Genomic DNA, 56,821 nt, shown 5'->3' with positions numbered 1-56,821 from the left:
GCCTCGAGCTCGTGGCGGGTCTGGCGACGCACCTGGCGAAGCGAGACCTTGCCCTCCTCGGCCATGTGCTTCACGACCTTCACCAGCTCCTTGCGCCGGTCCTGGGTGAGCGGCGGGAACGACAGGCGGATGGCGTTGCCGTCGTTGCTGGGGTTGAGCCCGAGATCGGAGTTCTGGATGGCCTTCTCGATGGCCCCCATGGCCCCCTTGTCGAAGGGCGTGATGATGAGCTGGCGGGCCTCGGGAACCGAGAACCCGGCGAGCTGTTGCATCGGGACCTCGGAGCCGTAGTAGTCGACGAGGATCCGCTCGACGAGGGCCGGGGCGGCGCGCCCGGTTCGGATCGAGGCGAACTCCGACCGCGCGTGCACGACGGCCTTGGCCATCTTCTCGGCGCTCTCGGCCAGCGCCAGATCGGCCATCTCGCTACTCATCGCAGAACTGCTCTCCTCGGCTTCGTCGGGCCTCACCGCGTCCGGTGCGCGGGGGTGGGCGGAGATCGACACCGGTCTTCTCGCACCCCACGCTCCGACGCTACCCCGTCGGGCCACCGCCGAGGGGGGGCCGGCCGCGGCGCGGGCGGACCTCAGCGGACCTCAGCGGACCAGGGTGCCCACCGAGCGACCCTCGAGGAGGGCCCGGACGTTGCCCTCGCCGTTGAGGTCGAACATCACGATGGGCAGGTCGTTGTCCATGCAGAGGGTGATGGCGGTGGAGTCCATCGCCTTGAGGCCCTGGTTCAGGACCTCCAGGTAGGAGACCTCGTCGAGGCGGGTGGCGTCGGGGTTGGTGCGGGGATCGTCGGTGTACATGCCGTCGGTCCCGGAGTGGGTGCCCTTCAACAGCACACCGGCCTCGATCTCCACGGCCCGCAGTGCGGCGGTGGTGTCGGTCGTGAAGAACGGGTTGCCCGTCCCCCCGGCGAAGATCACCACCCGCCCCTTCTCGAGGTGGCGGACGGCACGACGGCGGATGTACGGCTCGGCCACCTGGGCCATGTGGATCGCGGACTGCACCCGGGTCGGCTGGCCGAGCTGCTCGAGGGTGTCCTGCAGGGCCAGGGCGTTGATGACCGTGGCCAGCATGCCCATGTAGTCGGCCTGGGCACGGTCCATGCCCGCGCCGGCCCCCGACATGCCCCTCCAGATGTTGCCACCACCGACGACGATGGCGATCTCGACGTCGATGTCACGACGGACCTCGACGATCTCCTTCGCGATCCGCTGGACGACCGCCCCGTCGATGCCGTAGCCCGCCTCGCCGGCGAACGCCTCGCCCGACACCTTGAGCAGCACCCGCGACCAGCGCGCCGTGGCGCCTCCGGCGGATCCCTGCTCCGACATCAGGCGCCGATGAAGACCTGGGCGAAGCGGACGAGCGTGGCGTCGCCCAGGTACTGGGCGATGGTCTGCTTGTCGTCGCGGACGAACCCCTGCTCGAGGAGCACCTGGTCCTTGTACCAGGCGTTGAGCCGGCCCTCCACGATCTTCGGCCAGGCCTGCTCGGGCTTGCCCTCGGCCTTCGTGATGTCGAGCAGCGCCTGGCGCTCCTTCTCGACGGCGTCGGCGGGCACCTCGTCGCGGGTGAGGTACGGCGGCTTGGAGAAGGCGATGTGGACGGCGACGTCGTGGGCCAGCTCACGGCTGCCCCCGGCCATCTCGACGAGCACGGCGTTCACGCCCCGTCCGTCCTGGATGTGGAGGTAGGAGTCGAGCACGTTGCCGTCGGCGGCGTCGAAGCGCACGACCGACCCGAGCTCGATGTTCTCCTTCTTGGCGATCTTGAGGCTGTCGAGGTCGCCCTCGAGCTCGCCCAGCGCGTCGACGCCCTTGGCCACGACGAGGTCGGCCATCTCCTGGACGAGCGACGTGAAGTCGTCGGCCTTGGCCGAGAAGTCGGTCTCGCTCTTCAGCTCGACGATGGCGCCGACCGGGCCGTCGACGACGACGGCGACCGAGCCCTGGCTGTTGTCGCGGTCCTCGAGCTTGGCCACCTTGGCCATGCCCTTCTCCCGCAGCCACTGGGCGGCGGCCTCCATCTCCCCGTCGTTCTCCTGGAGGGCCTTCTTGGCATCCATCATCCCGGCGCCGGTGGCGTCACGCAGCGCCTTGACGTCCTTGGCGGTGAACTCGGCCATCTCTCAGGACTCCTGGGGGGTGTCGGTCTCGGCGGCGATCTCGTCGGCGGTGACGGCGGCGGCGTCGTCGAGCAGGTTCTCGGCGGTCTCGGGGCTGAGCCCGGCGCCGGTGGGCTCGTCGGCGGCCAGCGCCTCGGTCTCCACGGCCGACTGGGCCGGTTCGGCCTTCTCGGCGGCGATGCGGGCCTCACGCTGCTGCGCGGCCTGGGCGGCCTGCCGGCGGGCCTCGGCCTGCGCCGCCTCGTGCGCGGCCTCCTCCTCGGGGGTGCGTTCGGCGGCCACCGGGGTGGCGGTCGCCCCACCACCGGAGCGCGAGGCGATGAAGCGGCCCTCCTCGACGGCGTCGGCGATCACTCGGGCCATGAGGTTGGCCGAACGGATGGCGTCGTCGTTGCCGGGGATGACGAACTGGATGATGTCGGGGTCGCAGTTGGTGTCGACGACCGCCACGATCGGGAGGCCGAGCTTGTTGGCCTCGGTGACGGCGATGTCCTCCTTCTTCGTGTCGAGCACGAAGATGGCGTCGGGCAGCCGCTCCATGTTGCGGATGCCGCCGAGGTTGCGCTCGAGCTTCTCGAGCTCCCGGCTGATGAGGAGGGCTTCCTTCTTCGGCATCGCCTCGAACTCACCGGAGTCCCGCATGCGCTGGTACTCCTTCATCTTCGCGACCCGCTTCGAGATGGTCTGGAAGTTGGTGAGCATGCCGCCGAGCCAGCGCTCGTTGACGTAGGGCATGCCGCACTTCTCGGCGTAGGACTGCACCGGGTCCTGGGCCTGCTTCTTGGTGCCCACGAACAAGATGGTGCCGCCGCCGGCGACGAGGTCGCGGACGAAGCTGTAGGAGGTCTCGATGCGCCCCAACGTCTGCTGGAGGTCGATGATGTAGATGCCGTTGCGCTCGCCGTGGATGAAGCGCTTCATCTTCGGGTTCCAACGACGGGTCTGGTGACCGAAGTGGACGCCGGCCTCGAGCAGCTGGCGCATGGTGACGACGGGGGCCATGGTTGTCTCCTCCAACGGTTGGGCGGATCGAGCTCCGCCCGCGCCCCGAAACGAGGCGACCGTTGGTCGGCGGACCCGAGAGTGTCGTGTGAGGGGCGACCGGCTCCTCGTCGGGGTCGGGCACGACGCCGGACCGGACGGTGAGTCTACGGAGGTCGGCCCCGCCCGGCCAACCCGACCCGGCGGCTCAGGGCCCGACGGCGTCGGCCACGGCCGTCCCGCCCGCCGCCGCCGCCGCTGCGGCGCTCTCGAGGACCACGACGGCCCCCGAGCCCACGCCGTCGGCGAGCACGTCGACCGGTGACTCGCACCCCGGCGCCAAACCGGCCACGGCGAGCCCGATCTCACGCTCGGCGGCCGGGTCGGACGTGAGCGCTCCATGGGCATCGGTGAGCCCGGGATCGACGACGACCACGCGCGCCGCCGCGTCCCCGGTCTGGGGAGCGGGGACCGTCAGGTCCCACCGGGCGCCGATGGAGGTGAACCGCACCTGGTCGGGCAACGGCTGGTCGACCCGGCCCGAGAGCCCCTCAGCCCCCCGCCGGAGCTGTCCCGCGGCCGGTGCGGACGGATCGAGGTCGCCCAGCCCGAAGCGGTCCGACACCTCGTCGAGCACCACCCGACCGCGCTCGCTGGCCTCGAGCTCGGCGACGACGTCGGCCAACGGGGCGCCCCGGTGGGGCGAGCCGAGCGTGACCAAGTTCTCCACCGTGGCGGGGAGGGCGCCGCGCTCGGCCGCGCCGGCGATGGCCGCCCGTGAGACGACCCCGCCCTGGGAGTGGGCGATCACGTCGATCGGGACGCCGGGGGCCCGCGCCGCGACCTCCGTGAGCAGCGCGGCGAGGCGGGCCGCCGACTCCTCGATGGCCTGCTGGGAGTCCGGGGCACCGAACTCCCGCACCGCCAGCCCGTCGAGCCCCGGCGCCCCGGGCCGGTGCGCGACCCGGGCATCGGGCGACCGTCCGCCCGCATAGGAGAACCGCACCACGTCGGCGGTCTCGTAGCCGAGACGATCCGTCGGGATCTCCCAGGCGGAGTTGCCCCCGCTGCCCGTGCCCAACCCGCTCACGACCACCGCCACCCGCCGACCGTCGTGAGGCGGCACCGCCGTCGACCCCGGCGTGCACTCCCGCCACGCCCGCCACGCCAACCCCAGGACGTCGGCCCCGGCCAGCGAGTCGACCGTCGCCGACGCCGCCGAGGCCCACGCGTCGACGGCCCAGGTGGTGGCGGCGACGCCGTTCGAGGTGAGGACCGACAGCAGGCTGCGTCGCTCGACGAGCGGATCGGCTCCCTCGGCGGTGCCGGGGACGAGCACCGCGTCGGGTACGAGCTCGCCGGCGAGGAGGAGTACCGGGTCGAGGTAGCGCCCGTCGGGGTCGCGCACCCCGAAGTGGATCGGCCCGCCGGCGACGCCGACGGGCTGCCCCTGGCGGACCCTGGCCCCGGTGGCGACGGTGACCTCGGCCAAGAACGAGTAGCTGGTGCGCAGGCCGTCACCGTGGCGGACGGTGACGTGGAGTGCCCCGCCCACCGGTCCGGCGAACTCGACCACCCCCTCGGCGGCGGCCAGCACCGGCGTGCCGGGCGCCGGCGCGTAGTCGATGCCCCGGTTGCCGGCCATCCACGGCTGAGCGGGCAGGTCGAAGGGCGAGACGACGGGACCGTCGACCGGGGGCCGATAGACGGGCCGGTCGGCTCCCGCCGACGCCGGCGGAAGAGGCCCGGCCGCGCCGAGCGCGACGAGTACGGCAACGACGACGAGAGCGCCGACGACGGCGCGGAGCGTGCGGGGCACGGGCCCCTCCCCGGGTGCGCAGGTTCACGGGGGGAAGGAGGGGCCGCCGCGACGGCGAGCGACGTCGGGGCGGTGGGTCCGCCGACGCCGGGGGGTCAGACCGGTTCGCGCTCGGTGGCCTGGATCCGGGAGCGCAGCTGGAGCACGGCCTTGGTGTGGATCTGGCACACACGGCTCTCGGTGACGCCGAGCACCCGACCGATCTCGGCCAGGGTGAGACCCTCGTAGTAGTAGAGGGTGAGCACGAGCTTCTCGCGCTCGGGCATGCCGTTGACGGCGTCGGCGAGGATCTGCTTCATCTCGACGACCTCGAACGCGTCGACGGGGCCCTCGCCGCTGTCGGCGACGGTGTCGCCGAGGGTCATCGACTCACCCCGCTCGCCCCCGCCCATGACCTCGTCGAGCGCGGCCAGGCCGATGAACGAGATCTGGGAGAGCGTGGTCTGGAGCTGGTCGTCGGTCAGGTCGAGCTCGACGGCGATCTCGGCCTCGGTCGGGCTGCGACGCAACTCGTTCTCGAGCTTCGCGTAGGCCTGCTCGAGGGCACGGGCCTTGGCCCGGACCGACCGGGGCACCCAGTCGATGGAGCGCAGCTCGTCGAGGATCGCCCCCCGGATGCGGGAGATGGCGTAGGTCTCGAACTTGAAGCCCCGCTCGAGGTCGAACTTCTCGATCGCGTCGATGAGGCCGAACATGCCGTAGCTGACGAGGTCGCCCTGCTCGACGTTCTGGGGCAGGCCCACGGCCACTCGGCTGGCCACGTACTTGACGAGCGGCGAGTAGACCAGGATCAGGCGATCACGGTCCGACTTCTGCCCGGACGCCTTGTAGGCGGTCCAGAGGCGCTGTGTCTGGGCTGCTTGTTCGTCGTCCACAGCGATCCCTAGGCCCGGGGATGAGTCTGATCGAGCACCGAGCGGAGTCGCTGCTTGCTGACGTGAGTGTAGTGCTGCGTGGTGCCGAGGTCGGCATGCCCCAGGAGCTCCTGCACCGTACGTATGTCGGCACCTCCGTCGAGGAGATGAGTGGCGTAGGTGTGCCGCAGGGCGTGGGGGTGGGTGGGAGCGGGCGCGCGGCGGTCGAGGATGCGCCGGACCTCCCGGTCGCCGAGGCGCCCTCCCCGCACGGCCAGGAAGACCGCGTCGGCCGGCGTGTCGGCGGTGGCGAGCTGGCGCCGGCCGTGGCCCATCCACTCCCGCAGCGCCTCGACCGTGGGGGCGCCGAGCGGCACGACCCGCTCCTTCGAGCCCTTCCCCCGGACCGTGATGCGGCGGCGATCCAGATCGAGGTCCGCCGGCCGGAGGGCGCAGACCTCGCCGACGCGGAGCCCGCTGCCGTAGAGGAGCTCGAGCACGGCGTCGTCGCGGCTGCGCAGCGCCGGCGACGGGTCGACCGTGGCCGGTGGGTCGAGGAGGGCGTCGAGCTCGTCGGCACGCAGCACCCGGGGAAGACGACCGGCCCCCCCTGGGGCGCTGAGCCCGGTGGAGGGATCGGCTCCCGACAGCCCGGTGCGGGCCGCCCAGCCGAAGTAGCGACGCAGCGAGGAGGCCTTGCGGGCGATGGTGCGTCGGGCGTAGCGACGGGTGGCGAGGTGGGCGACGTAGCGGCGTAGCGTGGTGCGGGTGACCGCGCCGGGGCCGTCGAGCCCGAGGCGGGTGGCCCACTCGACGAAGGCCTCGAGGTCGCCGCGGTACGCGCGGACGGTGGTGGGAGCGGCGCTCGTGAGCGACGCGGTGAAGCCGTCGAGCGACCAGTGGTCGCCGTCGCACTGCATCGCGGCACTGTAACCGCAGGTCAGCGGGGTCATCCAGGGTCCGTTCGGCCCATTGGGCGCGCACCCGGGTGCTCACCGGTCCGACCCTCCCGAGCTGTCGCGCCCCAGACGCTCGACCCACCCTCCGCGTCGCGCCACCCAGCCGGCCCCTTCGAGGTCGTCGAGAGCCAGCGCCACGACCCCGGTGTCGAGCCCCGTGGCCAGCACCAGTTGCTCGAGTCCCACGGCGTGCCAACCGAGTGCGTCGAGCACCTCGGCGGCCGCGCCGGTCGGGCGGGGGCGGCGCTCGCGGGCCCGGCGCCGCCCGACCACCTCCATCCCCAGGGCGAGCAGCACGTCGTCGGTGTCGCGGGCGGGCCCCCGCCCGTCGAAGAGGAGCTGGTTGGTGCCCGCCGAGCTCGGCGCCGTCACGGGGCCGGGCACGGCGAGCACGGCGCGACCCCGACGGTCGGCCTCCATGGCCGTGCCCATGGCTCCGCCGGTGGCGTGGGACTCGACGACGACCACCACGTCGGCGAGCGCCGCGATGAGTCGGTTGCGGGCCGGGAACCTCCATGGCGCGGGCGGGGTGCCGAGGGGGTACTCGCTCAGGAGCAGGCCCCCTTCGGCGACCGCCCGCCACAGTCCGCCGTGGTCTCGCGGGTACACGTGGTCGAGGCCCGAACCGACCACCCCGAGTGCCGGCGCACCGCCGACGGCCAACGCCCCGGCGTGGGCCGCACCGTCGATGCCGAGGGCCAGCCCGGAGACGACCGACACGCCGGCCTCGGACAGGCCGCGCCCCATCCGGTGGGCCACATCGATGCCGTAGGCGGTGGCGTCGCGGGTGCCGACGACGGCGGCGCGGGCGCCGGCGAGGTGGTCGGGGTCGCCCCGCCAGAACACGACCACCGGCGGGTCGTCGTCGTCGGCGAGCGCGGCAGGGAACGCCGGGGAGCCGAGGACGGCGACCCCGACCCCCGCCTCGCGGTGGGCGTCCCAGGCCCGTGCCGGGTCCAGGCGGCCCGCCTCGGCGCGCCAGCGGGCCACGACCGAGGAGGGCTGCCGGGCCCCGGCCGCGGCCAGGACCTCACCGGGCACACCCCCTGCTCGCACCCGTGCCCACCCCTCCTCGGGGCCGAACGCGTCGAGCACGGCCCGCAGCCGGGCCGGGCCGGCGCCGGGCAAGGCGGCCAGCGCCACGACGTAGGCCTCGTCGGGGAGGGCCATCTCAGCTGGCCCGCCGGCCGACGAGGAACGTCGGCTCGCTGCGCAGGTGGAGGGCGGTGGCGACGTGCTCGGCGGCGATCGGGGCGTCGTCGCCGGCGAGGTCGGCGACGGTGAGCGCCACCCGCCACACCCGGCGCAGCCCGCGGGCACTGAGCCGACCGCTGGTGAGGGCCTGCTCCACGAGCTCGGTGGCCCGGGGGGTCAGCGGCGCCAGGTGTTCGAGGTCCGCGCCGGAGAGCTCGGCGTTGGCCACCACCCCCCGGTCGGCAGCGCGACGCCGGGCCGTCGTCACCCGGGCGGCGACGACGGACGTGGGATCCCCCGACCCACCGCGGAGCAGCTGGGCGGGGTCAGGGCGCAGGACGTCGACACGCAGGTCGAAGCGATCGAGCAACGGTCCCGACACCCGGCGGCGGTAGCGCTCGAGGGCCCGGTCGCCGCAACGGCACCCCGCAGGGCTCATCCCCTCCCCGCACGGGCACGGGTTCATGGCGGCGACCAGGAGGAACCTGGCCGGCACGCTGACCCGATGGTCGGCGCGGGCGATGCGCACCACCCCGTCCTCCAGCGGCTGGCGCAGGGCGTCGAGCACCACGAGCGGGAACTCGCCGAACTCGTCGAGGAACAGCACGCCGCCGTGGGCGAGGCTGATCTCCCCGGGACGCAGGTGCGGCCCTCCCCCGCCGATCACGGCCACCGCCGACGCGCCGTGGTGCGGCGCCCGCAACGGCGGCCGGCGCACCAGCCCACCGGGCACCGGGAGTCCGGCGATGGAGTGGATGCGGGTGGCGTCGAAGGCGGTGGCGTCGTCGAGGTCCGGGAGGAGACCGGGCAGGCGGCGGGCCAGCATGGTCTTGCCGGCGCCGGGCGGCCCGGTCATCAACAGGTGGTGCCCCCCGGCGGCGGCGATCTCGAGGGCCTGACGGCCCAGCAGGTGCCCGTGCACCTCGGCGAGGTCGGGTGCGGGCGGGGCGGGCGGCTCGAGCGGCGGATCAGGCGGGTTCGGCCACGGCGCGGCGCCCCGGAGGGCCTCGACGAGACGGGCCAGTGTCGGCGCGGTGCGCACCGTGTGGCGCTCCACCACCGACGCCTCACCCACCGACGACGGCGGGACGACCACCTCCCCGTCGGCGACGGCGTCGACGAGGGAGAGCACCCCGGGGACGTGGCGCAGCGAGCCGTCGAGACCCAGCTCGCCGACGAAGGCGCGACCCTCGACCGCCTCGGGGGGCACCTGCCCGGTGGCGACGAGCACCGCGACGGCGATGGCGAGGTCGAGCCCCGCCCCCACCTTGCGCACGGTGGTGGGTGCGAGGTTGACGGTGGTGCGGCGCTGCGGCCACTCGAGCTCGCTGGTGAGCACGGCGGCGCGGGTGCGGTCGCGTGCCTCGCGGCACGAGGCGTCGGGCAGGCCGACGACGGTGAAGCCGGGCAGGCCGTTGCCGACGTGGACCTCCACGTCGACGGCGACCCCGTCGACGCCGAGCAGCGTGGCCGAGGAGACGGAGGCGAGCATGCTGCCCTCCCTGACGATCGGCCGAGGCCGACGGGTGGAGGGCGGCAGCGCCGCCGAGGTCCTGGGTCGTCACCGTAGGCCGCCGGGTCGGCGGCCACAATGGCCATCCGTACGGCCGGGCCCGACGAGCCGCGGGGACGGATCAGAGGCCCTCGCGGGTGTAGCGGACCAGGGCGTCGAGCTCGGCCTCGTCGAAGCGGCCCTTGAACGCCGGCATCGACCCCTGGCCGTTCAGGATGATCGCCTTCTGGTCCTCGACGTTCGGGTAGCGCTCGGCCACCACGCCCTCGAGCTTGGGGCCGAGCCCGCCCCCACCGCCGCGCCCGTGGCAGCTGGCGCAGTACTGGAGGTAGGTCCGCTGGCCCTGGGCCAACACCGGGTCGCTCGGCACGCTCGTGGTCTCCGACGACGAGCAGGCGGCCACGGCGAGGGCGACGGCCAGCACCGCACCGGCCACGATCGAGGGGCGCCGGATGCTCATGACGGCGACGGTAGCCGGGCACCCTCCTCGGCCCCCAAACCCGGCGGCGACCCGGATGCGCGCCCATCCGTCGCGGCAGGCGATACTGGGCACGTGGGCATGAACCCGTTCCGGCCACATCGCCGCTCCCCCGCCGACGTCGTGATGGTCGTCGCGGCGATCGCCGTGTGCGTGGCCCTCGTTGTCTGGGCGCTGTTCGGCTGATGGAGCTGGTCTTCGTCCGCCACGGCCAACCGGAGTGGGACCGCGACGGACTGGCCGTCGACGACCCGGTGCTGACCGACGACGGCCACCAGCAGGCCCGTCACCTCGGCGAGGCCTTCCTGGGCCGGCCGGTGGACCGGCTGCTGGTCTCACCGCTGATCCGGGCCCGCCAGACCGCCGAGCCGATCGCCGACGCGCTCGGGACGGAGCCCGAGATCCTCGACTGGCTGCCCGAGATCGCCGCCCCGGTGTGGCAGGGCACCCCGTCGGAGATCGTCGGCAAGGCGTTCGCCGACAGCCGCGCCCGCCCGCTCGACGAGCAGTGGGACGGGTTGCCCGGCGGGGAGAGCTTCCGGGCGTTCCACCGCCGCATCACCGAAGGGCTCGACGGACTGCTCGCCGAGATGGGGGCACGCCGGTCGGCGGGACATCCCGTCGTCTGGGACCTCGAGGACCCCGGTCCGAGGGTGGTGATCGTGGCCCACGCCGGCACCAACGCCGTCAGCCTCGGTCATCTCCTCGGCATCGATCCCGTCCCCTGGGAGTGGGAGCGGTTCGTGTCGTTCCACGCCTCGCTGAGCGTCGTCCGCCCGGTGCCGATCAGCGGCGTGCACTCGTTCAGCCTGTACCGGTTCTCCGACACGAGCCACCTGCCCGACCACCTCCACACCCGCTGAGCCGGCCGAGCGAGAGGCCGCTCAGAAGGCCGCCTCGATCACCTCGACGTCGGCGCCGATCACGCCGGCGACGTCGAAGCGCAGGTGCCCGGGTCGCGAGCCGGTCTCCTCGAGCCAGCGCACGGCGAGGCGCCGGATCCGGGCCTGCTTGGCCGGGGTGACCGCCTCGGCGGGGGAGCCGAAGGCGGCCGACGACCGGGTCTTGACCTCGCACACGACGAGGGTGCGGCCCCGGGTCAGGACGAGGTCGAGCTCGCCGTCGCGACAGCGCCAGTTGCGGGCCACCACCCGATAGCCGCGGGCCTCGTACCAGCGGGCGGCGAGGGCCTCGCCGTGGGCGCCGAGGGCCTGACGGCGCCCGGTCACCGGGTCGGCCTGATCACCGCAGCCCCAGCTCGTTCTGCGGGAGCTCCTCGACGTTGACGTCCTTGAACGTGATGACCCGGACGTGGCTCACGAACCGGTTCTGGCGGTACATGTCCCACACCCATGCGTCGCGCAGGTCCAGCTCGACGCGGGTGCGCCCGGCGTCGGCGACCACGGTCTGCTCGACCTCGTTGGCGAGGTAGAAGCGCCGCTCGGTCTCGACCACGTAGCGGAACATCGGGCAGACGTCCTTGTACTCGCGGTAGAGCTGGAGCTCGACGTCGGACTCGTAGTCCTCGAGATCGTCGGTGGTCACTGGTTGCCTCCTGCGGCCCGATCACCCGGCGGCGGGCGGCTCGGCCCGGCCCGGGCGCTCGACGCGACCCGGGTGGCACGACGCGACCCGGGCGGCACGACGACGCGGCAGGCGTCAGTCGCGCTTCTCCTTGATCTTGGCGGCCTTCCCGACCCGATCGCGCAGGTAGTAGAGCTTGGCCCGCCGGACGTCGCCACGGCTGACGACCTCGATCTTCTGCACGATCGGGGAGTGCACCGGGAAGGTGCGCTCGACCCCGACGCCGAAGCTGACCTTGCGGACCGTGAAGGTCTCGCGCACACCGTCGCCCTGGCGGCGGATGACCGCACCCTGGAAGACCTGGACCCGCTCGCGGGTGCCCTCGACCACACGGACGTGCACCTTCAGCGTGTCACCGGGGGCGAAATCGGGGATGTCGTCGCGGAGGCTCTGGAGGTCGACGAGATCGGTGGCGTTCATGCGAAGGGTTCCTGGCGTCGGTGGCCCCGGGGCGCCGAGCGGCGCCGTGGAGCGGTCGTGCGGGCGTCGTGACGCCCGAGGGGACCCTGAAGGATACGCCTCGGGCTCCCGAAGCGGCAAAGTGCCCGGTCAGGGCGCCGTCGTCGGGGCGGGGGGGCCGCCGAGGCCGTCGAACCACTCGAGCAGCGCCCGCTCCCCGGGATCGAGCCCCCCGCGGGCCTCGATGAGGTCGGGTCGGTCGCGCCGGGTGCGGTCGAGCGCCGCCGCCCGGCGCCACCGCGCCACCGCGCCGTGGTCGCCGGAGCGCAGCACGTCCGGGACCCGGTGGCCCCGGAACTCGGCGGGTCGGGTGTAGTGCGGGTACTCGAGCAGTCCGTCGGCGAAGGACTCGTCCTCGGCCGACGACGCGTTGCCCATCACCCCGGGGACGAGGCGGCCGACGGCCTCGAGCACCACGAGCGCGGCCACCTCTCCCCCACCGAGCACGTAGTCGCCGATGGACAGCTCGCCGTCGCACAGCTCGGTGCGCACCCGGTCGTCGACACCCTCGTAGCGCCCGCACAGCAACGACAGCCCGCCACCGGCGGCCAGCTCACGGGCCCAGGCCTGGTCGAGCCGGCGCCCGCCCGGCCCCAGCAGGAACAGGGGACGGGCGGGATCGGCGGCCTCCACCGAGGCGAAGACCGGCTCGGGCCGCAGCACCATGCCGGCGCCGCCCCCGAACGGGGCGTCGTCGACGCTGCGGTGCACGTCGGTGGTGTGCTCGCGGAGGTCGTGGACCCGAACGTCGAGCACGCCGCGCGCCCGAGCCCGACCGAGCAGGCTCTCGCCCGCGGCGGCGTCGACCATGTCCGGGAGGATGGTGAACACGTCGAACCGGAACACCGCGGTCACCCCGCCGGTGCGTCCAGGTCGAACAGACCAGCCGGCACCTCGACCACGAGGCGCCCGTCGTCGTCGCGGCCCCGGAGGAACGTCAACGGGACCAGGGCGCCCGACGCCAGGACCAACAGGTCGCTGGCCGGATTGGCCTGGACGGCCTCGACGACCCCCCGCGAGGTCCCGTCCGGCTCGACCACCTCCCGACCCACGAGCTCGTGCACCCACAGGGCGTCGGGGTCGGCGCCCGCCGGCGGGGCCGCACCGAGCAGCACGGCACCCACGAGGAGGTCGGCGTCCTCCCGACGATCGCACCCCTCGAAGCCGACGATCCACCGGCCCTGGTGCGGGCGCGACGAGGCGACGATCAGCTCCCGGTCGCCGGCGCGCAACCGGGATCCCGGTGCGACACGGCTCTCCTCTGTGGAGGTGAGCGTGACGAGGAGCTCGCCGCGCAGTCCGTGCGGCCGACCGATCCGCCCGACCTCCAACAGACCGGTCACGTCAGTCGACGAACTCGACCTCGACGTCGATGCCGTCACGGACGGCCGCGGCGCGGACCACGGTCCGGATCGACTGGGCCACCCGACCGCGCTTGCCGATGACGCGACCCATGTCGCCCTCGCCGACGTGCACGTTGAGCACCGGACGGCGCCCTCGGGCGTCGAGGTCGACCTCGACGGCCGCCGGATCGGCCACCAACGCCTTGACGAGGTACTCGAGCACCTCGATGGCGACGGGAGCGTCGATCGGCTCGTCGTCCTCGCGCTCGTCCTGGTCGGTCACCCCGGTCTCGACGGCGTCGCTCACGACGCTGCGCCGGAGAACTGGTCCATGGCCCCGGAGATCTTCAGCAGCTTGGCGACCGCCTCGGTGGGCTGGGCGCCCTTGCGCAGCCAGGCCACGGCCTTGTCGTTGTCGACGGTGATCGCCGACGGCTCGCGGCGGGGGTCGTAGTGACCGACGATCTCGATGAAACGACCGTTGCGGGGCGACCGGGCGTCGGCAGCGACGATGCGGTAGGTCGGCTGCTTGGTCTTGCCCATCCGCATCAGGCGGAGCTTTACCACGTGGTTCTTCTCTCTGGTCGGGGTCGGCGCGTCGGTGAAGGGGCCGGCGCCGGGAGACGGCGCACAGGCGACCGTCCATGGTGAGGCACAGAGCCGGTGCGAGGCAAGTCGGCAGACTGCGGGCAGAGCCTACCGGGCGCCCCCGGGACCGCCTCCCGGTGCGCCGCCGCCGAGGTCGGGCAGCCCCGGGAGACCCGGGAGACCGGTGCCGGGCCCGCCCAGCGCGGCCGGATCGAACTCGGGGAGGCGCAGCGGGGCCTTGCCCTTCGGCGCCACCCGTCCCCCGCCGCTCCGTCCGCCGCGTCCGGCCTTGGCCTTGCCCTTGGCGGCCTTGCGGCGCGACTTGGCGATCTTCTTCGAACCCGCGCCGCCCATGCGCTTCATCATCTTCGAGACCTCCTTGAACTGCTTCACGAGGTCGCCGACCTGGGTGGGCTCGGTGCCCGAGCCCTTGGCGATGCGGGCGCGACGGGACGCGTCGATGAGGTCGGGATCGGTGCGCTCGGCGACGGTCATCGAACGGATGATGGCTTCGATGCGGGCGATCTCCCGGTCGTCGATCTGCGCGTCGCGGACCTCCTTGGGCACACCGGGCAACATGCCCAGGACCCCCGACAGCGGGCCCATCTTCTTGAGCTGCTGCATCTGGTCGAGGAAGTCGTCGAAGGTGAACTGGCCCTCGAGCAGTCGGGCGGCGGCCGCCTCGGCCTGGTCCTTCTCGTAGACCTCCTCGGCCTTCTCGATCAGGGTGAGGACGTCGCCCATGCCGAGGATGCGCCCGGCGAGGCGGTCGGGGTGGAAGAGGTCGAAGTCCTTCAGCTTCTCGCCGGTCGAGGCGAACGCGATCGGACGGCCGACGACCTCCTTGACACTGAGCGCCGCACCGCCGCGTGCGTCGCCGTCGAGCTTCGTGAGGATGACCCCGTCGAGCTCGAGCGTGGCGTGGAACGCCTCGGCGGTCGATACGGCGTCCTGACCGGTCATGGCGTCGATGACGAGGAACGTGTAGTCGGGGGAGACGGCTTCGGAGATCCGCCGCACCTCGTCCATGAGGTCCGCGTCGATGGCGAGGCGTCCGGCGGTGTCGACGATGACGACGTCCCGACCGGTGCGGCGTGCCTCGGCGACCGCGCCGGCGGCCACCGCCACCGGGTCGGTGTCCTCGGACCACACCGGCACCTCGATCTGACCGCCCAGGGTGCGGAGCTGTTCCACCGCGGCCGGCCGTTGGAGGTCGGCGCCCACGAGGAGCGGGTGGCGGCCCTGGCTCTTGAACCAGCGGGCGAGCTTGGCGGAGTTGGTGGTCTTTCCCGAGCCCTGGAGGCCGGCCATCAACACGACCGTCGGAGGCTTCGGGTTGAACGAGATGGTGATGGTCTCGCCGCCGAGAGTGGCGGTGAGCTCCTCGTTGACGATCTTGACGATCTGCTGCCCGGGGTTCAGCGCCCCGGACACCTCGACGCCGAGCGCCCGCTCGCGGACCCGGGCCACGAAGCTCTTGACGACCGTGAAGTTGACGTCCGCCTCGAGCAGGGCGAGACGGATCTCGCGCAGCGCCTCGTCGACGTCGGCCTCGGACAGCCGGCCCTTGCCCCGGAGGCGACCGAGGACCCCCTCGAAACGGTCGGACAGGGTCTCAAACATCGACGGCCACCTCGTCGGGGAGGTCGGGAACGGACGGTGGTTCGGCGGGCGGGGCACCGGAGAGGCGGATGGCGAGCTCGCGACCGATCAGTGCGCCGAGCACCAGACCGACCACCAACGCCAGGACCGCCTTCGGGCCGAGGGCCCGCCCGGCGGCGGCACTGCCCTTCACGGGCAGCGACCCGGCTGCGTACCCGGCGCGGAACGCCACCTCACCGGTGGCGAACACCAGCTTCGTGGACACGACCAGCGTGCGGGCCAGCAGGTGGAAGGGGAACAGGAGGAACCTCACGAGAACAACGCCTCGACGAACTCGTCGGCGTCGAACGGGACGAGGTCCTCGGCACCCTCGCCGAGCCCGACCAGCTTCACCGGGATCCCCAGCTGCGTCTGGATGGCGACCACGATGCCGCCCTTGGCCGACCCGTCGAGCTTGGTGAGCACGACCCCGGTCACCTCGACGGCCTCGGTGAACTGCGACGCCTGGACGAGGCCGTTCTGCCCGGTGGTGGCGTCGAGCACGAGGAGGACCTCGGTCACCTCGCCGACGCCCTTGTCGGCGACCCGGCGCACCTTGCGCAGCTCGTCCATCAGGTTGACCTTGGTGTGGAGTCGGCCGGCGGTGTCGGCGAGCACCAGGTCGGCGCCGCGGGCGCCGGCCGCCTCGACGGCGTCGAAGATGACCGCGCCCGGGTCGCTGCCCTCGTTGCCGCGCACCAGATCGGCCCCCGAGCGGTCGGCCCACATGCCGAGCTGCTCGGCGGCGGCGGCTCGGAAGGTGTCGCCGGCGGCCATGACCACCTTGTACCCGGCGTCGGCCTCACGCTTGCCGAGCTTGCCGATGGTGGTCGTCTTGCCGACGCCGTTGACGCCCACGAACAGCCAGATGGTGGGTCCGTCACCCGTGGAGCGGACGAGGTCCACGTCGAAGCCGCTGAGGCGCCGCGTCAGCTCGACCTTCAGCGCGTCGAGGAGCTGGGCGCCGTCCTCGAGGCCCTCGGTCCGCACCTGGGCCCGGAGCACGTCGAGCAGCTCCTGGGTGGCCTCGACCCCGACATCGGCACGGATCAGCGCCTCCTCGAGCTCGTCCCAGGTCTCCTCGTCGATGCGGGTGCGCCCGGTGAGCGAGCCGACGTAGCCCGACAGCAGCCCGCGGGCCTTGCTGAGCCGATCCCGGAAACGAGGGCGGGCCGGCGCGACGGGGGCCGCCGCGGCGGTGACGGCCTCGGCCTCGGCGACGACGTCGTGCTCGACGAGCTCGACCCCCGGCCCGGCGTCGGCTCCCGTCGTGGACGTGTCGGGTGCGACGGGCGTGGCGTCGGCCTCGGTGGCACCCGGGGAGAGGACGGTGGGGCGGGCGGGCGGCGGCTCGAGGGCGGTGTCGCGGCGACGACCGCGCACCAGCGCCAGGGCGGTGCCGACGACGACGCCGAGGGCGACGAGGACGACGAGGACGATGAGGACGGCTTCCATGGCCGGGTCAGCCTACTGACGCCCCGCCGGGCCCGACGCGGCCGCAAGGGTCGGTCGCGTCGGGCCCGGGGTCAGGGCACCCCAGCGGGGCCTAGGACCCGCCCAGGGTGCCCAAGGTCACCTCGACGGCGACCGTCCGGCCGTCGCGCAGCACCTCGACGGTGACCGTGTCGCCCGGGCTGTAGGAGCTGACGACGCCCCGGAGCTGTTCGAAGGACCGGATCTCGTCGCCATCGACGGCGACGATGGTGTCGCCGACCTGGATCCCTCCGGCCTCGGCGGCGCCGCCCGCCACCAGGCTCTCGACGTAGGCGCCGGCGTCGCCGGTCGGGGTCTCGGGGGGACCGGAGAGCCCGAGGCCCGCCTTGGCCACCGACTGGCCGTTCACGATCTTGTCGGCGGTCTTGCGGGCCGTCTCGATCGGGATGGCGAAGCCGATCCCGTTGTTCTCGCCCGACTGGCTGAAGATGGCCGTGTTGATGCCGATGAGCTGGCCGTTGCGGTTGACCAGCGCGCCACCCGAGTTGCCGGGGTTGATGGAGGCGTCGGTCTGGATCATGTTGACGACCACGCCCTTGTCGTTGTCGACCGGGCGGTTGACGGCCGACACGATGCCGGCGGTCACCGTCTGTTCGAGACCGAAGGGGCTGCCGAGCGCCACGGCCGTCTGGCCGACGATCGGATCGGTCTCGGAGAGGGGCACGACCGGCAGGTCGGCCCCCTCGACCTCCACCACGGCGATGTCGGTGCCGGTGTCGGTGCCGAGGACACGACCCTCGAGGGCCTGGCCGTCCGCGGTGCGGACGGTGACGCTGGTGTCGGGCCCGACGACGTGGGCGTTGGTGAGGATCAGCCCGTCGCGGTACACGACACCCGAGCCGAGCCCGTTGGTGACCTCGATCTGGACGACCGAGGGGGAGAGCGCCTCGGCCACGGCGGCCAGCGGCTCGACGGTCGGGTCGACGGTGACGCTGGGGACGGTGGGCGCGGACGCCGAAGGGGCCCGGACCACCGTGGCGGCGTTCTGGTCCTCGGTGACCGCCCGGATACCGAAGCCCGATCCGACGAGGGCGGCGGCGAAGACCATCGCGCCGACGACCTTGAGACCCGTGTGTCGCGAGGGCGGCGCGCCGACGGGGGGCAGCGCGGGCGGCGGCGTGGGTGCCGGGCCGAGCGACCACCCCGTGCCCATCGGCGGAGCCGGTGGTGCGGGGGGCGGAGGAGGCGGGGGCGGACCGTCGACCGTGGGGACGAACGACGGGGCCGGCGCGTAGGGCGGGGGCACCGGGGGGATCGGCGGGAGGGACACCTCGGTGGGGCGCTCGGCGGTCGGCCACGCCGGGTTGGGCGGCGGAGGGGGGCCGGCGGGGGCGGGCTGCGCACCGGGCTGCTCGAGCGTGCGGCGGGCCGCCTCGTCACCCGGATCGAGGTGATCGTGGTTGCCCAGCGGCGGGCGGTGCGGGGGGTTCGGGTCCCAGGTCATCGGTGCTCCTGAGGAAGGCCCGTGGGGTGCGGGCGGGGGGCGGAGGGGGTGGCACCGGGTGGCGCCTCGGAACCGACGGTACGGGGCCCGCCGAAAAACGCGCCGAAAGCAAAGCGATGGGACAACGAAAGAGACCGGAACGACGTCACCCCGACGACGGGGCCGACGGGGGCGGCAGAGCCGGCAACCACAGGGCGAACGCCGCTCCCTGCCCCGGCACCGACGCCAGCTTGACCTCGCCACCGTGGGCCTCCGCCGTCTGACGCACGATGGTCAGCCCCAGTCCGCTGCGGCCGTTCTCGCGCCCTTCGCGGGGGTTGCCCCGCCAGAAGCGCTGGAACACCCGCTCCTGGTCGGCCGGGTCGATCCCCGGGCCCTGGTCCTCGACCGAGAGCCACACCCACGGGCCCTCCCGGCCGGCCCGCAGCCGGATCGTGGTGCCCGGCGGCGAGTGGTGGACCGCGTTGGCCAGGAGGTTGGCCAACGCCTGGCGCAGCGCCAGACGGTCGCCGAGCACCCACAGGCCGGCGTCGGTGACCTGGTCGAGACCGACGCCCTCGGCCTCGGCGACCCCGACGAACTCGTCGGCGGCCTCCGCGACGAGCGACGCCGCGTCGACCGGCTGGCGATCGAGGGAGAGGGTGCCCTTCCGGGCGTAGACGAGCAGGTCGTCCACGAGCCTGGCCATCCGCTCGGTCGACCGCTCGACGACCTCGGCGGTGCGACGGAGGTCCTCGGCGCTGGCATCGGGGTCGGCGAGGGTGACCTCGAGGTTGGTGCGGATCACCGCCAACGGGTTGCGCAGCTCGTGGCTGGCCTCGTGGATGAACTGGCGCTGCCCCTCGAAGGCCTCGTCGAGGCGGCCGAGCATGCCGTCGAAGGTGTCGGCGAGCCGGCGCAGCTCGTCGTCGGGGCCGCCGAGGTCGATGCGCCGGCTGAGGTCGCTGACCTGGATCTCGCGAACCGTGGAGGTGATCTGACCGATGGGTCGCAGCATCCGGCCGCTGACGAGCCATCCCACCGCCAGACTGACGAAGAACAGCCCCAACAGGGCGCTGAGCGAGTAGACGCGCAGCGCGTCGAGGGCCCGCTCGTTCACCTGGTTCTGCAGGAGCTGGGCCTGGTCGATCTGCAGGAACGTGCCGCCCGGGCCGTCGAAGACCACACCGATGGTCTGGTTCTGGAGCGAGTAGCGCAGGCCGAAGTACAGCGAGGCGACGGCCAGGGCGGCGAGGCCGAAGACGACCGTGGAATACACGAGCGTGAGCCGGAACCGGATCGAACCCGCCCAGGGCGGGAGGTGGTCGGCCAGGCGCCGCCCGCGCGAGTGCAGTCGGGTCCTCACCTCGACCGCCGGGTACTCGCCGGTGGGGGGCTCGCGGACCAGCGGCGAGACCTCGGGGAGCCGACCGACGGGGGCGCTCACGAGCCGGACCCGTCGACGAGCCGGTAGCCGCGCCCGATGACCGTCTCGATGACCGAGTCCTCGCCACCGGCCATGAGCTTGCGCCGCAGGGTGCCCACCGTGACCCGGACGGTGTTGGTGAACGGGTCGGCGTGCTCGTCCCAGACGTGCTCGAGGAGGACCTCCTGGGAGAGGACCTCACCGGGACGGGTCATGAAGTAGCGCAACAGCGCGAACTCCTTCGCCGTCAACTCGAGGCGCCGGCCGCCGCGGGTCGCGTCGTGGCGGGCGTCGTCGAGCTCGACGTCGCCCACGACGTAGCGCGACGAGGTACCGGCCGTGTCGCGGCGGAGCAACGACCGGACCCGGGCGGTGAGCTCGGGGAAGGCGAACGGCTTGACCAGGTAGTCGTCGGCCCCGTCGTCGAGCCCGGCCACCCGGTCGTCGAGGCTGTCCCGAGCGGTCAGCATCAGCACACGCGGTTGCGGGTCGAGCGGCTCGGCGCGGATCCGACGGCACACCTCCCGTCCATCGGTGCCGGGCATGGTGATGTCGAGGCACAGGAGGTCGTACTGGTTGACCAACGCCTTGTCGAGGGCCTCGTCGCCGTCGTGGGCCACGTCGACGGCGTAGCCCTCGCGCCGCAGGCCGCGCGCCACGGCCTCGGCCAGCTCGACCTCGTCGTCCACCACCAGCACGCGCACGGCTCGAAGGCTAGAGCCGCCGGCGGCCCGGTTGGCCCCACCGCCGCCGCGACGCACGGCCATCGAACGTGTCCGGTGCGCTCGTCGCGGGCTCGACGCTTTACCGTGACCTTCGCGGCAGCGTGGTTGTGTCGCCCGGTGACCGCCACCGACCCCTACCCCCGGCCCGCCCCCCAGGAGCCCCCCATGGACACCGTGGAGCCCGCACCGCCGGCCCCCGAGAGCGACGCCGTCCGCCTCGAGCGAGCCCTGTTCGAGGTGAAGAAGGTCATCGTCGGACAGGACCGCACGATCGAGCGGCTCTTCGTGGGGCTGCTGGCCCGGGGCCACATCCTGTTGGAAGGGGTGCCCGGCCTGGCCAAGACCCTCGCCGTGGAGACGCTCGCCACCGTGATCGGCGGCTCCTACGCCCGCCTCCAGTTCACGCCCGACCTCTTGCCGGCCGACCTCGTCGGCACGCGCATCTTCCGGTCGTCGAGCGAGCAGTTCGACATCGAGTGGGGGCCGATCTTCGCCAACATCGTCCTCGCCGACGAGATCAACCGCGCCCCGGCCAAGGTCCAGTCGGCGCTCCTCGAGGCGATGGCCGAGCACCAGGTCTCGATCGCCGGCACGACCCGCGCCCTGCCCGAGCCCTTCCTCGTCATGGCGACCCAGAACCCGATCGAGAGCGAAGGCGTGTACCCGCTGCCGGAGGCGCAGCGAGACCGATTCCTGATGAAGGTCGTGCTCGGCTACCCCTCGCCGGTCGAGGAGGCCCAGATCGTGGCCCGCATGGGTGTTCGCCCTCCCCGTGCCCAGCAGGCCCTCTCCCTCGACGACCTCGTCGCGCTCCAGGGCGCCGCCGACGACGTGCAGGTCGCGCCGAGCGTCGCCGACTACGCCGTGCGCCTCGTGGTCGCCACCCGCGAGCCGGCGGCACACGGCCTGCCCGAGCTCACCGAGCTCGTCTCGTGGGGGGCCAGCCCCCGGGCGACGCTCGGACTCGTCGCCGCCGGGCGCGCGCTGGCCCTGCTGCGGGGCCGGTCCTACGTCGTCCCCCAGGACGTCTTCGACGTGGCGCCCGACGTGCTGCGGCATCGGGTCGTCCCGTCCTACGAGGCCCTCGCCCAGGGCCTGTCGGTCGAGCAGATCCTCGCCCGGCTCCTCTCGACGGTGCCGGCCCCCGCAGTGAGCCCGGCCCAGGACCCGACGTCGGTGCGCCTCCCGTGAACGACGGTCCCACGGGTCCGCCGAACCGGCGACCCGAACCGCACGAACGGTCGCCGATGGTCGCCGGGCTGCGCACCCCGGACGCCCCGGCCGTGGCGGGCACCCCCGCCGCCGAGGTCCTGCGCCGTCTCGAGCTCGCCGTGACCCGGAGGCTCGACGGCCTCCTCCAGGGCGACCACCGAGGCCTCACCCCCGGGCACGGGTCCGACCCCGGGGAGATCCGGGCCTACCAGCCGGGTGACGACGTCCGTCGCATCGACTGGAACGTCACCGCCCGACTCCGCGACACCCACGTCCGCGACACCGTCGCCGACCGGGAGCTCGAGACCTGGGTCCTGGTCGACGCCTCGGCCAGCCTCGCCTTCGGCAGCGCCCTCGCGGAGAAGCGGGACCTCGCCCTCGCCGGCGTCGCCGCGGTGGCATTCCTCACCACCCGCACGGGGAACCGGATCGGTGCGCTGACGGTCGACGGGAGCGGCACCACCGTCACCGTCCCGGCCCGGGGCGGTCGGGTCCACACCCAGGCGCTCCTCCGGCGGGTGCTGGCCGCCGTGGAGGAGCCCCCTGCGGGCAGGGTGGACCTCGCTCGGTCCCTCGTCCGCCTCGGCTCGCTGGCCCGCCGGCGAGGGTTGGTGGTCATCGTGTCCGACTTCCTCGACACCGGCGAGTGGACGACTGCGCTGCGGGCACTCGCGCTGCGCCACGACGTCGTGTGCCTCGAGGTCGTCGACCCGCTCGAGCTCGCCCTCCCGGCGGTCGGCGCCCTGCACCTGCTCGACCCGGAGACCGGCGAGGAGCTCGAGGTGCGCACCGACGACGGACGGCTCCGAGAGCGCTACGCCCGGGCCGCCGCCGAGCAGCGCACCGCCATCGCCGGCCGGATGCGCGCCGCCGGCGCCGACCACCTCCAGCTCCGCACCGACCGGGACTGGCTGCTCGACCTGGCCCGCTTCGTGTCGCGACGCCGGGACCGCGTCGACTCGTTGTCGAGGGCGATCGCCCACCAGGTGGGGTCGTCGTGACCCTCTTCGCCCTCGGCTTCCTCGACCCGCTGCGGCTCTGGCTGCTCCTCGGGATCCTCGCGCTCGTCGTCGTGTACGTCGTGGTGCAGCAACGCCGCCGGCGCTACGCGGTGCGCTTCACCAACCTCGATCTCCTCGCCTCCGTCGCACCGCGTCGACCGGGATGGCGGCGCCACGCCACGGCCGCGGTCTACCTCGTCGCGCTGGCGGCCATGGTCGTCGCCTTCGCTCGACCGACCTGGGAGACCCAGGTCCCCCGCGAGCGCGCCACGGTGATGCTGGCCATCGACACCTCGCTGTCCATGGACGCCACCGACGTCGACCCGTCGCGCCTGCAGGCCGCACAACGGGCGGCCGTCTCCTTCCTCGACCAGGTGCCGGCCACCGTGAACGTCGGACTGGTCACCTTCAACGCCGCGGCGTCACTGCGGGTGCCGCCGACCACCGACCGCGATGCGGTCCGCACCGCCATCGCCAACGTGCAGCTCGGGGAGCGCACCGCCATCGGCGAGGCCATCTTCACCAGCCTCGACGCGCTCACCACGGTGCCGCCCGCAGAGGACGGCAGCCCCGTCCCGGCCGCGGTGGTGCTGATGTCGGACGGCACGAACACCAACGGCCGCTCCGACGCCCAGGCCTCGGCGGCCGCGGCCGAGGCCGGCGTCCCGGTGTCGACGATCGCCTTCGGCACCGACGAGGGGTTCATCACCCTGCCGGACCAGGCGGCCATCATCCCGGTCCCCGTCGACCGCCCCGCCCTCGAGGCGATCGCCGACGCCACCGACGGCCGCTTCTACGAGGCCACCACCGAGTCGGAGCTGCGCGAGGTGTACGCCACCATCGGCTCGTCGGTGGGATTCGAGACCGTCGACACCGAGGTCACCAGCTGGTTCGTCGGCGGGGCGCTCGTGTTCCTCTTCGTCGCCGGCGGCCTCAGCCTCGCCTGGTTCTCCCGCCTTCCGTGATCCCTGCGCCCTCGTCGGCTGTCGCCTCCTCGGGACGCGGTGCGGCTCGGTCGCTCGCGCTTCCCCTCGCCGTGACCTCTGCGCCCTCGTCGGCTCCGCCTCCTCGGGACGCGGTGTGGCTCGGTCGCTGGCGCTTCCCCTCGCCGTGACCTTGGCGCCCTCGTCGGCTCCGCCTCCTCGGGACGCGGTGTGGCTCGGTCGCTGGCGCTTCCCCTCGCCACCTGGCACCACCCGCCCCCCGGAGCTCACGACCCTGAGCACGGTGCGCAGACCGACCCGGCTCCGCCTCCTCGGGACGCGGTGCGGCTCGGTCGCGGCGCTTCCCCTCGCCACCTGCGAACAACCGCTCCCCCGGCCACACGGCGGGGGCCGACCGGCTCCCGTCAGCCGGCGCCGACCTTCTCGCTGACGACCTTGCTGGATCCACCCGGCTGCATCGTCACCCCGTAGAGGCAGTCGGCGGCATCCATCGTCCGCTTCTGGTGGGTGACGATCACCAGCTGGGCGTCCGCCCGGAACTCGGCGACCAGACCGAGGAAGCGGTGCAGGTTCACGTCGTCGAGCGCCGCCTCGACCTCGTCCATCACGTAGAACGGCGACGGCCGGCTGCGGAACACCGCGAACAGGTACGCCAGAGCGGTGAGGCTGCGCTCCCCTCCGGACAGCAACGACAGCTTGCGGACGTTCTTGCCCGACGGCTTGGCCTCCACCTCGATGCCGGTCGCCAACAGGTCATCGGGCTGGGTGAGCTTCAGGCGCCCCTCACCTCCGGGGAACAGCATCGAGAAGAGGGCCTCGAAGTTGGCGGCCACGTCGGCGAAAGCCGAGGCGAACACGCTCACGATCTCGGCGTCGATGGCCCGGATGATCTTGGCCAGCTCACGCCGGCTCTCCTTCACGTCATCGAGCTGGTGCTGGAGGAACTCGTGGCGCTCCTGGAGGGCATCGAACTCCTCGAGGGCGAGGGGGTTGATCGGGCCCATGATCCGCAGCTCGCGCTCGAGCTCGCGGATCCGGGCCCCGGCGGTCACGCCCTCGTCGAGCGGCGGACACTCGGCGGCGATCGCCGCGTCGGGCTCGCAGTCGAGGTCGCGGCGGAGGGCCTCGACCGCCGCCTCCACACGCAGCCTCACCTCCGCCTCGTCGAGCTCGGCCCGCTGGAGGCGCTCGCGCTCCTCGGTGAGCGCCCGCTCCTCGTCGGCGCGTCGGCGGCGACGTTCGTCGAGCACGGCGGCGACGCGGCGCGCCGCCTCCGACTGACGACGACGCCGGTCGCGAAGGTCGTTCAGACGCGTCTCGATGGTGACGGTGGCGGTGGCGACCAGCTGGCTGAGGCGGCCGATGGCCACCGACGCCCGCTCGAGCTCGAGGCGCCGCGACTCGGCCGCCGCCCGCTCGGCCGCCGCCCCTTCGAGGCGGCGCTCCACCTCCGACGCCCGGGCACGCAGGAACGCTCCCCGCTCGACCACCGACGCGGACCGGACCTCGAGGTCGCTGCGCCTCGAACCGACGTCGGCCGCCAGCTCCTCGAGCCGCGAGCGGGCCTCGCCCATGCGCCGCGACGCCTCGGCGAGCTCCACGTCGACCGCTTCGAGGCCGGGCAGCACCGCCTCGAGCTCGGTGATGCGCGCCACCTCCCGCTCGACTCGCTCGACCAGCTCCGCGAGGTGCCCGCCGAGCGCATCGGCCTCGGTAGCGGCATCACGGCGGTCCGTCTCGACGCGCTGGAGGCGGTCGGCGGCGGCGGTGAGCCGGCTGTCGTTGTCGTCGAGCTGCTTGGCGAGCGTGCGCTCGTCGCGCTCGACCTCGGTGAGGGCGGCCCGCGCCTCGGCGAGCGAGAGGGTGGCTCGCTCGACCGCCGCGACGGCCGCCTCGGCCCGTCGGCGCGCCTCGTCGCGGGCGGCGCCGGTGGCGCCCGAACCGGCGATCCCGACCCGCCACCCGGTGCGGGCGAACCGGTCGCCGTCGGCCGTCACGGCGATGACGTCGGGGTGGGCGAGGGCGACGTCGATGGCCTCGACCCATCCGCCGTCGACCACCACAGCCGAGCCGATCAGCCCGTCGAGCACCGCCTCGACGTCGGGCCGGGCCGCCCGGACGTGACGGCGCAGAGGATCGCCGACCGCCGGCGCGGGCCGGGCAGGCAGACCGGCGCCGAGGGCGATCACCGCTCCGGAGAGGGCCTCCCCGTGAAGGGCGTCGAGCGCCCGGCGCCCGGCGGGCACGCCGTCGACGACCACCGCGGCGAGCGCCTCGCCCATGGCCGCCTCGAACGCCGCCTCCCACCCGGGGTCGACCTCGACGAGGTCGAGCAACGTGCCGAGCACCCCGTCGACGCCGGCGAGACGCTCCGCGCCCGCCCGTGACCGAGCTTCGTCGAGGGCGAGGTCGAGGGCCTCGACCCGGGCCTCCCACGCATGGCGATCGCTCTCGGTGCGCCGCAGGGCCTCCTCGGCCGACTCGAGGGCCGAGGCCGCGGCGTCACGTCGCGCCTCGACCCCTTCGATGGCCTCGACCAGCGGCAACTCGGCCAGCTCGGCGGCCCCCAGCTCGACGCGCAATGCGTCGGCCTGACGGGCCAGGTCGGCGACCCGGGCGGCCAGCACGGTCGCCCGGGCCTCGGCCCGGTCGATCTCGGCGCGTCCCCGCTCGGCGGCCGACCGGAGCGCGGCCAGCTCCCCACGCACCTCGGCCGCCGCCCCGCTCGGCGCGGCCACCCCGCTGGCCCACTCCTGCTCGAACGAGGCCCGCTCGGCAGCCAGCGCGGCCTCGGCGGCGGCGAGCTCGTCGGACAGCGGGGTGAGCAGCTCGCGCTCGGCGTCGGCCTCGGCGAGCTCGGCGGCGAGACGGGCCGCCTCGGCTTCGAGGGACGCCACGACACCCTGGTCGATCGAGGTGCCCTGGGCCCGCTCGACGCCGCGCCGACGCTCGGCGAGCACCGCGGTGAGCCCTCGGGCCTGCTGGAACAACGACTCGTGCACCGCCAGCGCATCGCCCAGGTCGTCACCGCCCATCGCCGTCAGCTCCGCCTCGGTGGCCAACACGAGCGTGTCGAGCTCGGCCAGGGCGGCGCGGCGCACCCGTTCGGCCTCGAGGAGCTCGGCCCGGCGGCGCGACCCGTTCTCCAGGCGGGTGCGCAGGTCGTCGAGCTGGCGACCGGCCACGTGCACCCGCAGCGCCGTCAGCTCGGCGACGACGTCGCCGTGGCGTCGGGCGGCGTCGGCCTGGCGTTCCAGCGGTCGCAGCTGGCGGCGGACCTCGCGGAGGAGGTCCTGGAGGCGGGTCAGGTTGCCCTCGGTGGCGAGGAGGCGACGCTCCGACTTCTCCTTGCGCCGTCGGTACTTCAACACGCCGGCGGCCTCCTCGATCACCGCCCGCCGGTCCTCCGGCCGGGCGTTGAGCACGGCGTCGATCTGCCCCTGACTGATGATCACGTGCTGCTGGCGGCCCACCCCGGAATCCGACAGCAGCTCCTGGATGTCGAGCAGGCGGCACGGGACGCCGTTGAGCGCGTACTCGCTGTCGCCGGAGCGGAACAGCGTGCGGGTGATGGTCACCTCGCTGAACTCGATGGGCAACAGCGCCGACGAGTTGTCGATGGTGAGGCTCACCTCGGCCCGGCCCAGCGCCGCCCGCTTCGTGGTGCCGGCGAAGATGACGTCGTCCATCTTCTGGGACCGCACCGCCGACGGGGCCTGGGCGCCGAGCACCCAGCCGATGGCGTCGACCACGTTCGACTTGCCCGAGCCGTTGGGGCCCACGACGACGGTCACGCCCCGCTCCAGGTCGAGCACGGTGGTGTCGGCGAAGGACTTGAAGCCCTTCATGGAGAGTCGCTTCAGGTACATCGGGGCTCGTGGTGGCTCGTGGGCGTCGGGGCCGGGACGGACGGGGGCACGGTGCGGGTCAGACCTGGCAGACCTCGCAGAAGTAGGTCGACCGGTTGGCGAACTTGGCCTTCACGATGTCGTGGCGGCGGCAGCGACGGCACGGCTGCTTCTCCCGGTCGTAGACCTGGTGGTGGCTCTGGTACTCGCCGGGCTTGCCGTTCAGGTCGACGTACTGGCCGTCGGAGAGGGTGGACCCGCCGTACTTGATGGCCTCGTGGAGGATCTCGACGAGGGACCGGTACACCCGGCGGATCTCCTGGGTGGTGAGCGAGTCGGTCTCCCGGTCGTAGCGGAGCCCGGCGTCGAAGAGGATCTCGTCGGCGTAGATGTTCCCGATGCCGGCGATGATCGACTGGTCGGTGAGGAAGGCCTTGAGCTTCATCGGCTTGCGCCGCAGGAGGTGCCCGAAGTCGACCCACGACATGGGCGTCTCGACGGGGTCGACGCCGAGCTCGGAGAGCTCGGGGATCTCGGAGGTGATCTCGTCGGGGGTGGCGAGGAAGATCTCGCCGAAGGTGCGGGGATCGACGAAGCGGAGCTGGCCGCCCTGGGTGAACGAGATGACGACGTGGGTGTGGGGCGCCATCGCGTCGCGCGGTGCGGCCCGCAGCAGCTGGCCGCTCATGCGGAGGTGGATGACCAGGACATCGCCGGTGTCGAGGGCCAGCAGCAGGTACTTGCCCTTGCGCTGGGCCCCGGTGATCTTGGCGCCCTCCAGGCGGGCGACGAGCTCCTTGGGCTTCTGGCGGCGAACCGTGCGGGCGCCGGTGACCGACACCGTCTTGACCTTCTTGCCCACCACCTCACGCTCCAGCTCGCGGCGGATGGTCTCGACCTCGGGCAGCTCAGGCATGGCCCTGCTCGCTCTCACTGATGGTGGTGGATGCTGCACCGGCCCCGACGTCGTCGGCCCCGGTCTCGAGGGCGACCAGGGCCGCCCCGGCCGCCGACTGCTCGGCGAGCTTCTTCGACCGGCCGTGCCCGACGCCGAGGAGGCGTCCGTCGACGCGGACCTCGGCCCGGAACCGCTTGTCGTGGTCAGGGCCCTCGTCGGTGGACGAGTACGCAGGGCTCGACGCGAATCGGCGGGCGACGAGCACCTGCAGGCGGGTCTTGTGGTCGGCGCCACCGGGCCCCTCGACGGCTTCGGCGGCGATGCGACCGGCCAACAGGTCGAGCACCATCGCCCGCGCCGCGTCGAGGCCGCCGTCGAGGTACACGGCGCCGATCAGCGCCTCGACGGCGTCGGCGAGGATCGACGACTTGTCGCGTCCGCCGCTGGCCGCCTCCCCCTTGCCGAGGCGCAGGTCGTGGCCGATCGCGAGCTCGCGACCGACCTCGGCGAGGGCCGACTCGCTCACCACCGCGGCCCGCAGCTTGGCGAGCGCCCCCTCGGCGAGGTCCGGATGGCGCTCGACGACGTGCGCGGCGACGACGAGTCCGAGCACGGCGTCGCCGAGGAACTCGAGCCGTTCGTTCGACCCGTGACCGGGGTGCTCGGCGCACCACGACCGGTGGGTGAGGGCGAGCTCGAGCAGGCCGGGGTCGTCGAAGACGTGTCCCAGCCGTTCGGAGAGCGACGCGAGCGTGTCGGTTCCCAGGGGGTCAGCCCAGCTTGGCGACGACGTAGTCGACGGCGTCGCGCACGGTCTTCAGGTCCTCGAGGTCCTCGTCATCGATGCGGAACCCCACGCTGCGCTCCCCGAGCTCCTCCTCGAGAGCCTCGACCAGCTCGATGAGGGCCAGGCTGTCGGCGTCGAGGTCGTCGGCGAAGGAGTCGCCCTCGTTGATCGAGGTGGGCTCCACCTCGAGGATGTCGGACAGCCGGTCACGGATGAGGTCGAGCACTTCCTGGCGGCCCATCGGGGGCTGTTCGACGTGGGTCTCTGCGGGCACGAGATCGGTCTCCCTGTGGGGTCGGGGTCGGCGGATCGTACCGTGACCGGAGCTCGTGCGCTTGTGAAGGGCGCCGGGACGGCAGGTCCCGGGAGCGTGGCGACGCCCCCGTTGTCAGGCGTCGGGGCGGATCGTGCGGGCGAGATGGCCCACGACGTCGCCCACGACCATGTCACGGGCCACCCGCACGGCGTTCACGACGGCCGTCGCCGACGACGACCCGTGGCTGATGATGCACACGCCGTCGAGCCCGAGCAGCATCGCCCCTCCGGTGTTCTCGGGGTCGAAGCTCTCGTAGAGCGGCGTGAGCGCCGGCCACAGCGCCGCTGCCGCGGCCCGGGCCTCGTCGGAGGAGTCGAAGGCCTCGAGCAGCCCGGCGACGATCGCCTTCAGCCCGCCTTCGAGGGTCTTGAGCGCCACGTTGCCGGTGAAGCCGTCGGTGACGACGACGTCGGCGGCGTCGCCCATCAGGTCACGACCCTCGACGTTGCCCACGAAGCGGGCCCCGGCGGCGGCGAGCGCCGTGCCGTCGTCGAGGAGCTTGTGGGTCTCCTTCACGAGCGCGTTGCCCTTGGTGGGCTCCTCGCCGATCGACAGCAACGCCACCTTCGGCTCGGCCACGCCGTAGCGCTCGCGGGCGTAGACCGCACCCATCTGGGCGAACTGCACCAGCCACTCGGCGTCGCACTGGGCGTTGGCCCCGGCGTCGAGGAGCAGCGTGGGCGTCGACCCCGGTGCAGGGATGGGCGTCACGATGGCCGGTCGTTGCACGCCCTTGATGCGCCCCATCCGGAGCAGGGCACTGGCCATCGTGGCCCCGGTGTTCCCGGCGCTGACCATGGCCGACGCCCGACCGTCACGCACCGCCTCCGCCGCCCGGACCAGCGACGAGTCCTTCATCCGCCGGACGCTGGCCGCCGGATCGGCGTCCATGGCGATGACCTCCGACGCCTCGATCACCTCGAGACCACCGGTGTCGCCGAGCTCACCGGGCCGGCCGACGAGCACCACGGGGATGCCGAGTTCCTCGGCGGCCCGACGGGCGCCGGCCACGATCTCGTGAGGAGCGTTGTCACCACCCATCGCGTCGACGGCGACGGGGAGCATCGTCTCGACCTCGATCACCTGCTCGACGATCTCAGTCGACGTCGATGGCCTGGCGACCGTGGTACCAGCCGCAGTTCCCGCAGACGATGTGCGGTCGCTTCACCGCACCGCAGCGGGGGCAGGTGCTGCGCGACGGAGCCGTCAGCGTCCAGGCGGACGCCCGGCGGCTGCGGCTCTTCGACTTCGAGGTCTTCTTCTTGGGGACAGCCATCGTTCTTCCTGGCGCGAGGGGGACCTGGGGCCCACGACTGGAGGGCCCGGCACGTCGGCGGACGCCGACCCCGGACACGAAGCGAAGAGCCTACCCGTCCTCGGCGCCGGAATCGAAGTGCAGGCCGTCGAGGGCCGCCCACCGGGGGTCGACGGGCGCCTCGGCCGCCCCACCGTCGCCGACGTCCGCCGTGGCCTGCGCCACTGCCGGGAAGTCGTCGGGCGCCGGCCCGAGGCAGTCGGGGCCGCACAACGGCGCCAGAGGCAGCGCCAACAGCACCGCATCGCGCACCATGGGTTCGAGGTCGACGAGGTCGTCGCCGAGCGCGTAGGTCTCGCCCTCGACGGGTCGGGGCTCGAAGACCTCCTTGACCCTGGCGACGGCCGAGCCGGTCACCGGGTTCAGGCAACGGCGGCACTCGCCCGTCCACGGGACGCGCACCACGCCCGTGGCGACGAGCCCGTCGCTCAGCGTCTCGAGCTCGACGTCGACGCGGATCGATGCCCCCTCGGGCACCTCCGCGGTCGAGATGCCCAACCCGGGCAGGACCACGTCCTCGACGAACCGCCGGCGCGAACCCGGGTGGCGACGGAGGTCGGCGATGCCGACGACGAGAGGACGAGCCGGCATCCGCGCGCTCCGAGGCGGGCAGGACCCGTCAGGGTCGGTCGTCGTCCTGGTCGAAGAACGTGGCGGCGGCGTCACGGATGGTCTCGGGCCGCGCCTCGGGGGGAGGGGGGAGGCTCTCGTGGTCGTCGACCGCGACGAGGTGCGGCACCGCCTCGTGCTCGTCGTAGTAGTCGTCGGCGTAGCCGTCCTGGTGGGGATCGTCGAGCGGGTCGGCCGGGTCGGCGCCGGCATCGGGCGTGGCGCGGGGGCCGGCCACTCCGTGGGCAGCGGCGGCCGCCGCCTCGGCGAGCAGGTTGGTGCCCTGGAGCTTCTCGCGCCCCGCCGCCACGAGCTTCTGGGTGCGCTCGAGGACGATCTCGAAGCTGGCCAGCTTCTGGTCGCAGAAGTCCTCGACCTCGTGACGGAGCCGGCGGGCGTCGGCCTCGGCGGCCTCGACGATCGTGTACGCCCGCTGCTCGGCGGCCTTGACGACTTCGGTGCGCTGGACCATCCGCTCGGCACGGGCCCGGGCCTGCTCGACGATCTCGTCGCCTTCGTGACGGGTCTTGGCCAGGTACTCCTCACGCTCCTTGAGCAGCCAGCGGGCGGCCCGCAGCTCCTCGGGGAGGTGGTCGAGCGCCTCGTCGATCAACTCGAGCACCTCCTCCTTGGCGATCATCGAGGATGCGGAGAGCGGCACCGGGCGGGCGGCGTCGATGACGGCGCGCAGCTCGAGGAGCACGTCCTCGGTCTCGGGCGGGTGGTACTGGGCCCCGACCGGCGGGGGGGTGAGGTCCAGCTCGACGTCGGGCTCGAAATCGGTCATGCGGTCCGCTCCTGCAGGCGTTTGGCCACCGCCGGCGGCACCATCGCGGTGACGTCGCCCCCGAACCGGTGGATCTCGCGGATGAGCTTCGACGCCAGGAACGAGTGGGCGGAGGCCGAGGGGATGAAGAGGGTGTCGACGCCCGAGATCTTGTGGTTCATCTGCGCCATCTGGAGCTCGGACTCGAAGTCGGAGACCGCCCGGAGGCCCTTGACGATGAAGTCGGCCTCGAGGCTGCGGGCGAGGTCGACGACCAGCGACGCGAACATCGTGACGTCGACGTTGTCGAGGTGGGCGACGGCGTCGTTCAGCATCTCCTCGCGCTCGTCGAGCTTGAAGAGGGGCTCGCCCTTCTGGGGGTTGCGCATCGCCGCCACCACCACGTTGTCGAAGAGCCGGGACGCCGTCTCGATGATCTCGAGGTGTCCGTTGTGGATCGGATCGAACGATCCTGGGTACAGCACTCGGGTCACGAGGGCTCCGGCGGGGGCGTGGGGCGGGCGATGGTGAGGAGCGTACTGCCGTACCGCTTCTCCCTCAGGACATGCCACGGCTCGGGAATCGGCACCTCGCGATCCGACTCCGCGGCCACCACCGCGGTCGGGGCCAGCGCGCCGATCCGGGCGAGCACCTCGGCCCACGTCTCGTCCGGCGTGTCGTAGGGCGGATCGAGCAGCACCAGGTCGAACCCGGCGCCACCGCCCTCGGCCGAGAGGCGGGAGAGGTGGGCCACGGCGTCACCGCCGAGGACCTCGGCGCGGGCCGCCATCCCCGTGGCGTCGAGGTTCGCGTTGAGCACCCGGCGGACCGCACCGGACCGCTCGACGAACACCGCGTGGGCCGCGCCCCGCGACAGCGCTTCGATGCCGAGCGCGCCCGAGCCGGCGTAGAGGTCGAGGACCTCCGCGCCGACGACCGCGTCGAGGCTGCCGAGCGCGTTGAAAAGGGCCTCGCGGACCCGGTCGAGCGTCGGACGGGTCGACCCGCCGGGCGGCGCCTGGAGGCGTCTGCCCTTCGCCGCACCGGCCACGACCCTCATCGCCGCCGACCGTAACCGGCCCGCCGCCGGTCGCGTGCCCCCGGCCGGACGGCGCCCTCCCCCGGGTCCCGAGGGTCGCCGCTACCGTGACGCCATGGACGCCGAGCTCGGGATGACGTGCGTGGACTGCGGCGGCACGCTCCACCCGCTGTCGCACCCACCCGAGGACGGCTGGGAGCCCGGCGACGTCGTCGCCTACCGGTGCCCCGACTGCTACGAGCGCTTCGACATCGTGATGCCGGACCTCGACGACACCGACTCGTACTGAACCGGGCTCAGCTCTTCATCAGGAACTCGACGTCATCGTCGCCGAGGAGCAGGTCGACCTCCTCTGCGAGCAGCCAGTGCTCGTCCAGGTTCGGGTCGGCCGTCACGATCTCGATCGCCACCGCCCGGGCCTTCTCGACCCACTCCCGGTCGCGGCGCAGAGAGGCCAGCTTGAGGTCGTTGCGCCCTTTCTGGCGCTCGCCCATGATCGTGCCCTCCCCTCGCAGGTCGAGGTCGACCTCGGCCAGCTCGAAGCCGTCGGTGCTGCGCACCAGCGCCTCCAGGCGGGCCTCGCCGTCCGGCGTCGTGGCCTCGCCGACGAGCCAGCACCACGAGCGCTCGGCGCCCCGACCGACCCGGCCCCGGAGCTGGTGAAGCTGGGCGATCCCGAACCGCGACGCATCGAGGATCACCATGACCGTGGCGTTCGGGACGTCGACCCCGACCTCGATCACCGTGGTGGCCACCAGCACGTCGAGCTCACCGAGGCGGAAGCGCTCCATCACCGCGTCCTTCTCGCCGGCAGGCACCCGGCCGTGCAGGAGGCCGACCCGCAGCGCCGACAGCTCGCCGGCGACGAGCTGGGCGTGGGTCTCCTCGGCAGAGCGCACCTCGAGCTTCTCGCTCTCCTCGATCAAGGGGCAGACCACGTACGCCTGGCGACCGGCGGACACCTCGGCGCGGACCTGCTCCCACACTTCGGCCTCGTCGAGCTCTCCCTCGGCGCGCCGGGTCACGATGGGGGTGCGTCCCGGGGGCAGCTCGTCGAGCACGGAGACGTCGAGGTCGCCGTAGACGGTCATCGCCGCGGTGCGCGGGATCGGGGTGGCGGTCATCACGAGGACGTCGGGGATGGCGTCACCGGCCCCCTTGTCGCGCAGGGCCGCCCGTTGCTCGACACCGAAGCGGTGCTGCTCGTCGATGACCACCACGCCGAGCGACCGGAACGTGATGCCCTCGGAGATGAGCGCGTGGGTGCCCACGGCGATGTCGATCGTGCCGGCAGCGAGGTCCGCGAGGAGGCGGCGCCGCTCGGCGGCGGGAGTGCGGTTGGTGACGAGCACCACCCGCAGCGGGCGGTCGAGACCGGCCCCCGCGAAGAGGTTGCCCTCGTCGGTGTCGGGGACGGTGAAGCCCTCGAGGAGGTGGCGGATGCCGGCGAAGTGCTGTTCGGCGAGGACCTCGGTGGGGGCCATGAGCGCCCCCTGGTGCCCGCCCTGCACGGCGACGAGGAGGGCGCTGACCGCCACCACCGTCTTGCCCGACCCGACGTCGCCCTGCAGGAGCCGGTGCATCGGGTGGCCGCGGGCGAGGTCGGCCGTGATCTCGGCGAGCGCCCGCTGCTGCGCCGTGGTGAGGTCGTAGGGGAGACGGTCGTGGAACCGGGACACGAGCGGCCCGGCCCGACCGTCGGCGCCGATGGTGTACCCGACACCGACCGCGGTGCGCTCGAGCTCCAGCTTCCGGCGCACCAGCTCGAGCTGCACCCGCAACAGCTCGTCGAACACCAGCCGTCGGCGGGCGTCGGCGGCATCGCGCATCGTGTCGGGGGCGTGGATGTCGGTGAACGCCGTCGTCCGGTCGACGAGGTCGAACCGCCTCCGCAGCGCCGGGTCGAGCGGGTCGGCGAACTCACCGGCGCGGCGCAGCACCTCGTCCATGAACCGTGCCACGTCCCAGCTCATGATCCCGGCCTTCTCGCTCTGGGGGTAGACGGGGACGATGCGACCGGTGCGGTCGCCGATGAGGTCGACGACCGGGTTCGTCATCTGCCGTCGACCCTGGAACACCTCGGTGCGCCCGAACAGGACGACGTCGGAGCCCTCCGCGAGCTGACGCTCACGGAACGGCTGGTTGAAGAAGCTCACCTTCAGGTGGCCGCTGCCGTCGGTGACCTCGGCGGTGACCAGCGACCTGCCGTTGCGCGTGCGCCGGCTCGTGGTGCGCAGCACCTTGACGAGCACGGTCGCCTCCTCGCCGAGGTCGAGCTCGGACAGGCGGGCCTGGTTGGTGCGGTCGATGTAGCGCCGGGGGTAGTAGGTCAACAGGTCGAGGACGGTGTGCAGCCCGACCTTCGCCAGCGCCCGGGCCCGCGACTCCCCCACCCCCTTCAGCTCGGTGACCGGGAGTTGGGCGAGCTGGGAGAGGCGCCGGGCCACGGCCGGTCCTACTCGATCCCGAACAGGTAGGGGTACAGCGGCTGGGCACCGTGGTGGATCTCGACCTCGCAGCCGGGACGGTGGTCGTGCACCCAGACCTCGATGTGGCGGGTCACCGCAGGTGTGGCGCCTTCCCCCTCGATCACGGTGACGATCTCGTGGCCGTCGTCGACGATCTCGGCCAGCAGGCCGGCGGCCGCCTCACCCAGGTCGGCGTGGATCGAGAGGATCCCCTCGCGGGCGATGCCGAGCCAGTCGCCCTCGGCGATCGGCCCGCGCTCGCAGCTCGAGTCGCGCACCGCCCGCGTGACCTCACCGGCGACGACCTGTCCGGCGGCGACCGACATCGCATCGGCGTTGGCGTCGGCGCCGGCCTGCGGGTCGTAGCTCAGGAGGGCGGCGAAGCCCTCGGCCACCCCCCGGGTGGGCACCACGCGCACGCACTTGGAGGTCATGGCGTCGACCTGTTCGGCGACAGGCACGATGTTCTTGTTGTTCGGCAGGATCACGACCTCGTCGGCCGGCGCCGCCTCCACCTCGGCGAGGAGCTGGGCGGTGGAGGGGTTCATCGTCTGACCACCGGTGACGATCCCCTGGACCCCCAGGCTGTAGAAGATGCGGCGGATCCCCTCGCCGGCGGCGACGGCGACGACCGCGCACGGCACCGGGTCGTGCACGGTGGCCGGCTCGGCGGGCCCGGGCTGGGCTTCGCGCACCCACTTCTCCTCCTCGACCTCCTCGAGCAGGTCGGTGACCCGGATCGAACGGGGCCGGCCGATGTCGACCGCCGCCTCGATGGCCGCACCGATGTCGTCGGTGTGAACGTGGCAGTTCCACAGGCCGTCGCCGCCGACGACCACGATCGAGTCGCCGAGGGTGGCCCACACGTCCTTGAAGCCGGCGATCGCCTCGTCGGGAGCCTCGAGGAAGTACATGACCTCGTAGCGAAGGTCGGCGACACCCCCGTGGCCCTCGCCGGCGTGCACCGATTCGAAGGCCGCGCTGAAGTCGGCCGATGCCCCGCCGCCCTCGGGCGGGTCGGGCAGCGCCCGCCCGTCGGCGAGGTGCAGCGCCACGTCGACGAGCAGCAACAGCCCCGTGCCGCCGGAGTCGACCACGCCGGCCTCGGCCAGCACCGGGAGCAGGTCCGGCGTCCGGGCGAGCGCGTCGGCGCCCCGATCCCGTCCGGCGTCGAGCACCCCGACGAGGTCGGCCCCCGAGGCCAGCCCCTCGGCCGCACCGTCGGCCACGGCGCGCACCACGGTGAGGATCGTGCCCTCCACCGGCTTCATCACCGCGCCGTAGGCGGCCGTGGCAGCCGCGTCGAGGGCTGCGACGAGCGTGGCCGCGTCGACGCCGTCGCCGTCACGGAAGCCCTCGGCCAGGCCGCGCAGGATCTGCGAGAGGATCACCCCGGAGTTGCCCCGGGCTCCCATGAGCGACCCGTGGCTGATGGCCTGGCAGACCGACGCCATGTCGGGCCCGGCGCCGTCGACCTCGGCGACCACCGAGGCCATCGTGAGCGACATGTTGGTGCCGGTGTCGCCGTCGGGCACCGGGTAGACGTTGAGGCGGTTGATGGCCTCGCGGTGGACCGAGAGGATGTCGGCGTAGCCCCTGACGAGGTCACGGAGGTCGTCGGCGACGAGGTGGTCGAGCACGGGCACGGCCGGGATCGTAGTGACCGGAGGCACGCGGCCCGATGCGCAGGGCGCGAGTTGGGCCGGTCGCGGACCACCGGGTAGAGTCCACCGTCCGTTTGTGTCCTGCGTCCCGAGGTGGTCCCCCATGGCATCGATTTGCGAGGTGTGCGGAAAGCACCCGTCGTTCGGCATGGCGGTCAGCCATTCGCACCGCCGCACCAAGCGGCGCTGGAACCCCAACATCCAGCGGGTCCGGGCCGTCGTGGACGGCTCGACCAGGCGTCTCGACGTGTGCACGTCGTGCCTCAAGGCCGGCAAGGTCACGAAGGCGGCCCGCTGACCGTGGCCGACGACGCCACCGTCGAGGCACCGGGGACCGGGATCCGGACCACGTCGCTGCAGGGCGTCGTGAAGTCCTTCGATCCGATCCTCGCCGACGGCGTGGTGGTCGACGACCGCACCCTCGTCGAGTACGAGTTGAGCCGGAGCGCCCTGCACGACTCGGTCTTCCGGATGCTGCGCCAGGGCCAGCGGATCGTCTTCGACCTCGACGACAAGGGCATGGCCAGCCGGGTGCGCACCGGCGCCGAGGGGAACATGGGCACGCCGGGCTTCCCCGCGGTGCACCCCGACGACACCCAGCACCCCCAGGGCGGCGAGCCGCTCACCTGACCGGCGCATGACCGGCACGGGGCCGAGCGACCCTGTCGGGTTGTGACCCTCCGCTGGCCCGGTGGCCGGCGCGGCCATCTAGGATTGCGTCACCGGGACGTCACGGAGATGTCGTTCGCCGTTCTCCCGTGACCGATCCCCCACCGCTCTCCCCGAGAGCCGACGACAACGATGTCGGAGGTGCCCATGGCCGGACACACCACCAACCAGCAACTGCTCGACTGGGTGGAGCACTGGCGGGAGGTGCTCCAACCCGCTGACGTGCACTGGTGCGACGGCTCCGCGGAGGAGTACGACCGCTTCTGCGCCGAGCTCGTCGCGGGCGGCACGTTCCGGACGTTGAACGAGGCGAAGCGCCCGAACAGCTACCTCGCCCTCTCCGACCCCGGCGACGTGGCCCGGGTCGAGGACCGGACCTTCATCTGTTCCGAGGCCGAGATCGACGCCGGGCCCACGAACAACTGGCGCCCGCCCGCGGAGATGAAGGACGAGCTGACCCGCCTCTACACCGGGGCCATGAAGGGCCGCACGATGTACGTGGTGCCCTTCTCCATGGGCCCGCTCGGTTCTCCCATCGCCCACATCGGCGTGCAGCTCACCGACTCGGCGTACGTGGCCGTCAACATGCGGATCATGACCCGCATGGGCCAGGGGGCGCTCGACGTCCTCGGCGACGGCGAGTGGGTGCCGTGCGTGCACTCGGTGGGCATGCCCCTCGCCGACGGCCAGGCCGACGTGCCGTGGCCGTGCGACGCCGAGAACAAGTACATCGTCCACTTCCCCGAGACCCGTGAGATCTGGTCGTACGGCTCGGGTTACGGCGGGAACGCCCTGCTCGGCAAGAAGTGCTTCGCCCTGCGCATCGCCTCGACCATGGCCCGCGACGACGGCTGGATGGCCGAGCACATGCTCATCCTCGGCCTCACCTCGCCCGAGGGGGTCAAGCACTACGTCGCGGCGGCGTTCCCGTCGGCCTGCGGCAAGACGAACATGGCGATGCTCATCCCCACCCTGCCGGGCTGGACGGTCGAGACGGTGGGCGACGACATCGCCTGGATGAAGTTCGGCGACGACGGCCGGCTCCACGCCATCAACCCCGAGGCCGGCTTCTTCGGCGTGGCCCCGGGCACGTCGGCCGTCTCCAACTACAACGCCCTGCAGTCCGTGCGGGCCAACTCGATCTTCACCAACTGCGCCCTCACCGACGACGGCGACATCTGGTGGGAGGATCTCGGCGAGGCGCCCGAGCACCTCGTCGACTGGAAGGGCCAGGACTGGACGCCCGAGTCGGGCACCCCGGCCGCCCATCCCAACGCCCGCTTCACGGCCCCGGCCGCGCAGTGCCCGTCGATCGCCCCGGAGTGGGAGGACCCGGCCGGCGTGCCGATCTCGGCGATCCTCTTCGGCGGTCGCCGTGCCACCAACGTCCCGCTGGTCACCGAGGCCTTCGACTGGCACCACGGCACGTTCCTCGGCTCGATCATGAGCTCGGAGAAGACCGCAGCGGCGGCGGGGACGGTGGGCGAGCTGCGCTTCGATCCCTTCGCGATGCTGCCTTTCTGCGGCTACAACATGGGGGACTACTTCGGGCACTGGCTCGAGATCGGCCAGGCCACCGACCCGGAGAAGCTGCCCAAGCTGTTCTGGGTGAACTGGTTCCGCAAGGGCGACGACGGATCGTTCCTGTGGCCCGGGTTCGGCGAGAACTCCCGGGTGCTCAAGTGGGTCGTGGAGCGCCTCGAGGGCACCGCCGACGCGGCCGACACCGCCATCGGACGAGTGCCCCGACCCGAGGACCTCGACACCACGGGCCTCGACCTCGACGCCGAGACCCTGACGACGCTGCTGTCGGTCGACAACGAGGCCTGGCGCGCCGAGATCCCCCAGATCGAGGCCCACTACGACCGCATCGGCGAGCGGCTCCCCGACGAGCTCCGCGACGAGCTGCGGGAGCTCGAGAAGCGTCTCGCCGACTGAGCCCGACCGAGGCGCCCGTCGCCCGGTGCCCGGTCCGTCGCCCTTCCACTCGAGAGGCGACGGACCGGGTCCTCAGGCGAGGAAGAGCTCTCGGATACCGAGGCCCATGATGAAGAGCAGACCGAAGCCGTAGACGACGTACTGCCGGTCGCGCATCTGCTTGGCGTAGCTGTAGATGACGCCGACCGCGATCAGCGCGGTGAAGCCGTAGAGCGCGTGCAGCGGGGGCGACTCGATGTCGTCGATCTCCTGGACGGCGACGCCGAGGGCGACCTGGGCGACCACCACCGCCATGGCCACGGCGACCGACCACCACATCACCCGGGACCGCAGCGCGGCCCACCAGTTCGCGCCGAGCACCCAGACGCCGGCCACGGCGTTGGTGACGATCAACACCCAGGCGAGCAGGGAGTGAGCGTCGCTGAGCCCCACGAGCGCCCGGCCTCAGGCCGCTCCGGGGCGGGAGACGACAGGCTCGTAGGCCCACAGCTCGCTGGCCACGCCCACCGGCCGCTGGGCGCCTTCGGGGGGACCGGACCCACCGGGGCCGGGGTGCCCGCCACCCGGATGGCCGCCGCCGGGGTGGCCGGCGGCGGCCGGCGCCCCGCCCGTCCCGGCGTGGCCCTGGGCGAACGCCGGCGACGACAGCCACGACTCGAAGGCCGCCTCGTCCCGCCAGCGGGTGATGACCAGCCACGTCGTGCGCTCATCGGTGGGCTTGAGCAGCTCGAAGCCCTCGAACCCGTCCTGGCCGTCGACGGCCCCGGCGCGGGCGGCGAAGCGGTGGGCGAGCTCGTCGCCTGCGTCGGCCGGGACGGTGATGGCGTTGATGCGGATGATCGTCATGGGGTTGATCGTGCCCGTCGGGTCGACCCGGCGCCAGTCGGCGACCGGTGCCCGATCGGCCCGTCCGCCGATCCCGGTTGGATCAGCCGCCCGTACACTGGTCACGTGCTGAAGGCCAACGATCCCTGCTGGTGCGGCAGCGGCCGCAAGTTCAAGCGCTGCCACCGCGACAGCCGTGAGGTGCTGCAGCCCGGGGTGATCAGCCCGATGCGCTCCGTGCCGTCGGACATCCCCCGCCCCGACTACGCCGAGACGGGCACCCCGGTGCGCTGGGACGAGCCGAGGGTGAAGTCCGCCGACGTGATCGAGCGGATGCGCCGCGCCGGCGCCGCCGCCGCAGAGATCCTCGAGCTGGGCGGCGCCGCCGTCGCCCCCGGCGTGACCACCGACGAGATCGACGCACTCGTGCACCAGGCCTACATCGACCGCGGCGGCTACCCGAGCACGCTCAACTACCGGGGTTATCCCAAGTCGCTGTGCACCTCGGTCAACGAGGTCATCTGCCACGGCATCCCCGACGACCGCCCGCTGCGTGAGGGCGACATCGTCAACCTCGACGTCACCATCTTCCTCGACGGGGTCCATGGCGACACCAACGCCACGTTCGCGGTCGGCACCATCGACGACGCCTCGAAGCGCCTCGTCGACGTCACCCGCGAGTGCCTCGACCTCGGCATGGCGGCGGTGCGCCCCGGTCGGCCGTTCAGCGACATCGGTCAGGCCATCGAGACCCACGCCCACCGTCACGGCTTCGAGGTGGTCCGGGCCTTCGTCGGCCACGGGATCGGCGAGCAGTTCCACACCGACCTGCAGATCCCGCATTACTTCGAGCCCCGGATGACCACCGAGATGGAGCCGGGCATGGTGTTCACCATCGAGCCGATGATCTCGATCGGGACCGGCAACCACCGGATCTGGGCCGACGACTGGACCGCCGTCACCGCCGACGGGAGCCGCACCGCGCAGTTCGAGCACACCGTGCTGGTCACCGGGACCGGGGTCGAGGTCCTCACCCTCGCCGGGGACCGCGAAGAGGTCGGGTGAACCACGAGCAGTTCACCGTCGCCGGTCTCCGGCTGAACGGTGTCGAGGTGCCGTTGCGCTACGGGCACCTGGTGGTGGTGCACAACGCCAACGCCACCGACGAGGACTGGGAGTGCCTGGCCTCGTCCACCGACGACGTGGCCCTCGAGCCGGCTCCCTACGACCTCCACGTCACCACCACCGAGGGCACCCGGCTCCGCGGCGACGCGGTGATGGTGCGCTCGGACGGGCGCAGCCACGTGTTCCGGGGCGTCGGGGTCCTGCTCCCGCTCTGAGGCGACGCCGGTCCTGCGCTACTCGACGCCGGTGAGGCGGTTGTTCACGTAGGTGAGCGTCACGGTGCCCGTGAGGCCGGTGGAGGTGGACCCGTCGCACACGATCGAACCGGTGGCGTCGGTGACGATCTGGACCCTCGGGCACTCGACGGTGACGGTCCCGCCGAGCTCGTCGGCGAGCACCTGCGCGGCCTGGTCGACCTCCTCGTCGGTGACGAGGAGCACGTCCTTGCCCGCCGCGATGTCGACGGTGCCCTCGTTGTCGGTCATCGTCACCTCGACGGGGAGCGACAGGCCCTCGGTCGTGACGGCGGTGCACTGGAACGTGCCCCCCGACTCGATCTCCACCTCGGAGGGGCAGCGCACCTCGCTCAGCGCCACGCTGACCTCGGCGAACAGCGAGTCGATCTCGTCCTGCAGCACGATCTCGTCGATGACGCTCGGCACCTCCGTGGTCGTCGTCGCCTCGGTGGTGGCCACCGAGACGACCTCGGGGGCATCACCCCCGCCCGAACACCCGGCCAGGAGCGCGAGCCCCGCGACGATCACGACTGCCCCACCAACGCTTCGCTTCACTGCGACCCTCCGCTCCGTTCGTGCCGTCCGCAACGACCCGGCCACCCTAGGTGATCGCCCCCGATCGGCGGGACGATCAGGGAACGATGGAGGGAGCGAACGGTTCGCCGGCTTCCCGCGTGGCCCCCAGCGCGATGTACCACTCGGTGCCGAAGGCCTCGGTGAAGACCTCGTCGGGCATGGCGAGGAAGAACGAGTCGGGTGCGATCTGGCTCTCGTGGGCCCGCATCGCGTCGCGCTTGCGATCGATCACCGAGGTCACGTCGACGGCGTGGGTGATCAGCGCCTCCGGGGAGCCGAACTCCTCCTCCGTGGCGCGGCGCATCCGGTCGGTCTCCTGCGCCGTCAGGCCCCCGGCCATCTCCTCACCCGCCGTCGGCCCCTCGGCGGCGTCGACGAGGTCGCGACCGAACTCCTCGCTGCGGGCCTCCATGGAACGCCGGATGTGGTCGCGGTTCATCGTCGACTGGAAGACCCGCTCCACCCCGGCCTTCTCGGCGGCCCGCACCCCCACCCGATGGACCTGGATGTGGTCGGGGTGCCCGTAGCCGCCGTGGTCGTCGTAGACGGTGAGCACGTCGGCGGCGACCTCCCGGAGCAACGACGCCAGGCGGTCCGACGCCTCCTCGACGTCGGCCTGCCAGAAGCACGTCGGATCGTCGTTCGTCGGCTCGCCCATCATCCCGGAGTCGCGGTAGCCGAGGAACTCGACGCGCCCCACCCCCAAGCGGTCGGCCGCCTCGTGGGTCTCGGCCACCCGGCGCTGCCACAGCTCCTCGCCCTCGGCGAGCACCCCCGGGACAGGCTCGCCGTGCTCGCCGCGGGTGCCGAGCACGAGGACCACGTCGTGGCCGGCGTCGGCGGCGAGGATCATGCTCCCGCCGGTGGCGATCGCCTCGTCGTCGGGATGGGCGTGGAAGCAGACGATCGTGGCCATGGGTGGACAAGCCTACGGGTGTCGGTCAGGCGATCGCCCCCGACGACCGGCGGGCGTCGATACCGGCACCGTCGAGGCCGGCCCACTCCGCCAGGACCTCGTCGGTGTGCTGGCCGGGGTGCGACGGTGGGCGGTCGATCGACGGGGGCGTCCGGGAGAACCGGGGCGCCGGCGCCGGCTGGGTGACCCCGGCGACCTCCACGAAGTTGCCGCGGGCCACGTTGTGGGGGTGGCCGGGCGCCTCGCCGAGGGAGAGGATCGGGGCGACGCAGGCATCGGTGCCGTCGAAGACCGCCGCCCACTCGTCCCGGGTGCGCGTGGCGATCACCGCGGCGAGACGCTCCTTCAGCACGGGCCACATGGCGCGGTCGTTCTGGCGGGCGAAGTCGGGGTCGTCGGCGAGCCCCGTCTTCTCGAGCAGCACCGCGTAGAACTGCGGCTCGATCGCCCCGACGGACAGGAAGCGGCCGTCGGCGCACTCGTACACCTCGTAGTAGTGGGCGCCCGTGTCGAGCATGTTGACCCCGCGCTCGTCGCTCCAGATCCCCATGGCCATGAAGCCGTGGATGAAGGTGGTGAGCGTGGCGGTCCCGTCGACCATCGCCGCGTCGATGACCTGGCCCTGCCCGGAGGTGCGCGCCTCGAGGAGCCCGCACGCCATCCCGAAGGCCAACAGCAGCCCCCCGCCACCGAAGTCCCCGAGGAGGTTCAGCGGGGGCTGGGGTCGCTCCCCGGGACGACCGATGGCCCCGAGCGCCCCCCCGATGGCGATGTAGTTCATGTCGTGGCCGGCCATGGGGGCCATCGGCCCGTGCTGACCCCAGCCCGTCATGCGGCCGTAGACGAGTCGGGGGTTGGCGGCGAGGCACACCTCCGGGCCCAGGCCGAGCCGCTCCATCACGCCCGGGCGGAAGCCCTCGATGAGCCCGTCGGCGTCGGCGAGCAGCTCGAGCACCGTGGCCACCCCGTCGGGATGCTTCAGGTCGACGCCCACCGAACGGCGACCCCGGTTCATGACGTCGCGGGGCGGCGCGGAGGGGTCGCCGCCCGTCACCGACGCCGCCCGGTCGACGCGGACGACGTCGGCTCCCATGTCCGAGAGCATCATGGCGGCGAACGGCCCCGGTCCGATGCCGGCGATCTCCAGGATCCTCACGCCAGAGAGCGGTCCCATCTCATCCTCCTGTGGTGGCGGCCCGGGCTGCGGCCCGACCGATCGGGTTCGTCAGGCGCCCGCGCGGGCGGCGAGGGCGGTCACGTGCTGGATGACCGACGCCCAGAAGTACCGCGGCAGGGTGTGACCGACGTCCTCGAGGAGGAGGAGCTCCGACCCCCGCAGGCACTCGGCGGTGCGTTCCCCTCCGCTCACGTGGATGAGTGGGTCGATCTCGCCGTGGATCACGAGCGCCGGGAGGTCGAGGCCACGCAGGCCCGCCGACCGGGCCGGCGACACCAGCACGGCGAGGAGCTGGCGGACCACGCCGTCGGGGTCGTAGCACCGGTCGTAGCTGAGCGACAGCCGCTCGCGGTCCCACTCCTCGTCGGCGTAGACGGGACCGGCGAGAAAGCGGCTCTGCTCGACACCGAGGGCGATGTTGGCCTCCCGCTCGGCCGGTGACGGCGCCAGCAGCATGGCGACCGCCTCGGCGTTGGGCTGGCCGACGTCCGGGTCGCCGGTGGTCGACGCGAACGACACGAGGGTGAGCGCCCGCTCGGGCCGGTCGATCGCCATCTGCTGGACGATCATCCCGCCCATCGACTCACCCATCAGATGGGCCCGCTCGACGCCGAGACGATCGAGGAGGCCCCACGCGTCGGCGGCCATGTCCGAGAGCAGGTACGGCGCGTCGACGGGACCGCTGAAGGCGGCGAGCAGCGCGCTCATCACGTCGATGCCGTGGTCGTCGACCTTGGTGGAGAGGCCGACGTCGCGGTTGTCGAAGCGCACGACGTGGAAGCCCCGGTCGACGAAGCCGTGGCAGAGGTCGGGGTGCCACGACACCATCTGCGCGCCCAGGCCGCGCACCAGCAACAAGGTGGGGTCCGCGGGGTCGCCGAAGGTCTCGTACTCGATCTCGATCCCGTTGGCGGCGGCTCGCATGGCCGGCATCCTCTCCGCCCCGACCGCGGGGGTCAAGGTGGGCCGGGGTCGACCGATAGCGTTGCGCCGGTGGAGCGGGTCGACCCACTGACGGGTGAACGGGCGTGGATCGTGGCCAGCCGTCAGGGCCGCCCGAACCTCCCGGCCGAGGGGTGCCCGTTCTGCCCCGGCGGGCTCGAGGCCCCCGAGGACTACGACGTCCGGTCCTTCCCGAACCGGTGGCCGCCGTTCACCGGGGACCGCGCCGAGATCGTGCTCTACACACCTCGACACGACGCCTCCTTCGCCGATCTCTCGCCCTCCGATGCGCGGCGGGTCGTGGACCTGTGGGCGGAACGCAGCGCGGCGCTCGGCGCCCGCCCCGACGTCGCCTACGTCCTCGTCTTCGAGAACCGGGGACCCGAGGTGGGGGCGACCATCGCCCACCCCCACGGCCAGATCTACGCCTTCGACACGGTGCCGCCCCGAGCGGTGACCGAGCTCGACGCCGGCGATGCCGAGGCGGCCCTCGGACCCGACGCCCCCGGCGACCGGTTGGTGGCCGAGGCGGCCGACGGCTGGCGGGCCTGGGTCCCATGGGCCGCGACCTGGCCCTACGAGCTCGTGGTCGCCCCCGAGCATCCCGTGCCCGACCTCCCGTCGCTCGGCGACCGGGGCCGCGACGCCCTCGGCACGCTGCTCGTCGACGTCATCGGACGCCTCGACCGGCTCTTCGATGCACCGATGCCGCTCATGCTCTGGTTCCACCAGCGGCCCTTCGACGGCGACGACTGGGCGCAGGCCTGGCTCCACGCCCACATCGCACCCATCCTCCGGGCCCCGGGCACCCCCCGCTACGTCGCTGCCGGCGAGCTGGGCAGCCAGGTCTGGTTCAACCCGGTCGAACCGTCGCGGGCGGCCGCCGACCTGCGCGACGCGTGACCGCTCCGGAGGTGGCGGCGTTCGCGCCGGGTCGGGTGAACCTGATGGGCGACCACACCGACTACGCAGGGGGCCTGGCCCTCCCGATGGCTGTCGACCTCGGGACCACCGTCCGGGGCTTCAGGACCGGCACACGGATCGAGCTGGCGTCGAGCGACCGTCCCGAACCGGTCGACCTCCCGCTGGTGGTCGACGATCCGACGGGTGTCGAACCCGAGTGGGGTCGCTACGTGGCGGGGGTGGTGGCCGAGGTCGCCCCGGCGACGGGGATCGTGGGGACCGTCCACTCCACGCTGCCCGTGGGGGCCGGCCTGTCGTCCAGCGCCGCCCTCGAGCTGTCCGTCGCCCTGGCCATCGGGTTCGACGGACCGGCCATGGCACTGGCGCGCCTCGGCCGGCGCGCCGAGCATCGGGCCTCGGGCGTGCCGTGCGGACTCATGGATCAGCTCGCCTCGGCCTGCGGCGTGGCCGGCCATGCCCTGCTCGTCGACTTCACCACGGAGACCTTCGTCCCGGTGGCCGTACCCGACGACCTCGAGGTGATCGTGGTGCACTCCGGCCAGCCGCGGGCATTGTCGGGGTCGGCCTACGCCGAGCGGCGGGCCTCGGTCGAGGCGGCCGCCGCCGAGGTGGGGCCCCTGGCCGAGGTCGGGGGACCGGACGTGGCCGCCCTCACCGATCCCACCCTGCGCAGGCGGGCCCGCCACGTGGTGACCGAGAACGAGCGCACCCGGGCCATGGCCGACGCCCTCACCAATGACGACGCCGGAGCCATCGGCGCAGTGATGTCGGCCAGCCATCGGAGCCTGCGCGACGACTTCGAGGTCTCGACCGACGCGCTGGACCGCGCCGTCGACGCGCTGGCGCGCACACCCGGCGTGCTCGGCGCCCGCCTCACCGGCGCAGGCTTCGGCGGCTGCGTCGTCGGTCTCGCCCGCCGCGGGGCGGTCACCGACCCGGACTCGATCACCGGCCGCGGCTGGATCGTGCGCCCGTCGGGGGGCGCCCACCGGCTGGACCGGTGAGCGTCACATCCGCCCGAGCAGCTCCGCCTTCTTGGTCTGGAACTCGTCCTCGGTGAGCACGCCCTGGTCGCGGAGACGGGCCAGGTGCTCGATCTGCTCGGGCACCGACTGCGCAGGGGTCGCGGCTGCCGCGGCCGCTGCTGCGGCGGCGTGGGCGGCGTTGATGCCCCCGGAGATCCGATCGGCGCCCTTGATCTCGTTGGCCTCGATCTGTTGGTAGATCTCGTTCTGGACGGCGTCGGGCTTGCGGATGTCCTCGAAGCGCTGGGACCCGGTCTCGGACGCCGACTCGATCTGGAGGTCGCCGAGGCCGAGCATCCGCTCGAAGATCCTCTGGTTGAAGAAGATCGTGTTGATGCGCTCGAGCGGGATCTCGATGCCGTTCTTGGCGATGACCCCGGACCGGTAGATCACGCGGTCCGAGGTGAGCACGAAGTGGGTGCTGATCCAGCGGACGTAGCGGTCGACGAACCATATGAGCGTGGCGACCACCAGGAGGGCGGCGAGGATCCGGACCGCGTCGGGCCAGCCGAGCGCGATCGCCACGAGCCCGAAGAGCACCGCCGCGCCGAGGCCGATGAGCGACTTGGCGATGAACCACCAGTGCGGATGGAGATCGAGGACCAGCTCCTCGTTGGCGTGCAGCACGTCCTGGGGGTAGGGCATGACGCGAACCGTACCTTCGCAGCCCAGCGCGGGGCTGTCCCATCCCGTGGCTACGGTCGCGTCGTGGACCCCGACGCCCTGCTCGACGGCCTGAACGAGGCCCAGCGCGCCGCCGTCACCTCGGGGGCGCGCCCCCTGTGCATCCTCGCCGGCGCGGGGTCGGGCAAGACACGGGTCCTCACCCGGCGCATCGCCTGGCGGGCGGCCACCGACGACCTCGACGCCCGCCACGTGCTGGCCCTCACCTTCACCCGCAAGGCGGCGGGCGAGCTGCGCTCGCGTCTGCGGGCGCTCGGGCTGCGCGACGAGATGGCGGCGGGCACGTTCCACGGCGTGGCGTACGCCCAGCTCCGCACCCGCTGGGCCGAGCGGGGCATCGAGCCGCCCACGCTCCTCGAACGCAAGGTGGGGTTCGTCGCCCGCCTCATGCCCTCCGGCCGGGCCCAGGTGCCGGCCCTCGACGTCGTCAGCGAGATCGAGTGGGCCAAGGCTCGCACCGTCCCCCCGGAGGGGTACGCCGAGGCCGCCGAGCGGGCCGGCCGCCGGCCGCCGATGGGCGGCGACGCCGTGGCGACGGTGTACGCCCGCTACGAGGAGGTCCGCCGCCAGCAGCGGATGGTCGACTTCGACGACCTGCTCCGGCTCTGCGCCCGCGACCTCCACCACGACGCCGCCTTCGCCGAAGTGCAGCGGTGGCGGTTCCAACACGTCTTCGTCGACGAGTTCCAGGACGTGAACCCGTTGCAGCAGGCGCTGCTCGACGCCTGGCTGGGCGACCGCCTCGACCTCTGCGTGGTCGGCGACCCCAACCAGGCCATCTACGCCTGGAACGGTGCCGACGCGCAGCTGCTCCGGCTGTTCCCCAAGCGGCACCCGAGCGCCGAGGTGATCCGGCTCACCACCAACTACCGGTCGAGCCCTCAGGTCCTCGCCGTCGCCAACGCCGTCCTCGTCGGCGGGGGGCGGGGGGTCGACCGGGACGGCGCGCTGACCGCCACCCGCCCGGAGGGCCCGGTCCCGGTCGTCACCCGCTTCGAGGACGACCGCGCCGAGGCCCGGGGCATCGCCAGGGCGGTGCGCGACGAACGCACCCCCGGGAGCCCCTGGTCGGCCCAGGCCGTCCTCGTGCGCACCAACGCACAGGTGGCGCTCCTCGAGGAGGCGCTCCACGAGGTGGGCATCCCGTTCCGGGTCCGCGGGGGCGCGGCGCTGCTCGACCAGCCCGAGATCAAGGTCGTGCTCCGCGACCTCTCGCGGCGCAACGACGCCTTCGCCGACGCCCTGGCCGACCTCGAGGCCGGGACGGCCGAGCCCGACGACGACGACGGCGACCGCGCCGAGGAACGACGGGCCAACCTCGCCGCGCTCGTGCGGCTCGGGCACGACTACGCGGCCATCGAGAGCGGCCCCACCGTCGTGGGCTTCCTCACCTGGTTGCGCGCCACCACCCGGGCCGACCAGCCCGACCGACAGGGCGACGCCGTCGAGATCGCCACCCTCCACGCCGCCAAGGGGCTCGAGTGGCCCGTCGTGCACCTCGCCGGGCTCGAGCAGGGCCTCGTGCCGATCGGCCACGCCCGCACCGCCGAGGCCCTGGCCGAGGAGCTCCGGCTCTTCTACGTGGGCCTCACCCGGGCCGAGCGCTCGCTGCGCCTCAGCTGGGCGGCCCAGCGCTCCTACGGCGCCCGGGTGATGAACCGTGAGGCGAGCAGCTACCTCGACACCGTCGTGGCGGCGGTGCAGGCGCTCCGTGACGGCGTCGACCCGGCCGAGGTGAGCCGAGGTGTCGCCCCGTCGCGCCCGACGCCGCCCGACGCACCACGCCGCCGAGGGGGTCGCTCACGTACGAGGCCCGACCTGCCCCGACCCCAGGGGGCGCCGGCGCCCGACGAGCTCGAGGGCGACGAGCGGGCGCTGTTCGACGCCCTCAAGGCGTGGCGCACCGGCAAGGCCCGGGCCGCAGCCATGCCGCCGTACGTGATCTGCAACGACCGCACCCTCCTCGAGATCGTCGACCGTCGGCCCCGGACGCCGACGGCCCTGCGAGCGGTGCACGGCCTCGGCGAGGTCAAGATCACCCGCTTCGGCGACGAGCTCCTCGAGCTGGTCGCGACCCACACCGACTCCTGAGCCACCATGGTCCGATGCAGTTCTCGTCCCGTCAGACCTACCGTCACGACGTCGACGACGTCGTCGACGCGTACGCCGACCCGTCCATGTACGTCGGACTGCCCGAGCTGCCCAAGATCGGCCGACCGGAGGTCCTCGACGAGCGCCGCACCGGCGATCTCGTCCACCTCGACATCCGCTACGCCTACACGGGCGACCTCCCGGGAGCGGCCCTGGCCGTCATCGACCCCGCCAAGCTCACGTGGATCCAGCGCACGACCGTCGACCTCTCGGGACGCACCACCACGCTCTCGCTGCTGCCCGACCACTATCCCGACCGGCTGCGCTGCGCCGGGACCTTCCACTTCTCCGGCCGGTCCGAGGTCGGCAGCCAACGGGCCGTCCAGGGGGACCTGAGGGTCAAGGTGATGGTCGTCGCGGGCCAGGTCGAGCGCGCCCTCGTCAGCGGCCTCGAGGAGTTCCTCGACGCCGAAGCGGCGGCCGTCGACGCCTGGATCGACGCGTTGGTCTAGGCCACCGCGCTCGCACCGGCCGCCAGGTCGAAGTCGACGACGACCGGCGCGTGGTCGCTCGGCTGCTTGCCCTTGCGGGCGTTGCGGTCGATGAGCACGGTCCGGGCCAACGGCGTGAGCGGCGCAGAGGTGAGGACCAGGTCGATGCGCATCCCCCGTCCCTGGTGGAAGTCGCCCCGCCGATAGTCCCACCACGAGAAGAGGCCGCCGGCGTCGTAGTGGTCGCGGAACACGTCTTCGAGCCCCCAGTCCTCGAGGCGCGCCAGGGCGGCGCGCTCGGCGGCGCTGACGTGGGTCGCGCCGACGAACGCGGCGGGATCGTGGACGTCACGGTCGTCGGGGGCGATGTTGAAGTCGCCGCACACCACGACCGGCGCCGCCGGGTCCTCGTGATCGTCGAGCGCCCGCCGCAGACGCTCGAGCCAGACGAGCTTGTAGGTGTAGTGGTCGTCGTCGAGCGCCCGGCCGTTCGGCACGTAGACGCAGGCGACGCGGACACCGCCGCAGGTCGCCCACAAGAGGCGCGCCTCGGGGTCCTCCTCGCCGTCGTCGTCCCAGCCGGCGCGCACGTCGGTGAGGCCGACCTTCGAGAGCACGGCCACGCCGTTCCATCGACCCTGCCCGTGGTGGGCGCAGTCGTAGCCCATCTCCCGGAACGTCAGGTCGGGGAAGGCCGCGTCGGCCAGCTTGGTCTCCTGGAGGCAGAGCACGTCGGGTTGGACCTCGGCGATCCACTCCTCGACCCGGGGCAGGCGGGCCTTCAGCGAGTTCACGTTCCAGGTGGCGAGGCGCACCCCCGCAGCCTAGGAGCCACCGGACGTGACATCCGTCGCCGCGCCCGGGGGTAGCGTCGCCCCGTCCCGTGGTTCGAGGAGCACCCGTGTCCGACTACGCACACCTCACCCGCATGCAGCGCTTCTGGTCGTGGATCGCGGTCCGACTCGGGAAGCACGCCGGCCTCGTCGCCCTCGTCGGGCTCCTCGCCACCCTCGTGCTCGGGTTCGGGATCACCAGGCTCGAGTTCGCCACCGGTCAGGACAGCTACCTCAACGCCGAGGACCAGGTCTTCCAGGACAACGTCGAGTACCAGGACCTCTTCGGCGGCCAGGCCGTCCTGGTGCTGTTCACGATGAACGACGGCTCGACCATCTCCGACCTCATGAGCGCGGAGAACCAGGCCGAGATGGACCGGATCCAGGCCGAGCTCAAGTCCCGCCCCGACCTGATCCAGGCGGTCGTCACGCCGAAGACGGCCCTCGACTGGACCGACCGGCTGCTACGCCTCACCCCCGAGGGCGAGGTGGCCGCCGTGCCGACGGAGTCGGCCGCCGGCATCGCCCTCCTCAACGCCACCACCGCCGAGACGGTCGACGGCGCACCGCAGTCGGCCGAGAGCGTGGCGGCGCGGACCGCGGACGCCGCGGCACAGCTCGGTCGGCTGGCGGCGATCCCCGAGGCCGACCGGACGATGGCCGACCCCGCGTGGGTCGACTTGCTCTTGTTCGACAACCAGGGCGAGATCCGCAAGGCGCAGGCGCCGGTGTTCACCGACGACACCCACGCCCAGATGGTCGTCCGCCTCGTGGGCAACGCGTCGCTGGAGGTGGAGGGGGCAGGCGGCACCTTCGTGCGCGACACCGTCGATGCCGCGGTCGAGGCGGGCGCCTTCCCCGAGGCGACGCTCACGGTCACCGGCGCGTCCTACCTCCTCCAGGACATCAATGACTACCTGCGGGGCGGCATGCTCCAACTCGGGGCCATCGCCCTGGTCGTGATGGCGATCATCCTGCTGGTGCTGTTCGACGTGCGATGGCGGCTGTTGCCGCTCGTCGTCATCGTCTTCGGCGTCACCTGGGCCTTCGGCCTGGCCGGCTATCTCGGCATCCCCCTCACCCTGGTCACCATCGCCGGGCTCCCCGTGATGATCGGGATCGGGATCGACTACGCGATCCAGATGCACGCGCGGGTCGAGGAGGAGGTCGTCATCGACCGCTCTCCCCACCCGATCCAGGAGACCGCGCGAGGCCTCTGCCCCGCGTTGGTTGTCGTGACGCTGGATGCGGTGTTCGCCTTCACCGCCCTGCGGTTCGCCAAGGTGCCCATGATCCGCGACTTCGGGCTGCTCCTGTCGGTCGGGATCGCGGTGATCTGCCTGGCCAGCATCATCATCCCCCTCTCGGTCCTCGGCATCCGGGAGTACCGGTCGCCGACGAAGCGGCGCGACTTCCGCGGCGGCCGTCTCGGCCGGCTCACGAGGTGGCTCGGCTCGCTGCCCCCGTGGACGGCTCCGGTGCTCGCCGGCTTCAGCATCGTCGTGTTCGTCGGCGGCCTCCTCGTGGAGGAGCGCCTCGAGCTGCAGAGCGATCCGGTCGAGTGGGTCGACCAGTCCTCACAGAGCATCCGCGACTTCCGAGAGGTCGAGGCACAGACCGGATCGAGCTCGGAGCTGGCCTTCTTCGTCCAGACGGCCCCCGAGGACGTCTTCGCCCAGGAGACGGTGAACTTCATCAGCGACTACGCCGACGACCTGCTCACCCGCTTCGGCGACGAGGTCCCGCCCGGAAAGATCAGCCCGGAGCTGCTCACCGCGACGAGCCTCGTCACGACCGTCGACTACGCGATCGCAGTGCCGGGTGCCGAGCGTGTGAACCCGGCGGCGTCCGACGTGGAGATCGCCTACGAGCTGGCCCCCGAGGACGTGAAGGCCTCGACGGTCAACCTCCCCGCGGGGGCCCAGAACCTCATCTTCCGCTACGGCGACCGCTCGCTGGAGGAGCGCCGGGCGACGGTCGAGGAGATCCGCGACACCGTGGCACCGCCCGAGGGCATCAAGGCGGTCCCCTCGGGCCTCGCCATCGTGGGCGTGGGCCTGCTCGAGAACCTGCAGGCCAACCGGATCCTGCTCACGTACCTCGCGCTGCTGTTCGTCGGGATCTACCTCACCATCCGGCTCCGCAGCCTGGTCCGCGCCCTGCTGTCGCTCGTGCCGGTCACGATCGCCGTGGGCGTGTCCGCCCTCGTGGCCTACGCCTTCGGGTGGAAGCTGAGCCCGATGACGGCCGTCGGAGGCCCGCTGGTGGTCGCCGTGTGCACCGAGTTCACGTCACTCATCCTCCTGCGCTACCTCGAGGAGCGGCGTCGTGGGCTGTGGCCCCGACAGGCGATCGACGTCGCGGCATCGCGGACGGGGCGGGCCTTCATCGTCTCGGGCCTGACCGCCATCACCGGGGTCCTGGTCATCGCCTTCTCGCCGCTCCCGCTGCTGCGCTACTTCGGCCTGGTGGTCGGCATGAACGTCGCGGTCGCGCTGCTCTCCGCCCTGGTGGTGCTGCCCCCGCTGCTCGTCTGGGCCGACAGGCGGGGGTGGGTGTCCAAGCGCGAGATGCCCGAAGACCTGCGCCGGGCCACCACCCCGGGGCTGGCCGGGATGTCCGAGGAGCAGGCGGTCGCCGAGGGGGTGGCCCCGGTCGCCGAGTGACCGGTCGGCCCGATCCGCCCTCCCGGGTCCGATCGGGTCGCTGGAGGGGCCCCGGGCGGGCCGGCCTGCCCCGGTAGGATCGGCGCCGTGGCCGAAGACTCCCCCCCGAAGATCGCGGGCCCGAACGCGTGGCTCGTCGACGAGATGTACGAGCAGTTCCTGAACGACCCCACCTCGGTGAGCGAGTCGTGGCAGGACTTCTTCCAGGACTACCGATCTGCCGGACCCACGCCCAAGGCCGCGGCGAGCCCCACGACGACCCCCGCGGCGGCCCCGTCGACGACTCCAGCGGCACAGGCGGCGCAGGCCGCACCGGCGGCAGCGCCGGCCCCGTCGGCTGCGGCGACCGCACCCGAGTCGCTCGCCGGGGAGCCGCTCCGGGGCGCGGCGGCGCGGATCGTCACCAACATGGAGTCCAGCCTCGCCGTCCCGACCGCCACCAGCTTCCGCGAGGTCCCCGCCAAGCTGCTCGAGGTCAACCGCAAGATCATCAACGGCTACCTGGGCCGGACCCGCGGCGGCAAGGTGAGCTTCACCCACCTCATCGGCTTCGCCGTGGTGCGCGCCATCGCCGAGACGACCCCGGTCATGAACTCGTCGTACCTCGAGGGGCCCGACGGCAAGCCCCGCGTGGTTCGCAACGACCACATCGGCCTCGGCATCGCCGTGGACCTCGAGAAGTCCGACGGCAGCCGGTCGCTGCTCGTGCCGTGCATCAAGGATGCCGACACGCTCGACTTCGCCGGCTTCCACGCCGCCTACGAGGACCTCATCCGCAAGGTCCGCTCGAACAAGCTCGCCCCCGACGACTTCGCCGGCGTGACCGTCAGCCTCACGAACCCCGGCACGATCGGAACCGTCCAGTCGGTCCCGCGCCTCATGCCCGGTCAGGGCCTGATCGTCGGCGTGGGCAGCCTCGCCTACCCCACCGAGTTCCAGGGCGCCGACCCGGCCACCCTCGCCGACCTCGGCATGTCGAAGATCATGACGATCTCCTCGACGTACGACCACCGCATCATCCAGGGCGCCGAATCCGGGCTGTTCCTGAAGCGGGTCCACGAGCTGTTGATGGGCGAGAACGACTTCTACGAGCACGTCTTCCGCTCGGTGGGCGTGCCCTACGAGTCGGTCGAGTGGCGCCGAGACGTCAACCCCGTCGACCGCGAAGCCTCGATGCTCGACAAGCAGATGCAGGTGCAACAGCTCGTCAACATGCACCGGGTCCGGGGGCACCTCATCGCCGACCTCGACCCGCTCTCGAGCGAGGAGCCCCACCTCCACGCCGAGCTCGACCCCGCCACCTACGGCCTCACCATCTGGGACCTCGACCGGGAGTTCTTCACCGGCGGGATCGCCGGCCGCACCCGCATGAAGCTCGACGACATGCTCCACGTGCTGCGCGACGCCTACTGCCGCACCATCGGCATCGAGTACATGCACATCCAGGAGCCGGCCGAGAAGCGATGGATCCAGGAGCACGTCGAAGGGGTCTCGGTCGAGGTGGGCGCCGACGAGAAGCGCCACATCCTCGGTCGGCTCAACGCCGCCGAGGCCCTCGAGAAGTTCCTCGCCACCAAGTACGTCGGCCAGAAGCGGTTCGGGCTCGACGGCGCGGAGGCGGTGATCCCCCTCCTCGACGCCGTCCTCGCCGAGGCGGCCGATGCGCACATGCAGGCCGCCGTGCTCGGGATGGCCCACCGCGGCCGGCTCAACGTGTTGGTGAACATCGTGGGCAAGAGCTACCAGCAGCTCTTCAACGAGTTCGAGGGGAACATCGACCCCGAGTCCATCCAGGGCTCCGGCGACGTGAAGTACCACCTCGGCCAGACCGGGAAGTTCGAGAGTCGGCGGGGCAACACGATCAGCGTGGAGCTGGCCGCCAACCCGTCCCACCTCGAAGCGGTGGACCCTGTCGTCGTGGGCATGGCCCGGGCGAAGATGGACCTCATCGAGCCGCCGGGCAACTACCCCGTGCTGCCCGTGCTGGTCCACGGCGACGCCGCCTTCGCCGGCCAGGGCGTCGTGGCCGAGACGCTGAACCTCAGCGACATCAAGGGCTACCGGGTCGGCGGCACGATCCACGTCATCATCAACAACCAGCTGGGGTTCACCACGCCCCCGACGGCGGCTCGCTCGTCGGAGTACCCGACCGACGTGGCCAAGATGGTCCAGGCGCCGATCTTCCACGTCAACGGCGACGACCCCGAGGCGGTGGTGA

General features: G+C 72.7%; 59 protein-coding genes (2 of these 59 only partly in view). 16 read left to right on the top strand and 43 right to left on the bottom strand.

From position 1 onward, the window contains the following. The 10 genes from frr to MUE36_03550 form a co-directional block, all read right to left on the bottom strand. A protein-coding gene (frr, locus tag MUE36_03595; protein MCU0310010.1) for a ribosome recycling factor crosses the window boundary here: on the bottom strand, positions 1-434 show its 5' portion. Its footprint begins 136 nt before the window's first position; 434 of the gene's 570 nt are visible here — the first part of the coding sequence; its start codon is at positions 432-434; its stop codon lies beyond the left edge, outside the window. Positions 435-596: 162 nt separating this feature from the next. Then, complete coding sequence (gene pyrH / locus MUE36_03590) at positions 597-1,343, bottom strand: UMP kinase (protein MCU0310009.1); 747 nt, start codon at positions 1,341-1,343, stop codon at positions 597-599. Continuing rightward, positions 1,343-2,137 (bottom strand): translation elongation factor Ts, encoded by a 795-nt coding sequence (gene tsf / locus MUE36_03585; GenBank protein MCU0310008.1) that lies wholly within the window; start codon positions 2,135-2,137, stop codon positions 1,343-1,345. The genes pyrH and tsf overlap by 1 nt, the downstream gene beginning before the upstream one ends. Positions 2,138-2,140: 3 nt before the next feature. Beyond that, positions 2,141-3,139, bottom strand: a complete 999-nt coding sequence (rpsB, locus tag MUE36_03580) for a 30S ribosomal protein S2 (GenBank protein ID MCU0310007.1) — start codon at positions 3,137-3,139, stop codon at positions 2,141-2,143. 187 nt (positions 3,140-3,326) lie between these two features. Next, entirely contained in the window at positions 3,327-4,937 is a 1,611-nt protein-coding gene (locus tag MUE36_03575) for a peptidoglycan DD-metalloendopeptidase family protein (protein ID MCU0310006.1), read from the bottom strand. 95 nt (positions 4,938-5,032) lie between these two features. Beyond that, on the bottom strand, positions 5,033-5,812 hold the full coding sequence (whiG, locus tag MUE36_03570; GenBank protein MCU0310005.1) for an RNA polymerase sigma factor WhiG: 780 nt from the start codon (positions 5,810-5,812) through the stop codon (positions 5,033-5,035). 8 nt (positions 5,813-5,820) lie between these two features. After that, positions 5,821-6,711: a tyrosine-type recombinase/integrase gene (locus MUE36_03565; GenBank protein ID MCU0310004.1), complete on the bottom strand. Its 891-nt coding sequence runs from the start codon at positions 6,709-6,711 to the stop codon at positions 5,821-5,823. Between the two features lie 72 nt (positions 6,712-6,783). Next, positions 6,784-7,920, bottom strand: coding sequence for a DNA-processing protein DprA (gene dprA, locus MUE36_03560; GenBank protein MCU0310003.1), 1,137 nt, complete (start codon positions 7,918-7,920; stop codon positions 6,784-6,786). Between the two features lies 1 nt (position 7,921). Next, positions 7,922-9,436, bottom strand: coding sequence for a YifB family Mg chelatase-like AAA ATPase (locus MUE36_03555; protein ID MCU0310002.1), 1,515 nt, complete (start codon positions 9,434-9,436; stop codon positions 7,922-7,924). Between the two features lie 142 nt (positions 9,437-9,578). Continuing rightward, positions 9,579-9,917, bottom strand: coding sequence for a cytochrome c (locus MUE36_03550; GenBank protein ID MCU0310001.1), 339 nt, complete (start codon positions 9,915-9,917; stop codon positions 9,579-9,581). A 203-nt stretch (positions 9,918-10,120) separates the two neighbouring features. Here MUE36_03550 and MUE36_03545 point away from each other — a divergent pair, with 203 nt between their 5' ends. After that, the gene (locus MUE36_03545) at positions 10,121-10,798 is read left to right on the top strand and encodes a histidine phosphatase family protein (protein MCU0310000.1); all 678 of its coding nucleotides are present in this window, start codon (positions 10,121-10,123) and stop codon (positions 10,796-10,798) included. Positions 10,799-10,819: 21 nt separating this feature from the next. On the opposite strand, the gene MUE36_03540 is transcribed toward MUE36_03545, so the two are convergent. The 13 genes from MUE36_03540 to MUE36_03480 form a co-directional block, all read right to left on the bottom strand. Beyond that, a complete protein-coding gene (locus tag MUE36_03540; GenBank protein MCU0309999.1) occupies positions 10,820-11,164 on the bottom strand; it encodes a YraN family protein in 345 nt (114 codons plus the stop codon). Between the two features lie 13 nt (positions 11,165-11,177). Continuing rightward, on the bottom strand, positions 11,178-11,480 hold the full coding sequence (locus MUE36_03535; protein ID MCU0309998.1) for a DUF2469 domain-containing protein: 303 nt from the start codon (positions 11,478-11,480) through the stop codon (positions 11,178-11,180). Between the two features lie 114 nt (positions 11,481-11,594). Further along, positions 11,595-11,939, bottom strand: coding sequence for a 50S ribosomal protein L19 (gene rplS, locus MUE36_03530; protein MCU0309997.1), 345 nt, complete (start codon positions 11,937-11,939; stop codon positions 11,595-11,597). 129 nt (positions 11,940-12,068) lie between these two features. Continuing rightward, positions 12,069-12,833 (bottom strand): tRNA (guanosine(37)-N1)-methyltransferase TrmD, encoded by a 765-nt coding sequence (gene trmD, locus MUE36_03525; protein ID MCU0309996.1) that lies wholly within the window; start codon positions 12,831-12,833, stop codon positions 12,069-12,071. Then, complete coding sequence (locus tag MUE36_03520; GenBank protein MCU0309995.1) at positions 12,830-13,321, bottom strand: hypothetical protein; 492 nt, start codon at positions 13,319-13,321, stop codon at positions 12,830-12,832. Before MUE36_03520 ends, trmD begins: the two co-directional genes overlap by 4 nt. Position 13,322: 1 nt before the next feature. Beyond that, positions 13,323-13,628: a KH domain-containing protein gene (locus tag MUE36_03515; GenBank protein MCU0309994.1), complete on the bottom strand. Its 306-nt coding sequence runs from the start codon at positions 13,626-13,628 to the stop codon at positions 13,323-13,325. After that, on the bottom strand, positions 13,625-13,870 hold the full coding sequence (rpsP, locus tag MUE36_03510; GenBank protein MCU0309993.1) for a 30S ribosomal protein S16: 246 nt from the start codon (positions 13,868-13,870) through the stop codon (positions 13,625-13,627). The genes MUE36_03515 and rpsP overlap by 4 nt, the downstream gene beginning before the upstream one ends. 147 nt (positions 13,871-14,017) lie before the next feature. Continuing rightward, positions 14,018-15,532: a signal recognition particle protein gene (gene ffh, locus MUE36_03505; GenBank protein ID MCU0309992.1), complete on the bottom strand. Its 1,515-nt coding sequence runs from the start codon at positions 15,530-15,532 to the stop codon at positions 14,018-14,020. After that, positions 15,525-15,824 (bottom strand): hypothetical protein, encoded by a 300-nt coding sequence (locus tag MUE36_03500; protein ID MCU0309991.1) that lies wholly within the window; start codon positions 15,822-15,824, stop codon positions 15,525-15,527. Before MUE36_03500 ends, ffh begins: the two co-directional genes overlap by 8 nt. Next, on the bottom strand, positions 15,821-17,005 hold the full coding sequence (gene ftsY, locus MUE36_03495) for a signal recognition particle-docking protein FtsY (GenBank protein MCU0309990.1): 1,185 nt from the start codon (positions 17,003-17,005) through the stop codon (positions 15,821-15,823). The genes MUE36_03500 and ftsY overlap by 4 nt, the downstream gene beginning before the upstream one ends. A gap of 91 nt (positions 17,006-17,096) precedes the next feature. Further along, positions 17,097-18,488 carry a trypsin-like peptidase domain-containing protein gene (locus MUE36_03490; GenBank protein ID MCU0309989.1) on the bottom strand — a complete coding sequence of 464 codons (1,392 nt, stop codon included), beginning with the start codon at positions 18,486-18,488 and terminating at the stop codon, positions 17,097-17,099. Positions 18,489-18,633: 145 nt separating this feature from the next. Beyond that, positions 18,634-19,914: a HAMP domain-containing histidine kinase gene (locus MUE36_03485; protein ID MCU0309988.1), complete on the bottom strand. Its 1,281-nt coding sequence runs from the start codon at positions 19,912-19,914 to the stop codon at positions 18,634-18,636. Further along, positions 19,911-20,597 (bottom strand): response regulator transcription factor, encoded by a 687-nt coding sequence (locus tag MUE36_03480; protein ID MCU0309987.1) that lies wholly within the window; start codon positions 20,595-20,597, stop codon positions 19,911-19,913. Before MUE36_03480 ends, MUE36_03485 begins: the two co-directional genes overlap by 4 nt. A 186-nt stretch (positions 20,598-20,783) precedes the next feature. On the opposite strand from MUE36_03480, the gene MUE36_03475 reads away from it, so the two are divergent. Genes MUE36_03475 through MUE36_03465 form a run of 3 tightly spaced genes read left to right on the top strand, consistent with a single transcriptional unit; the run spans position 20,784 to position 23,796 of the window. After that, positions 20,784-21,809 carry a MoxR family ATPase gene (locus tag MUE36_03475; protein ID MCU0309986.1) on the top strand — a complete coding sequence of 342 codons (1,026 nt, stop codon included), beginning with the start codon at positions 20,784-20,786 and terminating at the stop codon, positions 21,807-21,809. A 56-nt stretch (positions 21,810-21,865) separates the two neighbouring features. Further along, entirely contained in the window at positions 21,866-22,831 is a 966-nt protein-coding gene (locus tag MUE36_03470; protein MCU0309985.1) for a DUF58 domain-containing protein, read from the top strand. Next, positions 22,828-23,796, top strand: a complete 969-nt coding sequence (locus MUE36_03465; protein MCU0309984.1) for a VWA domain-containing protein — start codon at positions 22,828-22,830, stop codon at positions 23,794-23,796. Before MUE36_03470 ends, MUE36_03465 begins: the two co-directional genes overlap by 4 nt. A gap of 383 nt (positions 23,797-24,179) precedes the next feature. On the opposite strand, the gene smc is transcribed toward MUE36_03465, so the two are convergent. From smc to rsmD, 10 genes are all read right to left on the bottom strand, one after another. Beyond that, positions 24,180-27,644 carry a chromosome segregation protein SMC gene (smc, locus tag MUE36_03460; protein ID MCU0309983.1) on the bottom strand — a complete coding sequence of 1,155 codons (3,465 nt, stop codon included), beginning with the start codon at positions 27,642-27,644 and terminating at the stop codon, positions 24,180-24,182. Between the two features lie 58 nt (positions 27,645-27,702). Continuing rightward, the gene (gene mutM / locus MUE36_03455; GenBank protein ID MCU0309982.1) at positions 27,703-28,539 is read right to left on the bottom strand and encodes a bifunctional DNA-formamidopyrimidine glycosylase/DNA-(apurinic or apyrimidinic site) lyase; all 837 of its coding nucleotides are present in this window, start codon (positions 28,537-28,539) and stop codon (positions 27,703-27,705) included. Further along, positions 28,532-29,224, bottom strand: coding sequence for a ribonuclease III (rnc, locus tag MUE36_03450; protein MCU0309981.1), 693 nt, complete (start codon positions 29,222-29,224; stop codon positions 28,532-28,534). The genes mutM and rnc overlap by 8 nt, the downstream gene beginning before the upstream one ends. A gap of 67 nt (positions 29,225-29,291) precedes the next feature. Beyond that, positions 29,292-29,582 carry a phosphopantetheine-binding protein gene (locus MUE36_03445; GenBank protein MCU0309980.1) on the bottom strand — a complete coding sequence of 97 codons (291 nt, stop codon included), beginning with the start codon at positions 29,580-29,582 and terminating at the stop codon, positions 29,292-29,294. 114 nt (positions 29,583-29,696) lie between these two features. Beyond that, a complete protein-coding gene (plsX, locus tag MUE36_03440) occupies positions 29,697-30,707 on the bottom strand; it encodes a phosphate acyltransferase PlsX (GenBank protein MCU0309979.1) in 1,011 nt (336 codons plus the stop codon). Positions 30,708-30,720: 13 nt separating this feature from the next. After that, entirely contained in the window at positions 30,721-30,900 is a 180-nt protein-coding gene (gene rpmF, locus MUE36_03435) for a 50S ribosomal protein L32 (protein ID MCU0309978.1), read from the bottom strand. 90 nt (positions 30,901-30,990) lie between these two features. After that, entirely contained in the window at positions 30,991-31,530 is a 540-nt protein-coding gene (locus MUE36_03430) for a DUF177 domain-containing protein (protein ID MCU0309977.1), read from the bottom strand. A gap of 28 nt (positions 31,531-31,558) precedes the next feature. Continuing rightward, positions 31,559-32,335, bottom strand: coding sequence for an ATP synthase F0 subunit B (locus tag MUE36_03425; protein MCU0309976.1), 777 nt, complete (start codon positions 32,333-32,335; stop codon positions 31,559-31,561). Then, on the bottom strand, positions 32,332-32,808 hold the full coding sequence (gene coaD / locus MUE36_03420; GenBank protein MCU0309975.1) for a pantetheine-phosphate adenylyltransferase: 477 nt from the start codon (positions 32,806-32,808) through the stop codon (positions 32,332-32,334). Before coaD ends, MUE36_03425 begins: the two co-directional genes overlap by 4 nt. Continuing rightward, positions 32,805-33,374, bottom strand: a complete 570-nt coding sequence (gene rsmD, locus MUE36_03415; protein MCU0309974.1) for a 16S rRNA (guanine(966)-N(2))-methyltransferase RsmD — start codon at positions 33,372-33,374, stop codon at positions 32,805-32,807. The genes coaD and rsmD overlap by 4 nt, the downstream gene beginning before the upstream one ends. 94 nt (positions 33,375-33,468) lie before the next feature. Between rsmD and MUE36_03410 the strand changes: the two genes are divergently transcribed. Next, positions 33,469-33,642 (top strand): hypothetical protein, encoded by a 174-nt coding sequence (locus MUE36_03410; protein MCU0309973.1) that lies wholly within the window; start codon positions 33,469-33,471, stop codon positions 33,640-33,642. A gap of 7 nt (positions 33,643-33,649) precedes the next feature. Here the strand turns inward: MUE36_03410 and recG are convergent, their stop codons facing one another. Both recG and MUE36_03400 read right to left on the bottom strand, forming a co-directional pair. Then, positions 33,650-35,800 (bottom strand): ATP-dependent DNA helicase RecG, encoded by a 2,151-nt coding sequence (recG, locus tag MUE36_03405; GenBank protein MCU0309972.1) that lies wholly within the window; start codon positions 35,798-35,800, stop codon positions 33,650-33,652. Positions 35,801-35,808: 8 nt separating this feature from the next. Further along, positions 35,809-37,467: a DAK2 domain-containing protein gene (locus tag MUE36_03400; protein ID MCU0309971.1), complete on the bottom strand. Its 1,659-nt coding sequence runs from the start codon at positions 37,465-37,467 to the stop codon at positions 35,809-35,811. 121 nt (positions 37,468-37,588) lie between these two features. Between MUE36_03400 and rpmB the strand changes: the two genes are divergently transcribed. From rpmB to MUE36_03385, 3 genes are all read left to right on the top strand, one after another. Then, positions 37,589-37,783, top strand: coding sequence for a 50S ribosomal protein L28 (rpmB, locus tag MUE36_03395; protein ID MCU0309970.1), 195 nt, complete (start codon positions 37,589-37,591; stop codon positions 37,781-37,783). Between the two features lie 2 nt (positions 37,784-37,785). Continuing rightward, complete coding sequence (locus tag MUE36_03390) at positions 37,786-38,115, top strand: hypothetical protein (protein MCU0309969.1); 330 nt, start codon at positions 37,786-37,788, stop codon at positions 38,113-38,115. 186 nt (positions 38,116-38,301) lie between these two features. Next, complete coding sequence (locus tag MUE36_03385) at positions 38,302-40,092, top strand: phosphoenolpyruvate carboxykinase (GTP) (protein MCU0309968.1); 1,791 nt, start codon at positions 38,302-38,304, stop codon at positions 40,090-40,092. Between the two features lie 72 nt (positions 40,093-40,164). Here MUE36_03385 and MUE36_03380 read toward each other — a convergent pair whose 3' ends face one another. Both MUE36_03380 and MUE36_03375 read right to left on the bottom strand, forming a co-directional pair. Then, complete coding sequence (locus MUE36_03380) at positions 40,165-40,524, bottom strand: hypothetical protein (protein ID MCU0309967.1); 360 nt, start codon at positions 40,522-40,524, stop codon at positions 40,165-40,167. Between the two features lie 12 nt (positions 40,525-40,536). Further along, complete coding sequence (locus tag MUE36_03375; GenBank protein ID MCU0309966.1) at positions 40,537-40,938, bottom strand: antibiotic biosynthesis monooxygenase; 402 nt, start codon at positions 40,936-40,938, stop codon at positions 40,537-40,539. A gap of 105 nt (positions 40,939-41,043) precedes the next feature. Between MUE36_03375 and map the strand changes: the two genes are divergently transcribed. Both map and MUE36_03365 read left to right on the top strand, forming a co-directional pair. Next, a complete protein-coding gene (map, locus tag MUE36_03370; protein MCU0309965.1) occupies positions 41,044-41,982 on the top strand; it encodes a type I methionyl aminopeptidase in 939 nt (312 codons plus the stop codon). Next, positions 41,979-42,257 carry a hypothetical protein gene (locus MUE36_03365; GenBank protein MCU0309964.1) on the top strand — a complete coding sequence of 93 codons (279 nt, stop codon included), beginning with the start codon at positions 41,979-41,981 and terminating at the stop codon, positions 42,255-42,257. The genes map and MUE36_03365 overlap by 4 nt, the downstream gene beginning before the upstream one ends. Before the next feature lie 18 nt (positions 42,258-42,275). Here MUE36_03365 and MUE36_03360 read toward each other — a convergent pair whose 3' ends face one another. The 4 genes from MUE36_03360 to MUE36_03345 all read right to left on the bottom strand — a co-directional run bounded on the left by MUE36_03360 (position 42,276) and on the right by MUE36_03345 (position 45,871). Beyond that, entirely contained in the window at positions 42,276-42,737 is a 462-nt protein-coding gene (locus MUE36_03360; protein ID MCU0309963.1) for a DUF4333 domain-containing protein, read from the bottom strand. Positions 42,738-42,909: 172 nt separating this feature from the next. Further along, entirely contained in the window at positions 42,910-43,770 is an 861-nt protein-coding gene (locus MUE36_03355) for a PIG-L family deacetylase (protein ID MCU0309962.1), read from the bottom strand. Between the two features lie 25 nt (positions 43,771-43,795). Continuing rightward, the gene (locus MUE36_03350; protein MCU0309961.1) at positions 43,796-44,944 is read right to left on the bottom strand and encodes a CoA transferase; all 1,149 of its coding nucleotides are present in this window, start codon (positions 44,942-44,944) and stop codon (positions 43,796-43,798) included. A 51-nt stretch (positions 44,945-44,995) separates the two neighbouring features. After that, a complete protein-coding gene (locus MUE36_03345; GenBank protein MCU0309960.1) occupies positions 44,996-45,871 on the bottom strand; it encodes an alpha/beta fold hydrolase in 876 nt (291 codons plus the stop codon). Positions 45,872-45,940: 69 nt separating this feature from the next. Here MUE36_03345 and MUE36_03340 point away from each other — a divergent pair, with 69 nt between their 5' ends. Further along, positions 45,941-46,792 carry a hypothetical protein gene (locus MUE36_03340; GenBank protein MCU0309959.1) on the top strand — a complete coding sequence of 284 codons (852 nt, stop codon included), beginning with the start codon at positions 45,941-45,943 and terminating at the stop codon, positions 46,790-46,792. Continuing rightward, the gene (locus MUE36_03335; protein ID MCU0309958.1) at positions 46,789-47,817 is read left to right on the top strand and encodes a hypothetical protein; all 1,029 of its coding nucleotides are present in this window, start codon (positions 46,789-46,791) and stop codon (positions 47,815-47,817) included. Before MUE36_03340 ends, MUE36_03335 begins: the two co-directional genes overlap by 4 nt. 3 nt (positions 47,818-47,820) lie before the next feature. Here MUE36_03335 and MUE36_03330 read toward each other — a convergent pair whose 3' ends face one another. Continuing rightward, complete coding sequence (locus MUE36_03330) at positions 47,821-48,483, bottom strand: PH domain-containing protein (GenBank protein ID MCU0309957.1); 663 nt, start codon at positions 48,481-48,483, stop codon at positions 47,821-47,823. Positions 48,484-48,546: 63 nt separating this feature from the next. Here MUE36_03330 and MUE36_03325 point away from each other — a divergent pair, with 63 nt between their 5' ends. Further along, positions 48,547-50,613 carry an ATP-dependent DNA helicase UvrD2 gene (locus tag MUE36_03325; protein ID MCU0309956.1) on the top strand — a complete coding sequence of 689 codons (2,067 nt, stop codon included), beginning with the start codon at positions 48,547-48,549 and terminating at the stop codon, positions 50,611-50,613. A gap of 14 nt (positions 50,614-50,627) precedes the next feature. Then, complete coding sequence (locus tag MUE36_03320) at positions 50,628-51,125, top strand: DUF2505 domain-containing protein (protein MCU0309955.1); 498 nt, start codon at positions 50,628-50,630, stop codon at positions 51,123-51,125. Here MUE36_03320 and MUE36_03315 read toward each other — a convergent pair. Then, positions 51,122-51,919, bottom strand: coding sequence for an exodeoxyribonuclease III (locus MUE36_03315; protein ID MCU0309954.1), 798 nt, complete (start codon positions 51,917-51,919; stop codon positions 51,122-51,124). The genes MUE36_03320 and MUE36_03315 overlap by 4 nt on opposite strands. A gap of 86 nt (positions 51,920-52,005) precedes the next feature. Between MUE36_03315 and MUE36_03310 the strand changes: the two genes are divergently transcribed. Together MUE36_03310 and MUE36_03305 are read left to right on the top strand one after the other, a co-directional pair. Continuing rightward, on the top strand, positions 52,006-54,603 hold the full coding sequence (locus MUE36_03310; protein MCU0309953.1) for an MMPL family transporter: 2,598 nt from the start codon (positions 52,006-52,008) through the stop codon (positions 54,601-54,603). 87 nt (positions 54,604-54,690) lie between these two features. Continuing rightward, positions 54,691-56,821, top strand: partial view of a multifunctional oxoglutarate decarboxylase/oxoglutarate dehydrogenase thiamine pyrophosphate-binding subunit/dihydrolipoyllysine-residue succinyltransferase subunit gene (locus MUE36_03305; GenBank protein ID MCU0309952.1) — the 5' portion only. 1,502 nt of this gene lie beyond the right edge of the window; the window shows 2,131 of its 3,633 coding nt (coding positions 1-2,131); it begins with the start codon at positions 54,691-54,693; its stop codon lies off the right edge, out of view.

It is taken from the genome of Acidimicrobiales bacterium (genome assembly GCA_025455885.1).
GTDB lineage: Bacteria > Actinomycetota > Acidimicrobiia > Acidimicrobiales > Acidimicrobilacustridaceae > Rhabdothermincola_A.
The sequence above is the reverse complement of the archived record's forward strand: the minus strand, read 5'-3'. Positions and strand labels throughout refer to the sequence as shown.

Excerpts from the sequence above, each read along its gene's own strand:
- pyrH (MCU0310009.1), bottom strand. The coding sequence starts at position 1,343 with ATGTCGGAGCAGGGATCCGCCGGAGGCGCCACGGCGCGCTGGTCGCGG.
- tsf (MCU0310008.1), bottom strand. The coding sequence starts at position 2,137 with ATGGCCGAGTTCACCGCCAAGGACGTCAAGGCGCTGCGTGACGCCACC.
- rpsB (MCU0310007.1), bottom strand. The coding sequence starts at position 3,139 with ATGGCCCCCGTCGTCACCATGCGCCAGCTGCTCGAGGCCGGCGTCCAC.
- MUE36_03565 (MCU0310004.1), bottom strand. The coding sequence starts at position 6,711 with ATGCAGTGCGACGGCGACCACTGGTCGCTCGACGGCTTCACCGCGTCG.
- dprA (MCU0310003.1), bottom strand. The coding sequence starts at position 7,920 with ATGGCCCTCCCCGACGAGGCCTACGTCGTGGCGCTGGCCGCCTTGCCC.
- MUE36_03555 (MCU0310002.1), bottom strand. The coding sequence starts at position 9,436 with ATGCTCGCCTCCGTCTCCTCGGCCACGCTGCTCGGCGTCGACGGGGTC.
- MUE36_03550 (MCU0310001.1), bottom strand. The coding sequence starts at position 9,917 with ATGAGCATCCGGCGCCCCTCGATCGTGGCCGGTGCGGTGCTGGCCGTC.
- MUE36_03545 (MCU0310000.1), top strand. The coding sequence starts at position 10,121 with ATGGAGCTGGTCTTCGTCCGCCACGGCCAACCGGAGTGGGACCGCGAC.
- rplS (MCU0309997.1), bottom strand. The coding sequence starts at position 11,939 with ATGAACGCCACCGATCTCGTCGACCTCCAGAGCCTCCGCGACGACATC.
- rpsP (MCU0309993.1), bottom strand. The coding sequence starts at position 13,870 with ATGCGGATGGGCAAGACCAAGCAGCCGACCTACCGCATCGTCGCTGCC.
- ffh (MCU0309992.1), bottom strand. The coding sequence starts at position 15,532 with ATGTTTGAGACCCTGTCCGACCGTTTCGAGGGGGTCCTCGGTCGCCTC.
- ftsY (MCU0309990.1), bottom strand. The coding sequence starts at position 17,005 with ATGGAAGCCGTCCTCATCGTCCTCGTCGTCCTCGTCGCCCTCGGCGTC.
- MUE36_03490 (MCU0309989.1), bottom strand. The coding sequence starts at position 18,488 with ATGACCTGGGACCCGAACCCCCCGCACCGCCCGCCGCTGGGCAACCAC.
- MUE36_03475 (MCU0309986.1), top strand. The coding sequence starts at position 20,784 with ATGGACACCGTGGAGCCCGCACCGCCGGCCCCCGAGAGCGACGCCGTC.
- MUE36_03470 (MCU0309985.1), top strand. The coding sequence starts at position 21,866 with ATGGTCGCCGGGCTGCGCACCCCGGACGCCCCGGCCGTGGCGGGCACC.
- smc (MCU0309983.1), bottom strand. The coding sequence starts at position 27,644 with ATGTACCTGAAGCGACTCTCCATGAAGGGCTTCAAGTCCTTCGCCGAC.
- mutM (MCU0309982.1), bottom strand. The coding sequence starts at position 28,539 with ATGCCTGAGCTGCCCGAGGTCGAGACCATCCGCCGCGAGCTGGAGCGT.
- rpmF (MCU0309978.1), bottom strand. The coding sequence starts at position 30,900 with ATGGCTGTCCCCAAGAAGAAGACCTCGAAGTCGAAGAGCCGCAGCCGC.
- MUE36_03430 (MCU0309977.1), bottom strand. The coding sequence starts at position 31,530 with ATGCCGGCTCGTCCTCTCGTCGTCGGCATCGCCGACCTCCGTCGCCAC.
- MUE36_03425 (MCU0309976.1), bottom strand. The coding sequence starts at position 32,335 with ATGACCGATTTCGAGCCCGACGTCGAGCTGGACCTCACCCCCCCGCCG.
- rsmD (MCU0309974.1), bottom strand. The coding sequence starts at position 33,374 with ATGAGGGTCGTGGCCGGTGCGGCGAAGGGCAGACGCCTCCAGGCGCCG.
- MUE36_03410 (MCU0309973.1), top strand. The coding sequence starts at position 33,469 with ATGGACGCCGAGCTCGGGATGACGTGCGTGGACTGCGGCGGCACGCTC.
- rpmB (MCU0309970.1), top strand. The coding sequence starts at position 37,589 with ATGGCATCGATTTGCGAGGTGTGCGGAAAGCACCCGTCGTTCGGCATG.
- MUE36_03385 (MCU0309968.1), top strand. The coding sequence starts at position 38,302 with ATGGCCGGACACACCACCAACCAGCAACTGCTCGACTGGGTGGAGCAC.
- MUE36_03375 (MCU0309966.1), bottom strand. The coding sequence starts at position 40,938 with ATGACGATCATCCGCATCAACGCCATCACCGTCCCGGCCGACGCAGGC.
- MUE36_03355 (MCU0309962.1), bottom strand. The coding sequence starts at position 43,770 with ATGGCCACGATCGTCTGCTTCCACGCCCATCCCGACGACGAGGCGATC.
- MUE36_03350 (MCU0309961.1), bottom strand. The coding sequence starts at position 44,944 with ATGGGACCGCTCTCTGGCGTGAGGATCCTGGAGATCGCCGGCATCGGA.
- MUE36_03345 (MCU0309960.1), bottom strand. The coding sequence starts at position 45,871 with ATGCGAGCCGCCGCCAACGGGATCGAGATCGAGTACGAGACCTTCGGC.
- MUE36_03330 (MCU0309957.1), bottom strand. The coding sequence starts at position 48,483 with ATGCCCTACCCCCAGGACGTGCTGCACGCCAACGAGGAGCTGGTCCTC.
- MUE36_03320 (MCU0309955.1), top strand. The coding sequence starts at position 50,628 with ATGCAGTTCTCGTCCCGTCAGACCTACCGTCACGACGTCGACGACGTC.